The organism is Polaromonas sp. P3_B4 (assembly GCF_056402835.1).
Genome location: NZ_JBFUGQ010000001.1, coordinates 2,931,934 through 2,988,343, shown reverse-complemented (window position 1 = coordinate 2,988,343; position 56,410 = coordinate 2,931,934). Strand labels below are relative to the sequence as shown.

Sequence of the window (56,410 nt, the reverse complement as noted above, 5' to 3'; positions counted from 1 at the left end):
CATTCGTGCTGGGGAATGGCGGCCAGCACCTGCTGCGGCGGCAACGGAATGTGCAGGAAAAAACCGATGCGGTTGTTGCAGCCCATGGCGCGCAATTCGGCCGCCATGGGGATCAGGTGGTAGTCGTGGATCCAGATGATGTCGTCGGGCTGCAGCAGACCCATGAGCTTGTGCGCAAACAGCCGGTTCACGCGGCGGTAGGCCTCGATAAAGCCCGTGTCAAAACGCGCCAGGTCCAGCCGGTAATGAAATACCGGCCAGAGCACGCCATTGCTGTAGCCCAGGTAGTAGCCGGCATGGTCTTCGGCCGACAGGTCCACCGTGGCCAGCTTGATGTTGCCCGCCTGCTGCACATGCAGCTCGCCTTCACCGGCGGCACCGCCCTCAACGACCGTGCCGCTCCATCCGAACCATAGCCCACCGGTAGCGTTCAGCGCGTCCCCGAGTGCCACAGCAAGCCCACCGGCCGCCGCCTTGCGCGGATCCGCCACGCGATTCGAAACAACAACCAGGCGACTCATAGGCTGCGACCTTCCAGCCCAGCAGGGGCCGCGGAACCGGCTTCGCCGGGCCGCAGGCGCCGTCCCCTGGAAGGGGGGAAGGGGCTACACGCAGTGAGCCACCGACGGGGGTGAGCCACATTCATAGTCATACTTGAGATTCCCAAGACGCAGACAAGCGCACTGCCGCATTGATGATCCCCACCATCGAATACGTCTGCGGAAAATTCCCCCACATCTCGCCGGTCACGGGATGCGTGTCTTCCGAGAGCAGGCCCACATGGTTGCGCGCGGCCAGCATGGTGTTGAAAATTTCGCGGGCCTGCTCCTTGCGGCCTATGCGTGCCAGCGCGTCAATGCGCCAGAAGGTGCAGATGTTGAAGGCCGTTTCGGGCTTGCCGAAATCGTCCGGTGCCTCATAGCGGCGCATGTAGGGGCCGTCGCACAAATGGGTTTCCAGCGCGTCTACCGTGGCGACAAAGCGCGGGTCTTTGGGGTCGATAAAACCCACTTCAATCATCAAGAGCACACTGGCGTCGAGGTCGCGCCCGCCAAAGCTTTCGGCAAAGGCCTGGCGTTCTTCGCTCCAGGATTCGCGCAGGATACGTTCCTGCATCACTGCCGCATGGCGGCGCCAGTAGTCGGCCCTATCCTGCAGCTTGAGCACCAGCGCGATCTTGGCCAGCCGGTCGCAGGCGGCCCAGCACATCAGGGCCGATGAGGTGTGGATACGCGCGCGCGTGCGCAGCTCCCACATGCCGGCGTCTGGCTTGTCATAGCTGTGCACGGCCTGCTCGCCAACTTCCTCGAGCCGCTTGAATTCGGCAATGCCGGCGCGGTGCAGCAGGCGATGGTCGTGAAAGGCCTGGGCCGCGCCCAGCACCACATTGCCGTAGACGTCGTGCTGGAAATGCTCCTGCGCCTGGTTTCCCACGCGCACCGGTCCCATGCCGCGGTATCCGCCCAGGTGCAACATGGTGGATTCGGGCAGCTCGCGCTCCAGGCCTATGCCGTAGAGCGGCTGGATGTGCCCGCCCTTGGACTGCACCACCACGTTGCTGAGCCAGCGCAGGTAGTCTTCCATGGTGCCGACTTCCGAGAGGCTGTTGAGTGCGCGCACCACAAAAAAGGCGTCGCGCAGCCAGCAATAACGGTAGTCCCAGTTGCGCTGGCTGCCGGGGGCCTCGGGAATGCTGGTGGTCATGGCGGCGACGATGGCGCCGGTGTCTTCAAAGAGCGAAAGCTTGAGCGTGATGGCTGCGCGTATCACGGCCTCCTGCCATTCCAGCGGAATGTGCAGGCGCTGGCTCCATTTTTTCCAGTAGGAAATGGTTTCCTGCTCAAACAGGCGCGCCGTGTCGGCAATGCCGTCGGGCAGCGACTCGTCGGCGCCGAGCAGAAAATTGTGCTCACGTGTCAGCACAAAAGGCTGCTTTGACAGCAGGTGTGAAATCGACACGTCGGTGTTCAGCCGCAGCGTCAGCTCGTCGCCCACATAGCGCAGGTGGTTGCTGCCCTGGGTGATCAGCGGCTTGCGCCGGCCCCAGTCGAAGCGGATGTCCAGCGATACGCGGATGCGCGGCGCGCCGTGGATGGGTTTGACGCGGCGCACGATCGTCATGGGCCTGAAAAAGCGCGAGCGGCTGAAAAAACGCGGCGCGAAATCAGTGATCTCGATGCCCTGGCCATGCTTGTCGAACAGCTGGGTGCGCAGCACGGCGGTATTGGGTTCATACCATTGCTTTGCTTCGGCGAAGTCCTCGATCTCGATGGCGAAGGCGCTGGACTGGGAGTCAGGCGTGCCGGGGAACGTCGCGTCGTCTTGTGCAGGCTGAGGCTCCAGCAAGGCATTGAACACCGGGTCACCGTCATACCGCGGCAGGCAGCACCAGACGATGCGGCCGCGTGCGTCGATCAGCGCACTGAAGGCGCAGTTGCCGATCACGCCCATGGCCAGAGATGGCTGGGCGGGCGGCGCAAAGTGAAGGGAGTCGGCGGCGACGCTCATGAGTGGGCTCCCTGGGTGGCTGCGTTTGCGAGTGATGCGTGCGCGTCGGATGTAAGGGCATCACCGAGCCACAGCCGCAGTGCGGCCGGCGAGGCGCAACGCCAGCGCGCCAGTGTGGCGCCTTCGCCCACCTTGATGCCCTCGCCGCCCATGAACTGGACCGCCGAGAAGCCGGCCTCGTCGGTGGTGTCGTCGCCGACAAAAAGAGGGATGCGCCCGGCAAACGGCGGCTCGGCCATGAAGGCCTCAATGGCCGTGCCTTTGCTGACGCCAGCAGGCTTCACCTCGAATACGAATTTGCCGCGCAGCAGTTCCACGCCTGGCGTGCTGGAAGCGGCCTCCTGCATGGCCTGCAGGCAAAGCGCCTCGAGCTCGGGTGCATGGCGGTAGTGCAAGGCGACCGCGGCGGATTTCACCTCTACGCGCAGACCTGGATGGTGCACCATCAGTTCCGCGGCGCGGCGCGCCACCTCTTGCAGGTCAGGCGCGGCCAGGCTGATGGCAACGCCGCCCGCAACGCGGCGCTGCGCACCATGTTCAGCCGCCGATGGAAGCCGTAGCGGCGCCAGAAAGCCGTCCAGGTCGGCCAGTGTGCGACCCGACACGATCGCCAGCGCACCGTCCAGCAGTGTTGAAAGCCGCGCCAGCGCCGGCACCAGGCCGGCCACCAGTTGCACGGCTTCGGGTTGGGGCGCCAGGTCGACCAGGGTGCCGTCAAAGTCCAGGAAGAGGGCGGTTTGCGCTCCGATGGCCGGCAAATCCAGAAGCGGCGAGGAGGCCGGTGTGTTTGCTGAAGCGGCTGCGGGCGAGGGCGGTGCCAAGGGTTGTGATGAGGATGAATGCATCACTTCTCACCTTAGCAGGGCCTCCGTCAAATGGCTGTAGGCCGGTTTCGCTTTTTCACGGCCCAGCCGGCGGCGGCTGCCCTGTATCGGTGCTCCAGGCCTGCACCGCGTTGACGCGCGCCCTGTGAATGGCCTCGCCGATCTGCTGGCCGCCCCGTCCCGCAGCCTGGGCTTGAAGCGCCAGCTGATGGGTGTCTACCGCTTGTGCCGTGGATAAAGCCTCCAGCAGGCGTGCCCGCTGGGGATAAGGCGAATTCTGCAGGCCCAACCGTCCGCGAGCATCGCATTCGCAGGCCAGCAGAACATCGGAAAAACGCTGCGGCTTGCGAAAGGCGTCGCAGCGCTCCATCAACCGCACCAGGGACGCGGCGTTCAGGCTTTCACTGCGGTGGATGTTGCCGTGCTCACGCGCCACCACGTCGGCCATTTCGCGGCATTCCACCGGCACACGCAGGCGTTCGCACACGTCTCTTAGCAGCTGGGCACTGCGATCTTCGTGGCCGATATGCCGCGGCAGCACATCGGCCGGTGTCGTGCCCTTGCCCAGGTCGTGGCACAGGCAGGCAAAGCGCACGGCCAGCGAGCCCTCAAGCTGCGCCGACATGTCCAGCACCATCATCAGGTGAACGCCGGTGTCGACCTCGGGGTGGTGAGCGGCGGGCTGGGGCACGCCCCACAGGCGCGCTACTTCGGGCAGCAGTTTTTGCAGCGCGCCGCTTTCGCGCAGCACTTCGAACATGCGGGACGGTGTTTTTTCCATCAGCCCGCGTGCGATCTCCTGCCACACGCGTTCGGGCACCAGCGCGTCGGCTTCGCCTTCGGTCACCATCGCCTGCATCAGCGCCATGGTTTCGGGCGCCACGGAAAAATCCGGAAAGCGCGCGGCGAAGCGGGCCAGGCGCAGGATGCGGACAGGGTCTTCGCGAAAGGCATCCGTCACGTGGCGCAACACCTTGTCCCGGATGTCCCGCTGCCCGTCAAACGGGTCGATTAATGCCGAAAAGTCGGGGTCAAAACTGGTGGAGGCTGTTTCTGGACGAGCGGGAGCCGCTATCGAATTGATAGTAAGGTCGCGCCGTGCTAGGTCCTGCTCCAGCGTGACGTCGGGCTCGGCGTGCACCAAAAAACCGCGATAGCCGCGTGCCGTCTTGCGCTCGGTGCGGGCCAGTGCGTACTCTTCCCGGGTATCGGGATGCAGGAAGACGGGGAAGTCCTTGCCCACGGGCAGGTAGCCCCGGGCGACCAGCGCCTCGGGTGTGGCGCCCACGACCACCCAGTCGTGATCCTGCACGGGCAAGCCCAGCAAGGCATCGCGCACCGCGCCACCTACCATGTAAATCTGCATCCAGCCAGTTTAGCGGCTTGGGCTTTGCCTGGGGATAGGCCCCAGGCCTGGACTCAGGAGAACACCGGCCGGAAGAAGCTTCGTTCGTAGCTGATGATGCAGCCTGTGGTCTCCGCGTATTTGAAAGCCGCCAGGCATTCCTGGTCCGCAAAAGAGCTCTGGCGGTAAATCTCGTAGGCCGCCAGGCTCTCAAAGGTGAACAAGGCCAATGCAATGTTGTTGGCGCCTTCGCTGGGCATGAAGTAGCCGTGGTGCGTGCCGCCGAATTTCTCGACCAGCGGAATCCACAGCTTGCCGTAGTGCTCGAACTCCTTGAGTTTGGCGGTGTTGAGCACGTAGCGCAGATAGATGGTGACCATGATGTCTCCCGCTCAGCGCTTGACACGGTAGGGCTCTTCGAATTCGCGGAAATCGTTCTCGGCCAGCGCGTCGTCGATCCAGGCTTTCACGCCCGGCAAGGCGCTCACGCGCTGGATGTAAGCGCCGATCCCGGCAGGCACCGGCAAGCCGTAGCGGCTCAGGCGCATGCAGACGGGTGCAAAAAAAGCGTCTGCAATGCTGAATTCGCCGAACAGCATGGGGCCTTTGTGCTGCTCCAGCAGCTCGCTCCACATCTCGACGATGCGCTGCACGTCGGCACGCACGGCCGATTTGTCGCGCCAAATCAGCTGGCCCATGTCCGACAGGTCTGCTTCGATGTTCATGGGGCAGGCCGAACGCAGCGCGCCAAAGCCGCTGTGCATTTCAGCGCATACGCTGCGCGCCCGGGCGCGCGCTTTCACATCCTGCGGCCAGAGCTTTTTCTCGGGAAAGCGTTCCGCGAGGTATTCAGCAATCGCCAGCGTGTCCCAGACGACAAAACCGTCATCGTCCAGCGCCGGCACCCGGCCGGTCGGGTTCACGCCGCCGATTTTTTCCTTGAAACTCGAGTTGGCATCGAACGAGTCAAAGCGCAGCTTGATTTCTTCAAAGGGAATGCCGGCCTGCTTGAGCAGCACCCAGGGGCGCATGGACCAGGAGGAGTAGTTTTTATTGCCGATGTAGAGCTTGAGCATGGTGTCCCTGTTCTGCTGACGATGAAGGAAAGAAGTCAAAGTGAAACGACTTGCGATGCTACCGCCGCACCAACGCGCTATTGATGCAAAAAATCCCCTGAATTAATGCCCACCCCCGTCCAGGCTCACTGCGTGTAGCCCGTTCCCCCCTCAAGGGGGCGGCGCCTGGGGCCGGCAAAGCCGGACCCGCGGCCCCCGCTGGCGAAATAGCCTAGCACTCATCACGCCCATTGAACTCTTCAAGCCAGCGTGAGCCGTGGAACCGGCTTTGCCGGGCCACAGGCACAGTCCCCTGCAAGGGGAAAAGGGCTACACACAGTGAGCCCGATAGGGGTGTGCCTGTTTTCGGCTTTGCCAGGCCGCAGGCGGGCGGCCCCCTCGGGGGGCAGGGAGCTACACGAAGTGAGCGACCGTGGGGGCCCTATTCCACCGTGGGGGCCTAAAAACGGCCGGCGGTTTTGCGTTTAGCCGTCAGCCCGCTGCGCAAGCCCTGTGCTCCCAGATAAGTAGGCCCCACAGCATCCAGCGCGGCAGGGTGGACACCCAGTGCCTGCAGGCCGGGCAGCTTGCCGGTGGCCACGTTGTCGGTGGCCATGGCGTCGAGGTTGTCGCGGCTCAGCAGCGGCTCTCCGGGCGCGAGCTCCATGAGGCGCGCCTGCAGGCGCCCCAGGGAATCCGGCAGGCTGATCACCGGACGGCCTTTGCCACCGTTGATACCGGCGTAGCGGCCGGCCAGCCCGACCAGCTGGCGCAGCGTGAACACGTCGGGCCCGCAAACTTCATAGATCTGGCCGGCGGTGTCGGGGTCTTGCAGGCAGTGCACGATGGCGTCGGCGACGTCTTCCACCCAGACGGGTTGAAAGCGCGCATCGGCGGCTGCAAGCGGAACCACCGGAAAGATCTGCTGGAGCCGGGCAAAGGTGTTGAGGAATTTGTCTTCAGCGCCAAAGATCACGCTGGGCCGCAGCACGGTCACATCCAGCCCGGTGCTGAGCAGCACGGCTTCACCGCGCGCCTTGCTGCGCTGGTACATCGATGCCGAACCGGGCGAAGCGCCCAGGGCGCTGATGTGAACGATGCGCCTGAGGCCGCTGGCTTCACAGGCCCGGGCCAGCTCCAGCGGCAGTTGCACATGCGCCTTGTCGAACGCGGCCTCTGTGCCGTGAAGGATGGCAATCAGGTTGACCACGGCGTCGTGGCCGGCCAGCAGCGGTGCCAGCGAGGAGGCATCGTGGGCGTCGGCCTCAATCACATCGACCAGCGGCAGCATTTGCAGGTGGCGGGCGCTGGCCTGCCGGCGTGTGACCACGGTGACGCGGCATTGCAGGCGTGCCAGCTTTTCGCAGACGTGCGCACCGACAAAGCCGGTGCCGCCAAGAAGAAGGATTTTTTTCATAACCCCTAATTTAGCGCTTTTACCGTGCCTTGCGTCCGGTTGGCTCATTCTTTGGCCATTCAGGCCTCCAGGCCAGGCTGGATGAGCGCAAGCAGCTATCAAATTAATAGCGATTTTTGGCCTTGCAGGATCCGCCCTTGGCCTACACGCCGGGGCCTGCACCGTCCCCATAATGATTGAATGAACATTTTTGAAGCACTGCGAACAAGCCACGTCACCCAGCGCGCCCTGGCGGACAACCTCATCAAAACGCAGGGCGACAGCAAGGAAAGAGCCACGCTGTTCAAGGAGCTCAAGCTTGAACTCGCGGCACATGCCGCGGCGGAAGAGCGTTTTTTTTATGTGCCGCTGATCGCGCACGACATGACGCAGGAACCCTCACGCCACGGCATTGCCGAACACCACCAGATGGACAAACTGGTGGAAACGCTGGAAGAAACCGATTTCAGCTCGCCCGCCTGGCTGGCCACGGCCAAAGAGCTGCACCACAAGATCTATCACCACCTTGAAGACGAGGAGCAGGGTGTGTTCCAGCTGGCAGGCAAAGTGTTGACCGAAGCCGAAAAGCTGTCGCTGGCCAAGGGCTATGAAGGCGAGTTCGTCTCGCAGCGCACGAAAAATTAAACCACCGCGGCGCCCCTGGACGAGCTTATGAACCGTCCCCGCGCTTGTCGCCGTCAGGCTTGAGCAGCGGTTCGGGCTTTTCCAGAAAACGCACCAGGCGCGGCACCAGCGCCAGGATGCCGAGCGCCAGCAGGGTGCTGAGGACCGCAGTGCTTTCACGCCCCATGCCGGCCGCCACGCCAATGGCCGCCGTCAGCCAGATGCCGGCGGCGGTGGTCAGGCCCTTGACCTGCTCTTCGTCGGGGTTGCCCTTGATGTGGCCCTTGAGTATGGTGCCCGCGCCCAGAAAGCCGATGCCGGCAATCACGCCCTGAATCACCCGGCTCAAGTCGGCGGTGATCATGCCGGACTGCTGCGACACCAGCACGAACATCGCGGAACCCATGGCCACCAGCATGTGCGTGCGCACCCCGGCGGCCTTGCCTTTTTGCTCGCGCTCTATGCCCAGCAGGCCGCCCAGCAACGCCGCCAGCGTGAGGCGAACCATGACGCGCGTGGCCTGCTCGGCATCGGGCAAATCTGAAAACTCCGAGGCAATGGTTTCACCGACTTGCTGCCACCAGGTGGACGCCATGCGGACTCCTTTAGATCGTAAACAGGTTCTTGCGTGTTCGGTTGAGGGATGGGCTCGCCCGATTGACTGTAGCGCGTCTGCCGTACGGCGTCACCGAAAAAGCCCTGTCCACCGTCAGGGATGGATTTTTTCGCCCCGCTTGAGCATGTCGGCGAACTTCACCAGCCGGCGCTCGCGTGTCTCGGCTTTCTTGGCGGTTTGCAGCCTGAACAAAATGGCGAAGCGATTGCGCGAGTCCAGCGACTCGAAGAAGGCTTTGGCCTTGGCGCTTTTCGCAAGCAGCGCCGCCAGGTCGTCAGGCACTGCCATCTTGCTCTGCGCGTCGTAGGCCGCATCCCAGCGGCCGTCGGCCTTGGCGCGTTCAACCTCGGCCAGTCCCGCCGGCTGCATGTCGCCGGATTCAATCAGTGCCAGGGCCTTGGCGCAGTTGACTTTGGACCAGGTGCTGCGGGCACGCCGCGGGGTGAATTTTTGCAAAAAATATTGCGCGTCCATGGAGTTCCTCTGGCCGTCTATCCAGCCGTGGCAGAGCGCGGCTTCCAGGGCTTGGGCGTGGGTGATGGAGGCTATGCCTGAATCCTTCTTCGCGATCTGCAGCCAGACACCGGCGCTGCTTGCGTGGTGTTTGGCCAACCACTTGGTGAAGGCCTGGGTGTCTTTGCAGCGCACGGTGGCAAGCGGGGCGGCGGGAGTCCTGGCAGGCGTTTTGGAAGCGGGTTTGGCGGAGGTGGGCATGACGCATTTTGCGTGACGCGCGGGATTCAGGGCAAGCCATGGGGGCGATAGGTGGAGGTGAGTGCTATTAATTCAGGAGCTGCTAGCGCTCGTATTTAAAGGGTTTCAGCCACTTTTCGCATAAAAAAACCACCCGGAGGTGGTTTTCGGAGTCACGGCTGGCGGTCGCGTCTGGCTTTACTGCGTGATGTAGTCAGACACCACTTTCCAGCGCGCGTCCTGCAACATCGACAGGCGCGACTGGTTGTTGCCCAGGCGCTTTTGCGGGCCAAACTTGCCTTCAGAGCTGCCGAAGATGTCGGCCGGGATCACCATGGTGTCCATGGCCTTGATGAAGCTCTCGGTCGAGAGGTTGGCACCGGCCTTTTGCGAAGCGCGTATAAAGCTGTCGACCACTGTATAGCCGTAGACCGAGAACACCGTGGGGTCTTCATTGAAGGCTGTCTTGTACTTGTTGGCCCAGAAGCGGATGGGCTGCGAGGCTTCGTCCAGGTAGGGGTTTTGCACCGTCATGGTGGCGTAGAGGCCGTCCATGGCCTTGCCGCCCAGCTTGTGGATCAGGTCGGTGTAGGCGGCGCTGGAGCCCAGGAAGACGGGGTTGTAGCCCAGCTTGCGCGCGGTGCCGATGCCGCCAATGGTTTCTCGGATGATGGTGCCCAACACAACCAGGTCGCATTCAGAGGCCTTGAGCTTGGCGATCTGCGACGAGAAATCAGTGGCGCCGCGCTTGAAGGAAGTTTTCTCGACCATGGTCATGCCGAGGGTCTTCAGGCCATCATCGGCGCCGCGCTGCACTTCGAGGCCGAACTCATCGTCCTGGTACATCGAGCAGACCTTTTTGGCGTTCTTTTCCTTCACCAGCTTGGGCACGGCCGACTTCATCTGGTCGTAGTAAGTGGCAGCGAAGGAGTACTTGAGCTTGTGGAAGGGCTCGTACATTTCGCGTGCGGCCGTCACCGGGAAGAAGTTGATGACGTTTTTTTCGAACTGCACCGGCATGGCGGCCAGGTTTTGCGCCGTGCCCAGGTGGCCGACCATGGCGAAAATCTTGTCCTGGTTCACCAGCTTTTGCGCCGCCAGCACCGCCTTCTTCGGGTCGTAGCCCGAATCCTCGACGATCAGCTTGACCTTGCGGCCGTTGATGCCGCCTTGTTCGTTAAGTTCGTCCACCCGCAGCGTCATGCCGTTGCGGATCTGTTTGCCGAAGCCCGCGAGCGGTCCCGACAGGTCCTGGATGGAGCCGAGCGTGATCTCGGTTTTGCTGACGCCCTGGCTTTGCGCCTGTGCTGTGGCTGCCGACAAGGCGGCTGCACAGGCCAGCGCGGAAAGAACGGCGGTTGACTTCAGTTTCATGGTTTTGTCTCCTTAATGGTTCTTGTTTCTGGTTCACTCGATACACGGTGCTGGCGAAGGGCTCAGTACATGGCCTCAATTTGCGGGGCGTATTTTTTTTCTACGAGTTTGCGCTTGAGCTTCATGGTCGGCGTGAGCTCTTCGTCTTCCGCCGTGAGCTGCGTGTCGAGCAGGAAGAATTTCTTGATCTGCTCGACCCGCGCAAACTTCTTGTTGACCCGGTCGATCTCCGACTGGATCAATTCTTGCACTTCAGTGGCCCGCGTCAAGCTGGCGTAATTACTGAATGGTATGTCCGCATCCTGGGCGAATTTCTCGACGTTTTCCTGGTCGATCATGATGATGACGGTGAGGTAGGCGCGCTTGTCACCGATGACCACCGCGTCGGTGATGTAGGGCGAGAACTTGAGTTCGTTTTCCAGCTCGCTGGGCGTCACGTTCTTGCCGCCGGCGGTGATGATGATGTCCTTCATCCGGTCGGTGATCCGGAAAAACCCTTGCGCGTCCATCACGCCAACGTCGCCGGTGTGCAGCCAGCCCTCGGCATCCAGCGTCTCGGCGGTTTTTTCAGGCTGGTTCAGGTAACCCAAAAAAACATTGGTGCCGCGCACCAGGATCTCGCCAGTGGCCGGGTCCAGCCGCATCTCGTTGTAGCCGGCGGCCGGGCCTATGGAGCCGGGCTTCATGCAACTGGCCGGCACGCCGCTGGCGGCGCCGCAGGTTTCCGTCATGCCCCAGACCTCCAGCATGGGAACCCCCAACGCCATGTACCACTTCACCAGGTCGGGCGAAATGGGCGCCGCACCCGTGACGCAAAACCGCGCCTTGTGAATGCCGATCAGCTTTCGCGTGTTGTTGAGTGCCAGCCAGCGCGCCAGCGTGAAGCGGGCCTTGAGCGATGTGCTGACCGGTTGGCCGGCCAGCACGGTGTCGGCGATGCGCATGCCCACGCCAATGCTCCAGGTATAGGCGGCCTGCTGCAGCCAGCTGGCTTCCTTCAGTGCGATCATCACGCCGGAATAAAACTTCTCCCACACACGCGGCACGGCGGTGAACACCGTGGGTGCGATCTCACGCACGTTTTCAGGAATGGTCTCGGGATTCTCGACAAAGTTGAGTTTGGCGCCCGCGTACATCGCAAAGTATTCACCGCCCATGCGCTCGGCGATATGGCACAGCGGCAAAAAGCACATGCGCTCGTCGTCTTCGTTTTGCGCGACGAGTGTGTTGTAGCCACGTGCGGTAAACACCAGTCCGCGCTGGCTGTGCATCGCGCCCTTGGGTTTGCCGGTGGTGCCAGAGGTGTAGACCAGGATGGCCAGGTCTTCAGGTTTGCAGGCAGCGGCGCTGTCTTTCACCGTGTTGGGATGGTCGGCCAGGTAGCTGCGGCCCAGCGCGCGCAGCTCGTCCAGTCCCATCACGCCGGGGTCATTCAGGTCGCGCAGGCCCTCGGTGTCGAACACGATGATCTTGCGGAGCAGGGGCAATTGCGGCCGCACTTCCAGCGCCTTGTCGAGCTGCTCGTCGTCTTCGACAAATAGCGTGGTGGTGCGCGAATCTTCACAGAGGTAGTGCACCTGCGAGGCGGCGTCGGTGGGGTAGATGCCGCTGCAAACCCCGCCGCAGCTGAGCACCGCCAGATCGGCCAGCACCCATTCGATGACGGTGTTGGAAAGGATGGAGGCGCATTCGCCGCGCGGAAAGCCCAGGGCGAGCAGCCCGGCGGCGATTTCGCGCACCGCATCGCCGGTTTGCGTCCAGGTCCAGCTGCGCCAGATGCCGAGCTTTTTCTGCCGCATCCAGGTTTTGTGGCTGCGCTGCTCCACCGCGTTCCAGAACACCGCAGGGATGGTTTCGCCTGGCATGACGATGGCATGCTCGGGCTGGATGTGTGAAAGATCCCAAAGATTGCTCATTCAGTCACCGCCACGTCTTCTTTTTCTTCCAACGCCGCTCGCCGCGCACGCCGTCTTCTTTCATGCCGAGGTAGAACTCCTTGATGTCCTCTTTCTCGCGCAGGCGGGCGCAGGTGTCTTCCATCACGATGCGGCCGTTTTCCAGCACATAGCCGTAGTCCGACGCGTTGAGCGCCATGTTGGCGTTCTGCTCGACCAGCAGGATAGTGGTGCCGCGCTCGCGGTTGATGCGCACCACGATCTCGAAAATTTCCTTGGTGAGCTTGGGTGACAAGCCCAGGCTGGGTTCGTCGAGAAGGATCAGGTCGGGCGAAGCCATGAGCGCGCGCGAGATTGCCAGCATCTGCTGCTGCCCGCCCGACAGCAGCCCGGCGTCTTGCAGGGCGCGCTCTTTCAGGATCGGGAAGTAGCCGTACACCGCTTCCATGTCGAGCGCCACGCCGTCGCGGTCCTTGCGGGTGTAGGCACCCATCAGCAGATTGTCGCGTACGCTGAGCAAAGGGAATACCTCGCGTCCCTCAGGCACATGCGACAAGCCCTGCTGCACGATATGAGCCGGGTCCTGCGCCGTGATGTCCTCGCCCTTGAAGTCGATGGAGCCCTTGCGCGGATCGAGGATGCCCGAGATGGTCTTGAGGATGGTGGATTTGCCCGCGCCGTTGGAGCCCAGCACCGTGGCAATTTCGCTGCGGCGCACCTGCAGGCTGATGCCGCGTATGGCCTTTATGGGGCCGTAGGAGCTCTCGACGTTGAGGAGTTTCAGGACGGGTTGGTCGCTGACGGGTGGAGGGACCGCACTCATGCTGTCCTCCGTAGTGATGTGACCTCATCCACCGAGCCCAGATAGGCTTCGATGACGCCAGGATCGTTCTGTACCTCGCGCGGCGTGCCCATGGCCAGCACCTCGCCCTGGTTCATGGCCAGCACGCGGTCTGACACGCGGGAGACCAGTGACATATCGTGCTCGACCATCAGCACCGTGATGCCCAGCTCATGCTGGATGTCCTGGATCCAGAAGGCCATGTCGCCGGTTTCTTCCACATTGAGGCCGGAAGAGGGCTCGTCGAGCAGCAGCAACTGCGGCTCGGTGCACAGCGCCCGCGCCAGCTCGACCACCTTGCGCACGCCGTAGGGAAGACCTGCGACCATCGAATCGCGGTGATGTTGCAGGTCGAGGAAGTCAATGACCTGCTCGGCTTTTTCGCGTGCCAGCAGTTCGGCATCTCGCGCCCTGGCGGTAAAAAACAGGTCGTGCAGCAAACCTGTCTGCCGGTGCGTGTGCCGGCCAATCAGCAGGTTGTGCAGCACGGTGGCGTGCTCAAACAGCTCGATGTTCTGGAAGGTGCGCGCAATACCCAGCGAAGCAATCTTGTGGGGCGGCTGGTAGGTGAGCTTTTCGCCGCGGTATTCAATCTCGCCGGTGGTGGGTGTGTAGATGCGGCTGATCAGGTTGAACACCGTGGTCTTGCCCGCGCCGTTGGGGCCGATGAGCGTGAAGACTTCGCCCTGCTTGACGTCAAAGCTCACGTTGTTGACCGCCAGCACGCCGCCGAAGCGAACGCTGAGGTTTTTGGCGGAAAGGAGGGTCGTGCTCATTTCAGGCGATCTGACTTCTGGAATGATTTCTGCCGTTTAAAGAGTCCTTTTCTGTAGAAAGGAAAGAGCTGCAAATAGGTGCGAATCTTCAGCCAGCGGCCATACAGCCCCATCGGCTCAAACAGCACAAAGGCGATCAGCACAATGCCGTAGACCGCCGCCTGCAGGCCGGGGGCCTGGCCTATGGTGGCGGGCAAATAGTCTTTGGTGAGGCCAATCACCTGCGGCATGGAGATCAGGAAGATGGCGCCCAGAAAAGCACCGTGTACCGAGCCCACGCCGCCGATCACGATCATCAAGAGCAGGTCGATGGACTGCAGGATGTTGAACTGGTCGGGCGAGATGAACTGCAGCTTGTGCGCATAGAGTGCGCCGGCCACGCCGGCCAGCGCCGCAGACAGCGCAAAAGACAGCGTCTTGTAGCGCGCCAGGTGGATACCCATGCTCTGCGCCGAAATCTCGGAATCGCGGATCGCGACAAAGGCCCGGCCCGTGGGCGAGCGCAGCAGGTTGAGGATGGCCAGCGTGGCCGCCACGGTGATGAGGAGGCAGAGGAAATAGAAGGACTCGCCGCTGGCCAGCTTCCAGCCGAACATGTCGGGTGCCTTGATGTGGATGCCCGCATTGCCGCCGGTAACACTTTCCCAGCGTGCAAACACTTCTTCAACAATGAAGCCAAAAGACAGCGTCGCCATGCCGAGGTAAATGCCCTTCACGCGCAGGGCGGGCAGGCCCACGACCAGGCCCACGGCGGCTGATAGCCCGGCGGCGCACAACAAGGCGATGGGAAAGGGCAGGCCGGCGTTGGTCATCACCGCCTGCGTGTAAGCGCCGACGCCCAGAAAGGCCGCGTGCCCCAAAGAGAAGAGGCCGGTGAAACCCGCCAGCAACATCAGGCCCAGCCCGGCGATGGCGTAGATCATCACGAAGGTGAGTTGTGCGAGCCAGTATTCGGGGAACAACCACGGTGCCGCTAGCAACAGCAACATCAGTGCGCCGTACCAGAACACATGGCCTGCGTGCTTGGCCAGTTTGATGTCCTGGCCGTAATCGGTTTTAAAGATGAACCTCATGAGAAGGCTCCCCCCCGAAGCGCCTTCGGCGCCTCCCCCTCGGGGGGCGCCACTAGCGGCCCGGCAAAGCCGGTTCCACGGTGGCCTGGCTTTAAGGGATGGCACGCGTTGACCTGCTTGTTCGTCATACTTTTTTTCGGAGCTTCTCGCCGAACAGGCCGCTGGGCTTGACCATCAGCATGATGAGCACTACCACATAGGCGGCGATGTCCTTGAAGCCGTCGGGCAAATAAAAGCCCGAGAACGATTCAACCAGGCCGATCACCAGCCCGCCCACAATCGCGCCGGGCAGACTGCCGAAACCGCCTACCACCGCGGCCGGGAAAGCCTTGAGCCCGATAAAACCCATGTTGGCATGCACAAAGGTGATGGGCGCGAGCAGGAGCCCGGCAATCGCCGCGACGGCCGAGGCCAGTGCCCACACCAGGCCGTTAAGCCGCTTGACGGGAATGCCCATGTAGTACGCAGCCAGCTGGTTTTGCGACGACGCCTGCATGGCGATGCCCAGCTTGCTGTACTTGAACATCGCAAACAGGATGAGGCACAGCGCTGCGGTGGTGACGATGATGGCAACCTGCTCGACATTGATGACCAGCGCGCCCAGGCTCCAGATCTGGTCTTTGTAGGGCACGGGCAGCACATAGGTTTCGGTGCCTATGCCGGGGATCATGGTGATAAGGCCGCGCGCCGTGTAGCCGACGCCGATGGTGAGCATGACGATGGAAAACGCGGGCTGGCCGAGGATGGGGCGTATTACGAGGCGCTCCAGCACCATGCCGAACAACGCCATACCTGCAATCGCGCTGATCACCGCCAGCCAGAAGGGAAACCCCAGCAAGGTCATGCAGGCCAGGCCGCCGAACGCGCCCAGCATCATCAGTTCGCCCTGCGCGAAGCTGACCGTCTCGGTGGCCTTGTAGATGAGCACAAAGCCCAGCGCGATCAGCCCGTAGATGCAGCCTTGGGCAATACCGCTGATGAGCAGTTGCAAGAATTGCACGTCGCGGTCTCCCCTGTAATGAGCTTTGGTTATAGCTGTCGCCTAAAGGTCTGTCGCTAGGGGTTGTTCCGAATACGTGTCGCCTTGGTGATCAAGCGTAATCCCTAGATGGAACGAAATGTTCGAATCGGCGCCGGCCTGGGTTTCTACGGCGACGCATGGGAGCCTGTGGCCGCGAGCATTGAGCGTGGTGGTGTTCACTACATCGCAAGCGACCATCTGGCCGAGCTGACGCTGGCCATCCTGCAAAAGGACCGGCAGCGCGACCCTGCACTGGGCTATGCACGCGATGTGGTCCCCATGCTGATGAAGCTGTGGCCGTTGATGCAGGCGCGCGGCGTCAAGTTCATCTGCAACGCGGGCGGGCTCAATCCTGCGGGCGCCGGCGCTGCCTTGCGCGCGGCGTTTGCGGCCAAGGGATGGAAGGCGCGCATCGCGGTGGTCACCGGTGACGAAGTGTTGCCGCAGCTCGCAGAGCTCGCGCCGCCGCATATGTTCAACGGCCAGGCGTTTGAGTCCGTGCGCGAGCGCATGGTGTTTGCCAATGCCTATGTGGGCGCGCGGCCTATTGTGTCGGCGCTGCAGCAGGGCGCCGATATTGTGGTGACAGGGCGCGTCGCCGATGCGGCGCTGTTCCTGGCGCCGCTGGTGCATGAATTCAACTGGAAGCTGGAGGACGCAAAAACGCCGGCCGAGCTGGATCGGCTGGCGCAAGGGCTGGCGGTGGGGCACTTGCTCGAATGTTCGGGCCAGGGCAGCGGCGGCAACTTTGGCAGCCAGCAGGCGTGGAAGGCCATTCCCGATCTCGCCCACATCGGCTATCCCATCGCCGAGGTCAGCGTAGACGGCACGGCGCTGATCACCAAGGCACCGGGCACGGGTGGCCGCATCAATTTCGATACGGTGCGCCAGCAACTGCTGTATGAAGTGCACGACCCGGGGCACTATGCCTCGCCCGATGTGGTGATGGATTTATCGGCGGTGCGGCTCGAAGACCTGGGCGACGATGCCGTGCGCATGACGGGCGTGCGCGGCCACGCGCGGCCCGCGCAACTCAAGGTGGTGGGCGGGTTTCGCGACGGCTACAAGGCCGAGGTCACCTGGGGCTTTAGCTGGCCTGATGCGCATGACAAGGCACTGGCAGCTGTGGAGATGGTGAAAGCCCGGCTGAGGGAAAAGCGCCAGGCGCACGACGAACTCTTTGTCGAATTCCCGGGGCTCAACTCGGCACATGGCCCACTGGCGCCACTGCCTGCACCTGCAGTGCTGGCGGAGCTCAACGAAGTCTGGGTCCGTATGGCGATCAGGACGCAGGACAAAGCGGTGGCCGAAGGTTTTGGCCGGCTCTTTCCGTGGATGGCCTTGAGCGGGCCGGCCTATACCTGCGGCTTTCACGGCCTGAACAACAGCAGTGAGTTGCTGGGCATCTGGCCTGCGCTGATTGACCGGCAAGCGGTTGAGGCGGCGGTGCGTGTGGAGGTGTTGCAGTCATGAGGGTGCAATTGGTGAAGCTCGCGCATGCGCGCAGCGGCGACAAGGCCGACTGGGTGGACTTTGGCCTCTTTGCCTGGAACGAGGCGGGCTACCGGATCATGGAGCGCGAGGTGACGGCCGAACGCGTGCAGGCGCACTTTGCGCCCTGGCTGCCGGGCGCGGTGCAATGCTGGCGCTTGCCCAATATCCTGGCCCTCAAGCTGGTATTGCAGGGCGCGCTGCAAGGCGGTGGTGCGCGCAACCTGCGCATGGACAACCTGGGCAAGGCCATGGCAGCAGCGCTGCTGCGCATGGAGATCGAAGTCAGCGAGGCAGAGCTGGAAGAAGCTCAGGCTGCCCCTCGTGCGGGCTGGTGGGGTGCCTGACGGGGATTGCGTAAAAATTTAAGCAAAAAAAGCCTGTACGCCTTTTGTATTGGGCGCAAGCAGCTATCAAATAAATAGCATCCAGGTGGCCGGCGAAGGTACCTGGCACCCGGGCGTCAGGCCTTGGGAATCTTGCGGGGCTTGCCGAAATCGTCAATGGCCACGTAAGTCAGGCTGGCTTCCGTGACCTTGATGTAGCGGCCCTGGGCGCGAAAGCGCTCGGCGTAGACCTCAACCTGGACCGTGATGGACGTGGTGCCGATACGCGTGACGCAGGAGAAAAACGACAGGATGTCGCCGACCCGCACCGGCTGCTTGAAGATGAACTGGTTGACGGCCACGGTTGCCATGCGCCCGTCCACGTGGCGGGCCGGTACCACCGAGCCGGCCAGGTCGACCTGCGCCATGACCCAGCCGCCGAAGATGTCGCCGTTGGCATTGCAGTCGGCCGGCATGGGAATGACCTTGAGCACCAGTTCCTTGTCGGTGGGCAACTGGACGTTCAGGGCGTCCTCGGCGTGAATGTCCGTATGGGTGCTTGATTCGGTAGACATAGGCACAATCTGAAAAAGTTATTACAACAACCTACACGATTGTCCCTCATGCGCTCCCGAGCTTCCGCTGTTGATTCTTCCCTGGCCGTGCCTGCCGCCGCGTCAGCGCCGGGCGCCGGCAAGGCGCTCGCGCTCCAGCGCTCGGACCTTGGCACCCTCAAACGCCTTTTCCCCTACCTGTGGGATTACAAATGGCGCGTGCTGGCGGCCCTGAGCTTCATGGTGGGCGCCAAGATGGCCAACGTTGGTGTGCCGCTCTTGCTGAAGAACCTGGTCGACGCCATGAACTTCAAACCGGGCGACGCACAGGCGGTGCTGGTGGTGCCGGTGGCGCTGCTGCTGGCCTACGGCCTGCTGCGCCTGTCGACCACGCTTTTTACCGAACTGCGCGAACTGGTGTTTGCCAAAGCCACCGAAGGCGCGGCGCGGCGGATTTCGCTGGAAGTGTTCAGGCACCTGCATGCGCTCAGCCTGCGCTTTCACCTGGAGCGGCAAACCGGCGGCATGACGCGCGACATCGAGCGCGGCACGCGCGGCGTGCATTCGCTGATCTCGTACTCGCTCTACAGCATCATCCCCACGCTGATTGAAGTGACGTTGGTGCTGACGCTGCTGGCCGTCAAGTTCGACGTCTGGTTTGCCGGCATCACGGGCATCGCGCTCGTGTTCTACATTTTCTTCACCGTCACGGTGACCGAATGGCGCACACAGTTCCGCAAGGCCATGAATGAGCTCGATTCGTCGGCCCACAGCCGCGCCATCGACTCGCTGCTGAACTACGAAACCGTCAAGTATTTCAACAACGAAGAGTTTGAAGCCGCACGCTACGACGAAAACCTGCAGCGTTACCGGCGCGCCGCCATCAAGAGCCAGAACACGCTAAGCCTGCTCAATACCGGGCAGCAGCTCATCATCGCCATCGGGCTGGTGGCCATGCTCTGGCGCGCAACCCAGGGCGTGGTGGACGGGCGCATGACGCTGGGCGACCTGGTGATGGTCAATGCCTTCATGATCCAGCTCTACATTCCGCTCGGTTTCCTGGGTGTGATCTACCGCGAGATCAAGCAAAGCCTGACCGACCTGGACAAGATGTTTGTGTTGATGGAGCGGGAGCGTGAAATCGCCGACGTGCCGGGTGCCCAGCCTATCGTCATCGAAGGTACGCCGGCGGTACGTTTTGAGAATGTGAACTTCGCTTACGACCCGGCACGGCCCATCCTGCACAACGTGAGCTTTGAAATTCCGCCGGGCAAGACCGTCGCGGTGGTGGGCTCTTCGGGCGCCGGCAAGTCCACGCTGGCGCGCCTGCTCTACCGCTTTTACGATGTTCAGCAGGGCTGCATCACCATTGCCGGCCAGGACATCAAGCAGGTCACACAGTCCAGCGTGCGCCAGTCCATCGGCATCGTGCCGCAGGACACGGTGCTGTTCAACGACACGGTGGAATACAACATCGCCTACGGCAAGCCGGGCGCCAGCCATGCCGAGGTCGAAGAAGCCGCGCGCGCGGCCCGCATCCACGGTTTTATTGCCTCGACGCCTCTGGGCTACCAGACCATGGTGGGCGAGCGCGGCCTGAAGCTGTCGGGCGGTGAAAAGCAGCGCGTGGCTATTGCCCGCACCTTGCTGAAAAACCCGCCGGTGGTGATTTTTGATGAAGCCACCTCGGCGCTGGATTCGGCCAACGAGCGCGCCATCCAGGCCGAGCTGCGCACCGCCGCGCAAAACAAGACCACGCTGGTGATTGCGCACCGGTTGTCTACCGTGGTGGATGCGCATGAGATCCTGGTGATGGATGCCGGGCGCATTGTGGAGCGTGGCACGCACGCGCAGCTGTTGGCGCTGGAAGGCGCGTATGCGCGGATGTGGGCGCTGCAGCAGAGTTCGGCAGAGGCTTGAGATTTAAGTGAAATCCAGGTTTTAACCATAACTGACGGGCGCAAGCAGCTATAAAATTAATAGCAAGCTGATGCCGGCACGGTTGGCCGGAATTTGCGGTTTCCAGGTAGCCATGGGATTCCCCGTAGGTAGAAAGACTGCCTGAGCTCGCATAATTGGTTCATGGAAACCAAATGGCTGGAAGATTTTGTGAGCCTGGCTGAAACCCGCAGTTTCAGCCGCTCCGCCCAATTGCGTCATGTCACCCAGCCCGCGTTTTCACGGCGTATCCAGGCGCTGGAAGCCTGGGCCGGTACCGACCTGGTGGACCGCAGCTCATATCCCACGCGGCTCACCCCTGCCGGAGAAACCCTGTACAGCCAGTCGCTGGAGATGCTGCAGGGCCTGCAGTCGACCCGCGCCATGCTGCGCGGCCACACCTCGGCCGGGCAGGACGTCATCGAGTTCGCGGTGCCGCACACCCTGGCATTTACCTTCTTTCCGGCCTGGGTCAGCAGCTTGCGCGAGAAGTTCGGCCCCATCAAGAGCCGCTTGATCGCGCTGAACGTGCACGATGCCGTATTGCGACTGGTTGAAGGCAGCTGCGACCTGTTGATCGCCTACCACCACGATTCCCAGCCTTTCCAGCTGGACCCGGACCGCTATGAAATGGTGTCGTTGGGCCAGGAAGTGCTGGCACCTTTTGTCAGGGCCAATTCCGCGGGTGAGCCCGAGTTCAGCCTGCCGGGCCGCGCCGGCCAGCCCTTGCCTTATCTGGGCTATGCGCCGGGCGCCTACCTGGGCCGCATGGTCGACATGATCCTCAAGCAGTCGAGCACGGCCATCCACCTGGACCGGGTGTACGAAACCGATATGGCCGAAGGCCTGAAGGCGATGGCGCTGGAAGGCCACGGCATCGCATTTTTGCCGCTCAGTGCCGTCAAGAAGGAATTGAGGGCCAAAAAACTGGTCAGCGCCGGCGGTAATCTGGAAATGACCATGGACGTGCGCGTGTACCGTGAGCGGCCCACCTCCAAGGAGTCTGCCAAAACCCATGCCCAGGCCTTGTGGACTTACCTGCAGGCACAAACCGGCGGCAAGGAAAAGGCTGGCGGCCGCGGCGCGGGGGCACCGGCATCGCGCTAGCCGACCGCTAGTTGCCTAAGCGGGCTGGCCTTGCGGTCAAATGCTGGCATCAGACTGACGACTAGTAGTAACCCTAAGTGGTTATAAGAAAAATGCATGGAAGATCGTCGAAACAGCATTGGTGTTTTGACATCTCCAAATTTACAGTTCGTGACGTTCAAATTTTGGTGCTTGCCCGTGCTTGTTGATTCATTTGCTGTCTGCGTTGCCTTCCTTACGGCCCTTTGTGCGGCATCGGTCTGCGCAAGGCACGGCGCCATTCGGGTGATCGCCCAGCCTGTGCGGCCACGAGTGCAGGCGGCCTGACGGTCCGCTGGCACAAAGACTGCTTACATCTGCCGTATAGTTCCGGACTTTTAATGCGTGCACCATTTTGGAAAACCCCAGAAATTGCTGTCAATGCTGCGGGTTTGCAAAACCATCAACCCTTTCACGCCGTCCGCTTTCCCCCATTTTTAGAGGCCGGGTAAACCTAGGCGTAGCCCGGGAACCAACTCTCTAGAATAGTTCGCTAATCGTTTCATTCATTACAGGAGATTCCATGAAACTCAAGCTAGTCGCTCTGTCTGTTGCATTGCTCGCCACCGGCGGTGCGTTTGCCGACACCCTTTCCAAAGTCAAGGCTTCAGGCGTTGTGACCATGGGCGTGCGTGACTCCTCCGGTGCACTGTCCTATACCCTCGGTGACGGCAAATACACCGGCTACCACGTCGAAATCTGCCAGCGCATCCTGGCCGGCCTCGAAAAAGCCGCCGAGCGCAAGCTGGAAGTCAAATACCAGCCCGTGACCTCGCAAAACCGCATTCCCCTCGTGCAAAACGGCACAGTCGACATCGAGTGCGGCTCCACCACCAACAACGCGACCCGTCAAAAAGACGTGGCCTTCGTCGTGACCACCTTCGTCGAAGAAGTCCGCATCGCGGTGAAAGCCACCTCCGGCATCACCTCCGTTGCCCAGCTCAGCGGCAAGACCGTGGCCACCACCACGGGTACCACTTCCGTGCAGACGCTGCGCAAGAACAAGCGCGCCACCGGCGTCGAGTTCAAGGAAATCTTCGGCAAGGACCACTCCGACAGCTTCCTGCTGCTCGAATCGGGCCGCGCCGATGCGTTCGTCATGGACGGTTCCATCCTGGCCGGCAACATCGCCACCGCCAAGAAGCCTTCGGACTTCAAGATCGTTGGTGAAGTGTTGAGCGTCGAGCCCATCGCCATCATGATCCGCAAGGATGACCCGCTGCTCAAGCGCCTGGCCGACGACACGGTCAAGGGCATGATCAAGTCGGGCGAGATGAACAAGCTGTGGACCAAATGGTTCCTGTCGCCGATTCCTCCGAAGAACACCAAGGTGGGCCTGGCACTGAGCGCCAGCACCAAGGCTGCCTGGGACAATCCGAACGACAAGCCCATGGAAGAGTACGCCCAGAAGTAATTCGGGTCAGGTAAATTGAGAACCCCGCCGGACATCATGCTCTGGCGGGGTTTCTCGTTTACCGTGGCATGGAAAAACAACACAACAACCCTTTGCTGGAGCCGTGATGACTTGGGATTGGCAGGTATTTCTAAATGACGACGGTAGTGGCCGAACCTACTTGCAATGGATGTTTGACGCATGGGGCTGGACGCTGTCCGTCGCCGGTGCATCCTGGGTGATCGCCATGCTGTTTGGCGCGCTGGTCGGCACACTGCGCACCTTGCCCAACAGCCCGTGGCTTGTCCGCTTTGCCAATGCCTGGGTCGAGCTGTTTCGCAACGTTCCCTTGCTGGTCCAGATTTTCATCTGGTACTTTGTGGTTCCCAAAATTTTCCCCGCCATGAAGGAGCTGCCCAGCTTCATCCTGGTGGTGTTCGCTCTCGGATTTTTCACCTCGGCGCGTATTGCCGAGCAGGTCAGGGCCGGCGTGCAGGCCTTGCCGCGCGGCCAGCGCTATGCCGGCATGGCCATGGGCTTTACCACCGTGCAGACGTACCGCTACGTGATCCTGCCCATGGCCTTTCGCATCATCATTCCGCCGCTCACCAGCGAGTCGATGAACCTCTTGAAAAATTCCTCCGTGGCTTTCGCGGTGTCGATCGCCGAGCTCACCATGTTCGCCATGCAGGCGCAGGAAGAAACTTCGCGCGGCATTGAGATCTACCTGGCGGTGACGGCCCTTTATGCAATCTCTGCCTTCGCGGTCAACCGGGTCATGGCCTTTGTTGAAAAGAAGGTCCAGATCCCCGGCTTCGTTGTAGCCGGCTCAACGGGCGGAGGGCACTGACATGCTTGGACTCGACATGAGCTTCCTGAACTGGGAGATGATTTCCCAGTTCGTCGTCAAGGGTTTTATTTTCAGCATCGAGCTGACCGTCATCGCCACCATAGGCGGCATTATTTTCGGCACCGTGCTTGCGCTGATGCGTCTGTCGGGCAAAAAATTCCTGACGGTTCCCGCGACCATCTACGTCAACGGCATGCGTTCCGTTCCGCTGGTCATGGTGATCCTGTGGTTCTTCCTGCTGGTACCTGCGTCGTTCTACACGACCTTCGGCGCCTGGGGGGCCAACTACCGCGCCGAGATTTCGGCCATCATCACCTTCGTGGCCTTTGAGGCTGCGTACTTCAGCGAAATCATGCGTGCGGGCATCCAGTCCATCTCGCGTGGGCAGGTCAATGCGGGCCGTGCCCTGGGCATGACCTATTCGCAGAACATGAAGCTGATCATCCTGCCGCAGGCTTTCCGCAACATGGTGCCCATCCTGCTGACCCAGACCATCATCCTGTTCCAGGATACTTCGCTGGTTTACGCCATCGGCGCCTACGACCTGCTCAAGGGCTTCAGCACCGCCGGCAAGATCTTCGGCCGTCCTGAAGAGGCCTACCTGCTGGCCGCCGTGGTTTATTTCGTGATCTGCTTCGGGCTGTCCTTCATGGTCAAACGCCTGAACAGCAGAATCGCCATCATTCGCTGAGATCGCTGTTTCTTAAAACACCCCCTATCTCTCAAAGAGCACACTGGAGAAGAAGATGATTGAGTTGAAAGAAGTTTCCAAATGGTACGGTGAAGTGCAGGTTCTCAATAACTGCACCACCAGCATCAAGAAGGGTGAAGTTGTTGTGGTCTGCGGCCCATCGGGCTCGGGCAAATCCACCCTCATCAAGACCATCAACGCGCTGGAGCCTTTCCAGAAGGGCCAGATCTTTGTCGACGGCAAGGCTGTGCATGACCCCAAGACCGACCTGCCCAAGCTGCGCAGCCGCGTCGGCATGGTGTTCCAGAATTTCGAGCTGTTCCCGCACCTGAGCGTGACCGAGAACCTGACGCTGGCGCAGGTCAAGGTACTGGGCCGCAAGCCCGACGAGGCCAAAAAGCACGGCCTCAAATACCTGGATCGCGTGGGCCTGATGGCGCACAAGGATAAATTCCCCGGCCAGCTCTCCGGCGGCCAGCAGCAGCGTGTGGCGATTGCCCGCGCGCTCAGCATGGACCCGATCGCCATGCTGTTTGACGAACCCACCTCCGCGCTGGACCCGGAAATGGTGGGCGAGGTGCTGGACTGCATGATGGGCCTGGCTGTCGAAGGCATGACCATGATGGTGGTGACCCACGAAATGGGCTTTGCCAAAAAAGTGGGCAGTCGCGTGATTTTCATGGATGTCGGCGGCAAGATTCTGGAAGACTGCTCGAAGGACGAGTTTTTCAGTCACCCGGAAAACCGCCAGGCGCGCACCAAGGATTTCCTCAACAAGATCCTGGCGCACTGAAAGCCATGCGCCCCGGAAAAAAAGCCCCGAACCCCGGGGCTTTTTTCATGGCGGCTCATGATGGTCGGGTGGTGTGACCAGTGCGACAATTCAGGCCATGACTTCAGCCACCCGCACACCCGCCTCCACCCTGACCATCACCCGGCCCGACGATTGGCACCTGCATGTGCGCGACGGCGAGGCCCTGCACACCGTGGTGCCGCACACGGCCGCACAGTTTGGCCGCGCCATCATCATGCCCAACCTGCGCCCGCCGGTGACCACGGCCGCCCAGGCGGCGGCGTATCGGGAGCGCATCCAGGCCGCTGTGCCGGCCGGCGTGCAGTTCGAGCCATTGATGACGCTCTACCTCACCGACAACCTGCCACCCGATGAGATCAAGCGCGCGAAAGACGCCGGTGTTGTGGCGCTCAAGCTATACCCGGCCGGCGCCACCACCAACAGCGATGCCGGTGTGACCGACCTGCGCAAGACTTACAAGGCACTCGAGGCCATGCAAAAGGAAGGGTTGCTGCTGCTGGTGCATGGCGAGGTGACGTCCTCCGACATCGACCTGTTCGACCGGGAAGCGGTATTCATTGACACCCAGTTGATTCCGCTGCGCCGCGATTTCCCTGAGCTCAAGATCGTGTTTGAGCACATCACCACCCGCGAAGCCGCCCATTACGTGCGCGATGCCGGCCAGTTCACGGGTGCGACCGTCACCGCGCACCACCTGCTCTACAACCGCAATGCCATTTTCACGGGCGGCATTCGCCCGCATTACTACTGCTTGCCGGTGCTCAAGCGCGAAACGCATCGTCTGGCATTGGTAGAAGCCGCCACCAGCGGCAACAACCGGTTTTTCCTGGGTACTGACAGCGCACCGCATCCCGCGCACCTCAAGGAGCACGCAACGGGCTGCGCAGGTTGTTACACCGCCCACGCCGCCATGGAGCTCTACGCCGAAGCTTTTGATACCGCCGGCGCACTGGACAAGCTGGAGGCCTTTGCCAGCTTTAACGGTGCGGATTTTTACGGCCTGCCGCGCAATACCGGCCGCATCACGCTCAAGAAGGAAAGCTGGCACCCGCCCGAGAGCTTTGCCTTCGGCGAAGCCGAGCTCAAGCCTTTGCGCTCGGGTGAAAACCTGCCCTGGAAACTGCACACTTCAGAAAGCACCTGATGGACCACAAGCCGCGTGTTGCCCTGCTCATTGATGCCGACAACTCGCCGGCGTCCAAGATCGACCTGATCCTCAACGAGCTGTCGACCTTCGGCGAAACGAACATCCGCCGCGCCTACGGCAACTGGAAGAAGAATGAACTCAAGGGCTGGGAAGAGGTGTTGCACGAGCATGCCATCCGACCCATGCAGCAGTTCGACTACACCAAAGGCAAGAACGCCAGCGACATGGCCATGGTGATCGACGCGCTGGAGCTGCTCTATACCGACCGGCCCGACGCCTTTGGCATCGTCTCGTCGGACGCCGACTTCACGCCGCTGGTCATGCACCTGCGCGCCAAGGGCGCAGCGGTCTACGGCTTTGGCGCGCAGAAAACGCCGGAGCCTTTTGTCAATGCGTGTTCGAGATTCCTGTTCCTCGACAAGCTGCGCCCCATCGCCGTCAGTGATGCGGCGGGCGGTGCCCACGGAGACAGCCGTGACGATGGCGAGGCGGTTGCCGCCGCGCCCCTCAGGGCAACACCCGCCCAGCTCAAGCAGGACGCCAAGCTGGTCATGCTGCTGCGCAATGCCGTCCAGGCCGCAGCCGACGACGAGGGTTGGGCGCGCGTGGGTGCTGTGGGGACACAAATCGCCAACCAGGCCTCGTTTGACCATCGCAACTACGGCTATGCCACGCTGACCAAGCTGCTGGTGGCCACCCAGCTGTTTGACATCGCCGACGAAGGCAAGTCGACCGTCGCAGTGCGCGACAGGCGACTGAACAAGTCGGCCCGGGCCTAGGGGGCCTGCAGGTGCGAGTCGCTGCAGCCCTGCAGCCAGCGCCGGCCATGCCGATGCCGGCATGGAACCAGCCCTGGCTGCAACCCTGGCAGGAGCCTGGCGAACGCGTCGCCCAGGCCATTGCGGCGGGCACTGCGCTGCACCAGGCCCTGAATGCCGAGCAGCGTGCCCCGGTGCGCTTTGTTCCCCAAAGTGCATTGCCCGCCGGTGAGGCTTACGAGAGCTTTATTTTCAGGACAGGTGAATGCCCCACGCGCGAAGGTGCCCATGATTTTTTCAATGGCCTGTGCTGGATGCAGTTCCCCGAAACCAAAAAGAAGCTCAACCAATTGCAGGCTGCAGAGATTGCGCAGGCCGGTGTGCAAAAGGTGCGCGGCCCGGTCCGTGACGCGCTGACGCTTTTTGACGAGAACGCTGCTTTCCTGTCGGCGCCGCAACCCTTGTGGGACGCGTTGGCGGCCCGGGACTGGCAGCAACTCTTTGTAGGTTTGCGCCCACTCTGGCCGCAGGCCCGGCTGGTGCTGTTTGGCCATGCGCTGCTGGAAAAACTGATTTATCCACGAAAACCGATCACAGCCCATGTCTACCGGGCGCAAGCAGCTATCAATTCAATAGCAGATCTGGACCACTGGATTGCTGCCGACCTGAGCGCGGACAAGCTGGCCGGCAAGCCGTTTCTTCCTTTGCCGGTGCTGGGCGTGCCCGGCTGGTGGCCCGGGAACGAGAACTTTTCCTTTTATGATGACTCCCTTGTATTCCGACCGCCACGGCTGAACAACAACAGATAGAAATCAGCCACGGGCTTGCGGCGCAGCTTGAACTGGGCTGGCAAGCCCTCATATCCTGCGCAAGGCGGGCTTTTTTCACCGACCCCACGGAGAACCCATGAAACGTATTTTTCTGTTTGTCCTGACCAACCTTGCTGTCGTGGTGGTGCTGGGCATTGTCGCCAGCCTGCTTGGCGTCAACCGCTTTCTCACGGCCAACGGGCTGAATCTGACTGCGCTGCTCGGCTTTGCACTGATCATGGGCTTCGGCGGCGCCTTTATCTCGCTGCTGATCAGCAAGCCCGTCGCCAAATGGAGCGCCGGGGTGCGGGTGATTGAGTCGCCCCAAAATGCCGACGAGGCCTGGATCGTCGAAACTGTGCGCAAGCTGGCCGACAAGGCCCAGATCGGCATGCCCGAAGTCGGCATCTTTGAAGGCGCGCCCAATGCCTTTGCCACCGGCGCGTTCAAGAATTCGTCGCTGGTGGCCGTGTCCACCGGCCTGCTGCAAGGCATGACCAAGGAAGAAATCGAAGCCGTGCTGGGCCATGAGATCGCCCACGTGGCCAACGGCGACATGGTCACCATGACGCTGATCCAGGGCGTGATGAACACCTTTGTGGTTTTCCTCTCGCGTGTGATCGGCTACGCCGTCGACAGCTTCTTGCGCCGCGGCAGCGACAACAATTCCGGCCCCGGTATCGGCTACTACGTCAGCACCATCGTGCTGGACATCGTGCTCGGTTTTGCCGCCGCCATCGTCGTGGCCTGGTTCTCGCGCCAGCGTGAGTTCCGCGCCGACGCCGGCGCCGCGCAGCTGATGGGCCGTCGCCAGCCCATGATGAACGCGCTGGCCCGCCTGGGCGGCATGCAGCCGGGCGAATTGCCCAAAGCGGTGGAAGCCATGGGTATCACCGGCAGCATCGGCAAGCTGTTTGCCACGCACCCGCCGATTGAAGAGCGCATCGCAGCATTGCAGAACAGCCAGGCTTGAACCATCAAAGGGCGCCCCGCACAGGGCGCCCTTTTTTTCTTCCCGTTTTCTTCACAGGAGTGCAGGCATGAAAAGCTGGATCAGGCAGAACCGCAGTTTTCTGGTGTTGCTGTTGTTGTTCGGGCTGTTCCGTACCGCAATCGCGGACTGGAACCCCATTCCCTCAGGCTCCATGCGGCCCAACCTGCTCGAAGGTGACGTGGTCTTCGTCAACCGGCTGGCCTACAACGTCAAGATTCCGCTGACCGATACCGTGCTGGCGCGCACCACCGATCCGCAGCGCGGCGACGTCGTCACTTTTTCCTCGCCGGTGGACGGCGTCCGCCTGATCAAGCGGCTGGTGGCTGTGCCGGGCGACGTCGTGGAAATGCGCGACAAGGTGCTCATCATCAACGGGCAGTCAGCCCGCTATGAGGCGCTGGACACGGTGCTGGAGCCGGCCGGGCCGGTTGGCGTGCTGGTGGCCACGCACGTGAAAGAAGCCACAGCCCAGGAGCAACATGAAATCCAGTGGCTGGCCGGTGTGAAGGCCAAGGACAGCTGGGGGCCGATCACGATTCCCGCTGACCAGTACCTGATGCTGGGTGACAACCGCGACAACAGCGCAGATTCGCGCTACATAGGCCTGGTGCCGCGCAACCTGCTGATTGGGCGTGCGGAACGGATCCTGGTGTCGGCGGACATCCTGGAGAAGTGGCAACCCCGCCTTGAGCGTTTTGGCCGCTCGCTCTATTGATCAGCCGATCTGCTGATTGACTGAGGCTACAGTGGAAGCCTCAGGCCTGGCGGCTTCTCTGTACCAGCTCTATGGCGTGTGTCACTTGCGCGGGGTCCAGTCCATACATCTCGGCAAATTCCGTAGCCGTTTTCCCGCTGGCCTCAAAGGCACGCATCAGTGCTTCGCGTTTGGCAGTTTGCACTGCCATCTCCGCAAAAGCCTCGTCCAGCAAGGTGTTCGACACCTCATCCTGCGTGCGGGTGCGTTCTGCGTACTCTTCGCGGCTCAAGCCGGACGCTTCAATGGCCTCGATGAGGCGCATACGCACTTTGGGGCGCAGGTCTTCCTTTGAACGTGCCTGGCGCCGGCGGAACACTTCCATGATCGCGTGATGCACATGCTCGGGCGCTACCGGCTCGACGGGCTCGCCCTGCAGGTTGTGGCGCGGGTGGCCAGCCGCCACGCATTCGAGGTAACGCGTGGAACGGGCATGCAGGCCCAGCGCCACTTTCAGTTCGTCGCGCTTGAATGCTTCGGGGTTTTCCGCCAGCAGGTCCTGGAAAGCGCCCAGCTTGAGCGGCAGGAACTGTGCGCCGAACATTTTCGGATAGAGCTCAAACAGCTTTTCCAGCACGGGGTGGACTTCGCGAGTGCGCTGCTGCTGCGGATTGGCCGGCCGGGGGCGCTGCGGGGGGCGGGGGCGTTTGGCACGCGGGGAAGGTGTGGTGGTTTCGGTCATATGTGTGGGTGAAAAAGATGGTGTGGCGGGGTGTTCAGAAAGCTCAGCGGGGCCTGAACATGCGAAAGAGGTTGTCGGGGGTGACGGCGAAATAATCAGCCGGGCCGCCGCCGCGAAGAATGGGCTCGGCAGCCGCCGTGTCGTAAATGCCGTCTTTGAGCAGATGCCTTGCAATGTACACGCCGACGACCTCGCCCAGGACCAGCCAGGTGGGCACCGGCACGCCGTCGGCGCCCTGCAGCTGCAGGATTTGCGTCAGCCGGCATTCAAACGATACCGGGCTTTCCTGCACGCGCGGCACGGCAATGCGTTGCGAGGCCACGGGCGTGAGGCCCGCGAGTTCGAACTCGTTGACCTCGGGCGGCACCATCGCGCAGGAACGGTTCATGGCCTCGGCCAGCGGCCGCGTCGCCAGGTTCCAGCCGAACTCGCCGGTTTCGCGGATGTTGTGCAGGCTGTCCTTGGCGCCAATGCTGGCGAAGCCGATGATGGGAGGCGTGTAGTTGAAGGCGTTGAAAAAGCTGTAGGGTGCCAGGTTGAGCTGCCCCCTGGCGTCCTGCGACGAAATCCAGCCAATGGGGCGTGGCCCCACCATGGCGTTGAAGGGATCGTGCGGCAGGCCGTGGCCTTTCGAGGGCTCGTAGTAGTGAAAGTCCTGGCCCATCACGCGGCCATCCGCTGTTGTTCGGCGTCCTGCAGCACGCTGCGCGCCAGGGCTTCCGCAACCTTGATGCCATCCACGCCGGCCGACAAGATGCCGCCGGCGTAGCTGGCGCCTTCGCCGGCCGGGTAGAGGCCGCGCACGTTGACGCTTTGCAGGTCTTCTCCGCGGCTGATGCGGATCGGCGAGGAAGTGCGCGTTTCCACCCCGGTCAGCACCGCGTCATGGGTGTCAAAGCCCTTGATCTTTTTGCCGAACACGGGAAAGGCCTCGCGCATGGCCTCGATCGCGTACGCAGGCAGGGCAGACGACAGGTCGCCGATGGTCACGCCCGGCTTGTAGGACGGAGTGATGCTGCCCAGCGCGGTCGAGGGGCGGCCCGCCACGAAGTCACCCACCAGCTGCGCCGGCGCCTGGTAATTGCTGCCGCCCAATACAAACGCGTGCGATTCGAGCTGGCGCTGCAGCGCGATGCCGGCCAGCGCGTCGCCCGCCTCGAAGCCGGGGTAGTCGCGCGGGTCTATGCCCACCACGATGCCGGCATTGGCATTGCGCTCATTGCGCGAATACTGGCTCATGCCGTTGGTCACCACGCGGCCGGGCTCGGAGGTGGCGGCCACCACCGTGCCGCCCGGGCACATGCAAAAACTGTAGACCGAGCGGCCGTTGCTGGCGTGGTGCACCAGCTTGTATTCGGCCGCGCCCAGCGACGGATGGCCGGCATGGCGGCCCCAGCGCGCGCGGTCGATGATGCCCTGCGGATGCTCGACCCGAAAGCCGATGGAAAAGGGTTTTGCCTCGATGTACACACCGCGCGCATACAGCATGGCGAAGGTGTCGCGCGAGCTGTGGCCCAGCGCCATCACCACCTGGTCGGCACGCATCTCGTGGCTTTGGCCCGTGGCCTGGTCCAGTACCGTGAGGCCGCGCAGCTGTTTGCCTTGCGGGCCGTCCTCGATCAGCACGTCGGTCACGCGCTGCTCGAAGCGGATCTCGCCGCCCAGGGCGACGATCTGCGCGCGCATGTTTTCGACCACCTTCACCAGCTTGAAGGTGCCGATGTGCGGGTGCGCCTCGAACAGGATGTCGGCGGGCGCGCCGGCCTTCACGAACTCGTTCATCACCTTGCGGCCCAGGTGACGCGGGTCCTTGATCTGGCTGTAGAGCTTGCCGTCGGAAAAGGTGCCGGCGCCGCCTTCGCCGAACTGCACGTTCGATTCCGGGTTGAGCACGTTCTTGCGCCACAGGCCCCAGGTGTCCCGGGTGCGCTGGCGCACCGTCTTGCCGCGTTCCAGCACGATGGGCTTGAAGCCCATCTGCGCCAGCAGCAGGGCTGCGAACATACCGCAGGGGCCGAAGCCGACGACGACCGGTCGCAACGGCAAGCCGGCGGGCGCCTGGCCCACCGTGCGGTAGGCCATGTCCGGTGTGGGAAAGATGTGCGGGTTGCCGGAAAATTTCGCCAGCAGTGCGCCTTCCTGGGCCGCATCGGCGAGCGTGACGTCGACGATGTAGACCTTGAGCAGGTCTGCCTTGCGGGCATCAAAGCTGCGTTTGTGGATGTGGACGTTCTGCAGGGCGGCTGCGGCGACGCCCAGTGTCTGGGCCACCAGGGAGGGCAGGGCATCCTCCGCGTGGTCCAGCGGAAGTTTGAGTTCGGTCAGGCGAATCATGAGAGGGGCTCGTGTTGATCAAGCAACCTGCATTTTAAAGGACTGGCGGATAATGGGCCCCGTGAAGCACGCCAGACCGCCGCTGGTGCAATCTGGGAAACCAGGCACTGGAGGAACGTCCGGACTGCACAGGACAGCGTAGGAGGTAATACCTCTCCACCGTGAGGTGAGGATCAGAGCAACAGAGACGAGTCGGCCTTGGGGCAACCCCGGGCCGGGTGAAACGGGCAATCTCTACGCGCAGCAATACCAAGTAGGCCAACGTTGATGTGGTTCCGCAGAGTTGGCGGGTAGGTAGCATTGAGCCGTGGGGGCGACCCCCGGCCCAGATTAATGGCGGTCACGCCGGACTTTCTCCAAGGGGGTCCGGTGCACAGAATCCGGCTTATCGGCGGGCTTCACACTAATAAAAAAGCCCCGTTCAGCAATGAACGGGGCTTTGTTTTTGGGCCTTGCCGGCCCTGCCTGCAGCGTCTTATTTGGCGGGAGAGGCGGCGGCAGCCGGTGCCGGTGCGGCGCCTGCAGCTGCGGTGGCGGCTGGCGCTTTACCGAAGTACTGGGCGAAAATCTTGTCGTAGGTGCCGTCGGCCTTGATGTCGGCCAGGCCCTTGTTCAGTTTTGCGAGCAGCTCGGCGTTGCCCTTTTTCACGGCCAGGCCGTATTGCTCGGGTGCAAAGCTGGCGTCGGCGATGGTCTTGAACTTCGAGCCGGTGTTGTTGTTGACGTAGTGCTCCACCACGCCGTTGTCGGCGACCACGGCGTCCACGCCGCCGGCTTCCAGCTCTTTCAGTGCCAGTGGCGTCGCTTCAAAGCGCTTGATGTTGGCGCTGTCCTTGCCCTGCAGCTTGGTGATGACTTCGTCACCCGTGGTGCCGTTCTGCACGCCGACCTTGAGTTTCTTGAGGTCGTTGAACTTGGCGATCTTCGAATCCTTCTTCACGGCGATCAGTTGCTGCGCGTCAAAGTAAGGCGACGAAAAATCCATGGTCTGCTTGCGCTCGGCCGTGATCGTGATGGCCGAGACCAGCAGGTCGCGGTCGCCCTGGTTCAGGGAGTTAAAGATGCCTTCCCATGGCGTATTCAGGAACTTGACTTCGATGCCGGCCTTCTGTGCCACGGCCTTGACGACTTCGATGTCGAAACCGACGATCTCGCCTTTGTCGTTCTGGGACTCAAAAGGTACATACGCGGCATCCGTGCCGACGACGTACACCTTGGCCGCAGGTGCGGGTGCCGAGGCGGCGGGAGCGGGTGTGCTGGCTGCGGGTGCCGGCGGCTCGGTCTTGCTGCAAGCGGCCAGAACGATACCGGCGACCAGGGTGCCGGCGGTTTGCAGGAAACGTCGCGTTGAGATGGAGTAGGAAGACATGAAGTCCCTCAAAAAAGGTTGAAATGATGGTGATGCCCGTCAAGCCATGCGGTCAGGCACGGCTTCCGGCATACGAACAAAAAGTATAAACCGCAGCCCCTGGGTCAAACAGCCCCTTTCAGTAGCCTTGGTGACTGTTCAAGGCCTTAACGCCGGTATATACCCTTACGTACGGTCCAAGGTTTAGCAACTTTCACGCCACAGTAGTGTGGGTACTCGGTGGCGGCTTGCAAATCAATAGCGATGCCTGGCGCGTGTGCAGAAATCGTTAATGGACAAGGCCCAGCTCACGCACGCGGTCCACGTGCGCCAGCAGCGAGCGTTTGGCCACCGGCCAGATACGCGGGTCCACGTCGTCGTAGGCGCCCGCGACCCAGTCGTCGATCGTGCCTTCCGGGTGGGCCTGCATCACGCGCATGATCTTGGCTTCGCGCTGCAGGCGATGCGCCTTGAGCCGGGCGATCGCATTCTTTGCGTCCGCCAGCACGTAGCCATGCGCCGGGGCGATGAAGCCGATCTGGTGTTCGTCGCAGGCCGCGCTCAGCGCGTCCAGGGAATCCAGGTAGGCACTCATGTCGCCATCGGGCGGGTCAATGACCGTGGTGCTGCCGTTGAGGATGTGGTCGCCGCTGAACAGCAGGCCGTCTTCCACCAGCACCAGGCACACATGGTTGGCGGCATGGCCGGGTGTGTGCAGCACCTTCAGGGTATGGGTAATTTCGCCTTCCGGCCCTTTGCTGGTGAGCGCAAGCAGCTCCTGATTTGATAGCGATCGATCCGGCGAGAAGGCGCTGGCGGCGCGCGCCGTGGGTGCCGAAGGCAGGCCCAGAATCGGCGGCGCAACGCTGCACATGGCCTGCAGCGGTTTGGCTCCGGGTGAATGGTCGGGATGCGAGTGGGTGCACACAATCATGCGGATGTCGCCGCCGGCCGCCCGCCAGAGGCGCTGCAGGTGGTCGTGATCGGCCGGGCCGGGGTCGATGGCGATGTAGCCGCTGCCCGGGTCGCCGACCAGGTAGCTGTTGGTGCCCGGCCCGGTCATCACGCCGGGGTTGGGCGCCGTCAGGCGCATCACGTTGTTGAGCAGCGCCACGGGCTGTGATGTCTGCCAGTCGAGCGCGTGCACGATCTGCCCGTCCGGGCAGGTCAGCGCCAGCTCGCCGTAGGGCGCTTCGTGTTCCATATAGCGCGCTTCCTTGCCGGCCAGCAGCCCGGCGCGCGGGCAGGAGGTCCAGAGCGGGACTTCGGACGCGCAGGCCGCCAGCACCGAGGCCACGTCGGGGTAGTGCTGCAGTCTTTCCAGTGTGCGTATCGTGGGGAAGATGATGAAGAAACCCCCTGCCGCGTGCCGCGCCAGCGCCTCGGCCGGCCGCACCCAGACCGGCTCAAACTGCTCGGCCTCGTCGGCCACCGGGTTTTGCCCTTCGGGCATGCGGGCAACAAGAAAAGGCACGTCAAAGCGGCGCGGCAGGTCGCGGTCGGTGATCCAGTGCGCCAGCACAAATACCTGGTCACCGGCCAGCGTCAAGCCGCGCTCCCGGCATTGCACGGCGAAGGACGCCTTGCGGTCCAGTGCTGCGATGTCGGCAGTCGTGGCATAACTGCCGTCGACGTGGCGCGCCAGCAGCACGCCGAGTTCCTCAAAACTTTCGCGGATAGCCGCGATGGCCTGTGTCAGGTGCAGGTCGCTTTGCGTGGCCCGCCGGGTGGACTGTGCGTGCGCCGCGGCATCCGCCGCGTCGATGCCGCCGCCGGGAAAGACATAAGCCCCCGGGGCGAAGCTGGCGGTCATGGATCGCCGCGTCATCAGGACTTCGACGCCGTGCGGGGTGTCGCGCAGCAACAGCACGGTGGCCGCCGGACGTACAGGCGCGGGTTCGCGCGAAGGATGGAGCAGTTGGGAAGGACGTGGCATCCGCAAATTATGGCTTCGGGGCTGCGCGGGCGTTGCCGGCGGGTTTGGGCGTATTTTTCTGCCCTGCAAAACCGTGGCAAACCATGCGTATCGCCCTGAATTCCTTCAAAACCACGGCCGGTGGGTGCGAAATGGCCGATTCACCTCTTTAAGTGCCGCCTTCGCACCGCAGATAATTCCCCCATGCGAATCCGATTCACCAAAATGCAGGGCGCGGGCAATGACTTTGTCATGCTCGACGAAACCCGCGCCCCGCTGGGCCTCTCCACCGCGCAATACCGCTTCCTGGCCGATCGCCACTTCGGCGTGGGCGCCGACCAGATTCTCTCGGTGCGGCCGCCGCCTGCGGATGCGGGGGAGGGCATCGACTTCGAGTACGTGATCCACAACGCCGACGGCGGCGAGGTTGAGCAGTGCGGCAACGGCGCGCGCTGCTTTGTGCGCTTTGTACGCGAGCAGGGGCTGACGACAAAGGACGTTGTGAGGGTCAAGACCCTCGGCGGGATCATCGAGCCGCGCATGCAGGCTGACGGGCGTGTCACGGTCGACATGGGCGCCCCGGTGTTTGACCCGGTACGGATTCCTTTTGATGCTTCGGGCCTTACGCCTGTGACCCAAGGCTCATGGCAAAAATGGCCGCTAGCCCTTGATGGGTCAGCGCAAGCAGCTCCTCTTTTGATAGCGGCCTTGTCGATGGGCAACCCGCACGCGGTGCAACTGGTGGATGACGTCGACGCTGCGCCGGTGCTGCAAACCGGCCCGCTGATTGAAAACCACGTGCGTTTTCCGCGCCGTGTGAACGCCGGCTTCATGCAGGTGGTTTCGCGCAGCCAGATTCGCCTGCGGGTCTACGAACGCGGCGCGGGCGAGACGCTGGCCTGCGGCACAGGCGCCTGCGCGGCGGTGGTGGCGGGCATACGCTGGGGCCTGCTGGATGCGCGGGTGGACGTGATGACGCGGGGCGGCCAGCTCACCATTGAGTGGCCCGGCGGACTCGACGCGCCTGTCATGATGACCGGGCCGGCTACTACGGTGTTTGAGTCCGAGATCAATATCCCCGATGGGATCTGAAAACTGCCTTTCGACGAAAGCGGATGTAACGCGGGCAAAGGATGCCTTTGCGCCTGCTGCAAAACTGAGGACAATGCCCGGATGAATCCAACTGAACACCCCATCACCGAAGACGACATCGCCAACTTCCTGGCCAACACGCCCGACTTCTTCGAGCGCCACGCCGAACTGCTGGCTTCGGTGCAACTGTCCAGCGGACACGGCAACCGTGCCGTCAGCCTGCAGGAGCGCCAGGCCTTGATGCTGCGCGAAAAGATCAAGGGCCTGGAAACGCGGATGGTCGACATGATCCGTCACGGGCAGGACAACGTGGCCATTGCCGACAAGATGCAGCGCTGGACACGCAAGCTGCTGCAGGCGACGCAGGCGCGCGACTTGCCGGGCGCCATCGTCGAGGGCATCACCGGCGAATTCCTGATCCCGCAGGCCGCCATCAAGGTCTGGGACGTGAACGGGATTTTTTCGGATGAAAGCTTTGCGACCGATGTGAGCGAGGACGCCAAAACCTTTGCATCGTCATTGAGCGCACCCTACTGCGGCGTCAATTCGGGCTTCGAAGCGGTCAACTGGCTGCCCGAGCCCGCGGTGGCATTGTCGATCGCGTTGATACCGCTGCGCGCTGCGGCGGGGGCGGAAGTCTCTGGCCTGCTCGTGCTGGCCTCGCCCGACCCGGAACGCTTTCACAGCGGCATGGGCACGGATTTCCTGGAGCGCCTGGGTGAGCTGGCCGGCGCGGCGCTGACCCGGCTGCGGCCCCAGCCGGTTGCTGCCGAATAGGCACCGGGGCCATGCACCACGGCCATGATGCAAACGCCGCCTTCAGCCTCTGAATCCGGCGGCGGGCAGCTGGCGTTGCCGCCTTCCGATCCGCTGGTCGAGCGTTACCTGGAGCATGTGCGTGTGGAAAAGCGCCTGGCCCAGCGCACCGTGGAGCTCTACGCGCTCGACCTGCAAAAGCTTGAAGCCAATGCGCACCAGGCCAGGGTGGCGCTGGTGGCGGTACAAAACGTTCACATGCGGCGCTGGGTGGCGCAAATGCATGGCGCGGGGCGCAGCGGCCGCGGCATTGCACTGATCCTCTCAGGCTGGCGCGGCTTTTACACCTGGCTGGGCCGCGAAGGCCTGATCAGCGGCAACCCCGTGCAGGACGTGCGGGCGCCCAAAGCCCCCAAGCCCTTGCCCAAAGCCCTCAGTGTGGACGAAGCCGTGCAGCTGGCGGGCTACCAGGCCGATGCCGCCGATGGCGACCCGCAGCTGGAGCTGCGCGACCAATGCATCACCGAACTGCTGTACGGCTGCGGGCTGCGTATCGGCGAACTGGTGGGCCTGGATGTGAAGGCCAGTGCGCAGGCGCGCGGCTGGATCGACACGGATGCGGCCGAAGCTTATGTGCTGGGCAAGGGTTCCAAAAGGCGCAGCGTGCCGGTCGGCCGGGCTGCGCTGCAATCATTGCAGCAGTGGCTTGCCGCGCGGGCCAACTGGGCGCGTGAAGACCCTGCGCTTTTTATCAACCAGCGCGGCACCCGCCTGACGCCGCAGCACATCCGGGTGCGGCTGAAGCAGCGCTCGCTGAAGGCGGGGCTGGCCACGCCGGTGCACCCGCACATGCTGCGCCACTCCTTTGCCAGCCATGTGCTGCAGTCGAGCGGTGATTTGCGTGCGGTTCAGGAGCTGCTGGGCCATGCCAACATCACGACCACGCAGGTCTATACCCGGCTGGATTTCCAGCACCTGGCCAAGGTGTATGACGCGGCGCACCCGCGGGCCCTGTCGAAAGCCGGAAAGGCCGGCGCGGGCGCGCCGGCATCACCAGGAAGCCTGGCGAAGCCCGACAAAGACGCTAAAGACAAAGCCTGAGCCTGGCACCAGCACTGGTGCCAGGCTCAGGCTGGACTGGGGCGGTCGCGCCTTGCCGGCCGTGCCGGTGGCATTTCCCCGAGCATGAACACCGCCCGCTTGCTGTCAGCCGGGGCGGCGGCCAGGCGCTCTTCAAGTTGGGCCAGCAGGCCCTGGGCGTTGGAGCCCTGGTAAGGCACCAGGGCGTACGCGACATGAACCTGTGCGACGCAGTCCACGTGCAGGCCTTTGTAGGGCATGAGGCAGCGCGCCACGATGCGCGGCCCGAGCGTGCCGGCGTCCTCGGCATTGAAGGGGCCTTCGACCAGCATGCCGAAGCGCCGCTCCGACAGCCGCGCAGCGCTGTCGATCTCGCGTGCGGTGGACAAAAGGCGTTCGGCCACATGCAGCGGCAATTCTTCGGCGGCCTTGCGCCCGAAATCGCGCTGGATCTGCTCGGAATTGACCAGGTCGATGATCATCACCGCGCTTTGGTGGCGTAGCCGTTCGGAACGCGCAATCATGCGGATCAGGCGCTCGGCAAACACGTGGCCGTTGATGAGACCCGTGGCCGGGTCCACCCGGTCCAGGCCCTGGATGCGGCGGATGTTTTCGCGCCGGTGCTGGCTGCGCAGCATCAATACCAGCATGGCGATGGGCAAATGCAGCGCCACACCCAGCTGCATGCCGTGCTGCGTCAGGAAACCGATGGGCACCAGCTCGGCATTGCGGGCCATGGTCCATCCAGCGGCGGCCAGCACCGGCACATACGCCAGCATCAGCCAGGGCGCAAACCGGTCGCCGCGGCGCCAGGCCCAGCCCATGACCAGCACGCTGCTGAATTCCAGCAGCAGCACGATGGGGATGAACAGGCCCATGCGCGATGCAGATGGAACCAGCGCCAGCACCACGGCCGCCAGCACGCCCAGCGCGGCCTGGCCCGCCATCAGCCAATGCAGGCGCAATGAGCGTTCGGGCAGGGCCACCACCGCGGAAATGAACAACAGGGTGGCCGACACCGCCAGCATGGGCAGCACGGATGTCGAAATGTCGTTCCACCCCGGCCACGCCGGCCACAGGTGCAGCCCCGCGATGCCGGTGACGGTCGCCTGCGTCAGGCCCATCAGGGTCACGCAGAGGGCGTAGTAACCGTACGCGGTGTCGCGCAGTGAAATGGCGCCCAGCGCCGAGATCAGCGCCGCCAGCCCCGTCAGCCCGAAAAAGATGCCCAGGATCAGGGAAACACGCTGTTCTGAGTGGCTCAGGCGCCCCTCGCTGATGAACTGCAGTGGCGCGCTGAATGCGTGGCCGTTCTCCAGGCGCAAAAGGTAATGGGTGGGTACCTCGGCCGACAGCGCGATGGGCAGCAGGGGATGGCGGTGCGGCACTGGCCACTTGTCTACCGCCACCAGGTCGCCGGCGCGCTGCTCGTTCCACCGGCCGACACCGTCCAGGGTATACAGCGAAGCCCGGTCGATGGACGGGTAGGGAACCTCAAGGTACCAGCGCTCTGTGTCTGGCGCCGGCGGCACGTTAAAGCGCACCCACATGGCCTGGCCGCTGGTCACCGGGTAGATCGCATTGCCGTGTGTCGGCTTCCAGGGGATGTCGGGGGCGGCGGCAACCTGCTCGGGAGTGAACTGGCCGGTTGTGTCTATCCAGTAATCGCCCCAGTCCTGCAGTGCGACAGGTTCTGTCTGGGTGTCCAGGTCCAGTATGGTGCGCGACCGTGCATCCAGGCTGGTCAGCGCCAGCAGCGAGCCCATGAACAGGCTGATAACCAGCCCCAGCAACAGGGTGCGGACGGGGGCGGGCGTGCGCATGGCCGGGCTTGCCAGCGGCCCGTGTTTCTTCCATCGCCGCGAAAATGAGGTCAAAAACATTAACCTGCGATTGTCGCAAAACTTTCACGAAAATTACACCGAGCTGTCAAATCGCTGTCAGTCGGGTCATTTGTCAGGGTGAATACCCCCGTGCTCGGGAGGGGGCGATGCCATCAGCCGCGACAATAGCGCATGAAAATAATTCGACTGCGGGACGGCAAGGAGCGCTCATTGCTGCGGCGCCATCCCTGGATTTTTGACGGCGCCATCGCCAAAGGGGGCGGTGATGCGGGCGAGACTGTGCGGGTGGAAAGCCACGCCGGCGAATTTTTGGGCTGGGCAGCGTTCAGCCCGGCCTCCAGGATCCGGGCCCGGGTCTGGAGCTTTGACGAAGCCCAACGCATCGACGCTGCCTTCTTTTCAGCGCGCATCGCCCAGGCCCTGAAGGCACGGGAGCTGTTTGACATCCAGAGCGACGGGCGGCGGCTCATTCACGGCGAATCCGACGGCCTGCCAGGCCTGGTGGTGGATCGCTATGCGGACACGCTGGTGGCGCAGTTTTCCAGCTGCGGCGCAGAAAAATGGAAAAGTGTGATTGTCGAAGCCCTGCTTGCCCAAACCGGCCTGACGCGCCTTTATGAACGCTCCGATGCGAGCTCCCGTGCCCTGGAAGGCCTGCCCGAAGTGACCGGCTGGCTGGCCGGCTCGGGCGAAACCGGCATCACCATTACCGAACACGACTGGAAGCTCAGCCTGGACGTGGCCGAAGGCCATAAAACCGGCTTTTACCTGGACCAGCGCGACAGCCGGCAGAAGTTTGCCGCCTACACGCGCCGCCTGCGGTTCGGCCAGGTGCTCAACTGTTATTGCTATACCGGCGGCTTCACCGTGGCTGCGCTGGCCGGCGGCGCCGGGCACGTCACGTCGATCGATTCGTCCGGCCCGGCGATCGAACGGGCCCGGGCCAATGTGGCACTGAACGGCTTTGACGCCAGCCGCACCACCCTGCTGGATGCCGATGTCAACGCCTCGCTGCGCCAGTACCAGAAGGAAGGCCGGATGTTCGACGCCATCGTGCTGGACCCGCCCAAATTCGCGCCCACGGTGACGCATGCCGAGCGTGCCGCCCGTGCCTACAAGGACATCAACCGGTTGGCGTTGTCGATTCTGGCGCCCGGCGGCGTGCTGTTTACCTACTCGTGTTCGGGCGGGGTCAGCGCCGACCTGTTCCACAAGATCGTGGCTTCGGCCGGCATCGATGCGGGGGTGGACGCTTTCATCTCCGAGCGCATGGGTGGCGCACCCGACCATCCCATGACGGTCGCCTTCCCGGAAGGCGAGTACCTGAAGGGGCTCGTACTGGTGAAACGGGTGGGCGGCTGATTTTTATATAAATAGTGGCTGCAGGCTAATAAAGACGGGCGCAAGCAGCTATTAAAAATATAGCGGATGCAGGACGGAAATTACCGGCCTGCGCTGTTTTTGGGGCCCCTGCGCTTGACACGACCTGTAAAGTAACTGCTGGCCAAGGTGGTATTCAGTCCGGCGGCGCGGCTGGCTTGAACCGGCCGCTAAACTCCCCCACCTGTGTGGCTGCGACCTCGACCTGCTTCGCCCTTCGCGCTACCCCTGCAATTCCTGTTTTTAGGTAACACCATGAGCTTGATCCCCGTCACCATCCTCACCGGCTTCCTGGGCTCCGGCAAAACCACGCTGCTCAAGCGCGTGCTGACCGAGGCGCACGGCCAGAAAATCGCTGTTATCGAGAACGAGTTCGGTGAAGAAAACATCGACAACGAAATCCTGGTCAATGACACCGAAGAAAACATCATCCAGATGAACAACGGCTGCATCTGCTGCTCGATCCGCGAAGACCTGCGCGAAACACTGCAGTTGCTTGCCGCCAAAAAGCGCAAGGGCCTGCTCGACTTTGAGCGCGTGGTCATTGAAACCACCGGGCTGGCCGACCCGGGGCCGGTGGCGCAGACGTTTTTCATGGACGAAGAAATTGCCGAGCAGTACCTGCTTGACTCGATCCTGACCCTGGTCGACGCCAAACACGCCGCGACCCAGCTCAACGACCGCCAGGAGGCGCGCCGCCAGGTCGGGTTTGCCGACCAGATATTCATCAGCAAAACGGACCTGGTGGCCAAGGACGAAGTTGACGCGCTGATGCACCGCCTGAAGCACATGAACCCGCGCGCGCCCCAGAAAGCGGTGCATTTCGGGGAAGTCGCCATCAAGGACGTGTTTGACCTGCGCGGCTTCAACCTCAATGCCAAGCTGGACATCGACCCCGACTTCCTCAAGGAAGACGACCATGCCGGGCATGACCACGATCATGACCATGAGCACGGGGAGCACTGTGATCACCCTTCACATGCGCACGACGCCAAGGACGGGCATGAGGGCCATGGCCACCATCACCACCACGACGATGACGTCAAGAGCTTTGTGTTCCGGTCGGACAAGGCTTTCAGCCCAGCCAAGCTGGAGGACTTCCTGGGTGCGGTCGTCAACATTTACGGCCCGCGCATGTTGCGCTACAAGGGCGTGCTGAATATGGAAGGCACCGACCGCAAGGTGATTTTCCAGGGGGTGCACCAGCTCATGGGCAGCGACCTGGGGCCCGCCTGGGCCGAGGGCGAGAAGAAAAACAGCAAGATGGTCTTCATCGGCATCGATTTGCCCAAAGATATTTTTCTGCAGGGCCTGGAGCAATGCCTGGTTTGAGGTAGGCTGTCCGCCTGTGGCCTGTAAAAGGCGGAGGGCTTCATGTTTGTCTCGATTCTCCAACGATTTGTTCCAAGGGTGCTACGGCAGGCTGCGCAGCCGCTACAATCGCGCGCCGACCAAAATACCCGGAAAATCAATTCGGGAGGCAAGCCAGGCACAAAATCGGCTACAAAGCGGATTGAAAGCCACCCAGGTGTGGTTTTCGAGGCTGGCAGGCGGCAGACAAACCAGGAAATCTGGCAACAGGTAGGGTTGAACTGCGCTGCAGCGGTTTGGCCAGGAAGCTGCCGCGGAGGGCCATGGGCCATTCCGGGGCTGCTTCCCAGAGGAGACACATTGTGAAAGCCCAAGCAAAAAAGACCAAGACACCTGCCAAACCGGCCGCCAAGCCTGCATCGAAAGCCAAGCCGGCGCCAAAGCCCGCCGCCAAAGCTGTGAAGAAAGCGGCCAAACCTGTTGCCAAAGCCAAGCCGGCACCCAAACCCGTTGCCAAAAAAGCCGCCAAGCCGGCTGTCAAGGCTGCTTCCACGAAAAAGCCTGCCACCGCAGCTGTCAAGAAAACCGCTGCCAAGCCCTTGCCCAAAGCAAAGGCCGTCGCCAAACCCGTCAAGCCCGTGCTCAAATCTCCCCCAAAACCTGCGGCAAAGCCTGTTGCAAAATCAGCTGCCAAGCCCGTTGCAAAACCGGCCGTAAAACCTGCAAGCAGCGCCAAGCCGGCCCCCGCCGCCGTGGTGGTACCCGCCCCGGCACCGGTCAGGGCCGGGCTGATGGCCCCGCCTCCACTGAAACCCGGCAGGCGCAGCTCCGCCCGCGTAGCCACCCAGTCACCCCCTCCCGCACCCATGGTGCCAACCCATGCGCCTGACGCAGCCAAAGCCAGTTACTCCACAATGACCGAACGCGTGATCGCGCCGCCACCCCAGGCGGCGGCCAAAAAAGACCCCAAGCTCGCCAACAACTGGAAGACCAAATCCGCCGAGCAGCTGACCGACGACGAAGTCAAGGCGATGCCGGACTCCGAGTACATGAACGAAAAGCAGCTGGCTTTCTTTCGCCACAAGCTGTCGGTGCTCAAGCAGGACATCCACAACAGCGCCGGTGAAACCACCGAGCATCTGCGGGAAGACACCGTTGTGGTGCCCGACCCGGCGGACCGCGCTACGATTGAAGAAGAACATGCCCTTGAATTGCGCACCCGTGACCGGGAACGCAAGCTGCTCAAGAAGATCGAACAGTCGATTGCCCGCATCGACTCCGGCGACTACGGTTATTGCGATGAAACCGGCGAACCCATCGGCGTAGGCCGGCTGATCGCCCGTCCCACGGCCAATTTGTCCCTGGAAGCACAGCAACGCCGGGAACTTAAACAGAAGATGTTTGGCGATTGATCCCAGATTACCGGTTGAAGTTTATTTAATCGTCCTGCCATGTCCAAAGAAGATACCGCTTCAGGCTTGCTCTCCAAGATGGTGAAGTTCGTCCGGAATCCGGCCACGAACTGGTCGGATCTGGACGGCGCGCAAACAGACCGCGACGAAGCCATGAGCAAGCAATTGCTCAAGGAAATGATTGAGCGCAAGCGGCAAAACGACTTCGTGCGCAAGCGCGAATTCGACATGCTGCGCAAGATGCGCAAGCGTGAAGCCATGGTAGGTGTGGGCCAGGACCCAGGCGGCCGGCCTTCGTTCTTCCAGAGCAGCATGCCCTCCAAGCCCGACGACAGGGCCACCACGCTCAAGAAGATCGACGAGATCGAAGCGCAGATGTCCATGCAGTGGTGGAAAACCAAGAATGGCGGCATGCCGGACAACTCGGTGCACGCGCCCTTGCATAGCCCATCGACGCAGGCGCCCCCCATGCTGGACAATGCATTGCCCACCGCATACAGGGCCACGGCGCCGGCAGGTTTGCAGCAGCTGAACGCAGCCAGGTTGGCCGCCGAGCAGCAGGCGGCCCGGGAAGCCGCTCACGAGCCCTCCCAGACCCAGCCCGATTCCCTGTCTGTTGCGCTGGCCGCAGCCCGATCTACGCCTCCCGCCCAACCTCCTGCCAAACCTCCTGCAATCGGCGGCCTGGCGGGTATCGGCGGCAGTTACGACAGCGGCGGCGGTTCCAGCTTTTCTCCTTCCAAGCTCACTGCGGTGGATGTGGAGGAAGTGGTTGCCCATGATGCAGAGCTGGAGGAGGCCGCTATCCGGTTTGCCAATGGCGACGATGCGGGTGCCGAAGCCGGCCTGCTGGAAATTCTTGCCCCCGGTGCCGTACGCGCGGGCCACCCGGATACCTGGCTGACCTTGTTTGACCTGTACCGGGCCACGGCCCAGCAGGATAAGTTTGAAACGGCAGCCATCCAGTTTGTCGAGCGGTTTGACCGTTCGGCACCGCAGTGGTTCTCCATGCCTGACATGGTGAAAATGCTCAGCGTTCCGGCGGCGGGCAAGGCTGCCGCCAATCCGAATGGTCCTGCTGTTGATTGGGTCTGTCCCTCTGTGCTGGGTATACAGACCGTGGCAGCCCTCAAGGCGGCCACCGCCAAGGCGCCCATGCCGTGGCGCCTGAACTGGAACAACCTCAAATCCATCGAACCTGATGCTGTCGAGCCTTTGTACAAGGTCTTCAGCGGGTGGGCGACCCAGCCTGTTCAGCTGCGTTTCATGGGTGATGCGCAGTTGCAGAAGGTACTGCAGAACGCCACCCCTTCAGGCAGCCGCGATACCGCCCAGCAATGGTGGCTTTTGCGCATGGAGGCGCTGCGTGTAACGCATCGCCCCGACGACTTTGAATTGGCCGCACTCGACTTCTGCGTTACCTACGAGGTCTCCCCGCCAGCCTGGGACAGTGCACGTTGCGAATACAAACCGATCGATGCGCAGGGCGGCGTCACGGATGGGTCGGCCATCATTGGCGACGTGTACCGTGATTCCGTGTCCTCCAGTCTGAGCGCCATTGATGGAGACACCCAGATGGATGCACCGAGTTCACAGATGAGCAATGTGCTGTCGGTCGAACTGTCAGGCCAGATCCAGGGTGATGCGATAGCGGTGCTGGACAAACTGGAAGTCAAGCTGATGGGTGCAGACATGATGCTGATCTCCTGTGCCAAGCTCATTCGCGTGGATTTTTCGGCTGCGGGAACGCTGCTGAACTGGGTGTCAGCCCGCGAAGAGGAAAACCGGTCAGTGCAATTCACGGAAGTCAATCGCCTCGTTGCAGCGTTCTTCAATGTGATCGGCATCACTGAGCACGCAAGGGTCACAGTCCGCATCGACTGACCTTGCGGCCTTTCTGCTGGCCGAATTGGGTAGTGTTGTCATGCCATTCGGCGTCTAGTCGGATTGGTCCGACAGGGTCTTCCGGCGCCCTGTGCTTTCTGCACCGTATCCCTTCAAAAAACACGCTATCCCTGCGGTCACGCCCATTCTTGTTATGTGGCGGCCGTTACCTGCTATATTTTTCATAGCTATGCCATGCTTGCACTGTGTAAAAACAGGTTGCTGAGCGTTTGAATGGATGGAAATAGTTCCTCTTTTTTCCATTTTGGCGGGTGCTCAGTTGCTGGCGCTTAAAGCAATACTTTCAGTGCACCGTCTAAGTGCTTAATTTAGAACACTTTTTAATATAGGCCCTGGATCCGAAGATACTCCTAAGTCCTTGATTTCATTGAAAAAATTTGTTTCAAATCCCTTGTTTGCAAATGGTTTCCTGCTAAAGTGGGGAAAAGTGCAATTTAGTGGTGAAAAGTGTTTTTCAAGGGTTTGTAGCAGTGTTTCAAGGCGCTTCATCGTTAGTTCTCGATACCAAGGGTAGGCTCTCCGTGCCTACCAGGCATCGTGACGTGCTGAGCGCCACAGCTTCCGGCCAACTCACCATCACCAAGCACCCGCACGGTTGCCTCATGATTTTTCCCCGCAACGAGTGGGAGAAATTCCGCGACCGCATCGCTTCGTTGCCGATGCAGGCGCAGTGGTGGAAGCGCATCTTCCTCGGCAACGCAATGGACGTCGACATGGACGCCACCGGCCGTGTGTTGGTGTCGCCCGAATTGCGGGCGGCTGCCGGCATCAGCAAAGACACGGTGCTACTGGGCATGGGTGGTTATTTTGAGCTTTGGGACGCCGCCACCTACGCAGCCCAGGAGGCCGAGCAGATGAAGGGCGAGATGCCCGATGTCTTCAGAGACTTCTCGTTCTGAAAGAAGACGGTGAACGGCACATGGACACACCGCACCGTCTTGTTGAACGAAGCCATAGCGGCGCTTCTTGTCAACCCGGACGGCCACTACGTCGACGCGACCTTCGGGCGCGGCGGCCATTCGCGGTTGTTGCTGTCGCAGCTCTCACCCCAAGGGCGGCTTACCGCCTTCGACAAGGATCTCGACGCCATTGCCGAGGCGCACACCATCACCGACCCGCGGTTTTCCATCCGTCACGAGGGTTTCATGCATTTGGGTCTGTTGCCCGTCGCCAGTGCGGCCGGTGTCCTGATGGATCTGGGTGTGAGCTCACCGCAGATCGACAACCCGGTGCGCGGTTTTTCTTTTCGGCAAGAGGGGCCTTTGGACATGCGCATGGACACCACGCGTGGCCAGAGCGTGGCCGAGTGGCTGGTGGATGCATCCATAGAAACCATGGCGGAGGTGATTCGTGAATATGGCGAAGAACGGTTTGCTCAACAGATTGCAAAGGCGATTGATCGTCGCCGACAGGAACGGGGCCCTCTTCGAACCACCGCTGAGCTGGCCGAAGTCGTGGCTGGCGCGGTCAAAACCCGCGAGCCGGGCAAGGACCCTGCAACGCGCACATTTCAGGCTCTTCGGATTTTCATCAACGCCGAGCTTGAAGAGCTGCAACAGGCGCTAGCTGCGTCGCTGAAAGTTCTCCAACCGGGAGGCCGTCTGGTGGTGATCAGTTTTCATTCGCTCGAAGACCGCATCGTCAAGCAGTTCATCGCCGCACATTCGCGCGAGGTGTTCGACCGTCGCGCGCCTTTCGCCGAACCCAAGGCCATGCAGCTCAAGGCGCTTGGCCGCACCAAGCCCAGCGCAGAAGAGGTCGAAGGCAATCCGCGCTCGCGCAGCGCCGTGATGCGCGTCGCCGAACGCACGGGGGTGGCGGCATGAACCCCGTAGTACGCGAAGCGACAAACGTGGGGGACCTACAAAGGGCGACAGGCATTTCATGCCAGCCGGGGCCGCGGAACCGGCTTTGCCGGGCCGCAGGCGCGGCGGCCCCCTCGGGGGGCAGCGCAGTACGCGAAGCGACAAGCGTGGGGGTCATATCATGGCCAGGCTGAACCTCGTGTTGCTTCTCGCCGTGTTGGCCAGCGCGCTTTACCTCGTGCGCACTCAGTACGAGTCGCGACGCCTCTATGTCGAGCTGGAAAAAGCGACGGCCGAAGCCCGCAAAATCGAAATGGACAACGAGCGTTTGCAGGTGGAAAAGCGCGCCCAGGCTACGCCGCTGAAGGTCGAGAAGCTTGCGAAGGACAAGCTGCAGATGCGCACGGTGACACCTGCCATCACGCAATATGTGAGCTACAAGGACGCTCCGGTAACGGCGGCTTCGGCGCCGGAAGGGCCCAGGCCATGAGCCGCAGCGTGCTTTATTCGTCCAGCCCCCTGCTGGCCAGCAAGACTCCCGTCTGGCGCAGCAAATTCATCGTGGCCGGTATCGCGTTGGCTTTTGCCGGGCTAGCGGGTCGTGCGGCCTATATCCAGATTTTTGGCAATGAATTTTTCCAGCGCCAGGGTGAGGTGCGCTTTGCCCGCACACTGGAGCTGCCCGCCAACCGCGGCCGCATCCTGGACCGCAATGGGCTGATCCTCGCATCCAGCGTACCGGCATCCAGCATCTGGGCCATTCCCGAAGACGTCGAAGCCAGCAAGTCGCAACTGGCCGAGCTGGCCGTGCTGCTGGAAATGCCGCTGGTCGAGCTCAACAGAAAACTGGGCGAAGAGGACAAGACCTTTGTCTGGCTCAAGCGTCAGGTCGACGAGCCGGTGGCAAAAAAAATCCATGCCATGGGCATCAAGGGCATCTACCAGCGCAAGGAGTACAAGCGTCAATATCCCGAGGGCGAAACCGTGGCCCACGTGGTGGGCTTCACCAACGTTGAGGATCGCGGCCAGGAGGGCATTGAGCTGGCCTTCAACAAGGACCTGGCCGGTAAGGCCGGTTCGCGCCGCGTGATCAAGGACCGCCTGGGTCGTGTCGTCGAGGATGTCGGCGAACAGATGCCGCCTGTCGAAGGCAAGGACATTCAGCTGAGCATAGACAGCAAGGTGCAGTTCTTCGCCTACCAGAAGCTGCGCGACGCGGTCATTGCGCGCAAAGCCCGGGCCGGCAGCGTCGTGGTGCTGGACTCCACCACCGGCGAGGTATTGGCATTGGCGAACTATCCCAGCTACGTGCCCGACAGGCGGAAAAATCTGACCGGCGAGCAGTTGCGCAATCGGGCCCTCACCGATACCTTCGAGCCGGGTTCCACGATGAAGCCGATCACGGTGGCCATGGCGCTGGAGGCCGGTCGCATCAAGCCGCAAACCGTCATCGAAACCGGACCCGGCCGTTACAGCATCGGCGGCTTCACCATCAGTGACACCCACAACTACGGCACGCTGACAGTGGAAGGCGTCATCCAGAAATCCAGCAACGTCGGCGCGCTGAAGATCGCACAAAAGATGAGTCCGCAGGAAATGTGGGAGACCTACATGGCACTGGGTTATGGGCAAAAGCCGCAGATCCAGTTCCCAGGCGCGGTCACCGGACGTGTGCGACCCTGGAAGACCTGGCGCCCTGTCGAGCAGGCGACTATGGCCTATGGTTATGGGTTGTCGGCCTCGCTGTTCCAGATGGCGCACTCCTACACTGCTTTCGCGCATGACGGTCAGATCATTCCCGCCACCATGCTCAAAAGCAGCGAGCCCGCCGTGGGTGTACAGGTCTTTTCTGCAGAGAACGCGCATGCCGTTCGCCGGATGCTGCAAATGGCCGCCGCACCCGGTGGTACTGGCCCGTTGGCGCAAACGGTGGGTTATTCGGTAGGCGGAAAATCGGGAACGGCGCACAAGCAGGTCGGCAAAGGTTATGCCACCAACAAATACCGCGCATGGTTCACAGGCATGGCGCCTATCGAGGCCCCGCGCATCATCGTTGGCGTGATGATCGATGAGCCCAGTGACGGCAATTACTTTGGTGGCGTGGCCGCTGCACCTGTCTTCAGCGAGGTGGTGCAGCAAACGCTTCGCATGATGGGCGTGCAGCCTGACATGAGCGTCAAGCCCCAAATCACCACCCAGGCCGTGGAGGAGTCGTTTTGAGCATGCAACTCCACACCCCTGAACAAGCCGCCGGCTGGTTGCGCGAACGCGTGAGCGGCAGCCTGTGCACGGACAGCCGCAGGCTGACCCCGGGCGACGGCTTTGTCGCCTGGCCCGGCACCGTGACCGACGGGCGCAAGTTCGTGGGCAGTGCGTTGACTGCGGGTGCCACTGCCTGTCTGGTCGAACAGGAAGGCGCGGCCGCCTTCGGTTTCCAGGACGAAAAGATCGCCGAATACGCCGGTCTCAAGGCCGCCACCGGGCCTATCGCCGCCGTCTACTTCAACCAGCCGAGCCGGCAATTGCGGATTTCCGCTGTGACCGGCACCAACGGCAAGACCTCCACCGCCTGGTGGCTGGCGCAGGCTCTGGGCCGGCTGGGTCACAAATGCGGCGTCATTGGCACGCTGGGCATAGGTGAGCCTGGTGCCATGGTTTCCAACGGCCTGACGACGCCGGACCCGGTGCTGCTGCAACAGGAACTTCGGCGCTTCGCCGACCAGGGCTTTGTCGCCTGTACGCTGGAGGCCTCCTCCATCGGCGTGGTCGAACACCGCCTGGACGCGACCGCCATTGAGGTCGCGATATTTACCAACTTCACGCAGGACCACCTCGACTACCACGCTTCCATGCAAGCCTACTGGGAGGCCAAGGCCGCGCTGTTCGCTTGGCCGGGTCTGAAGGCGGCGGTCATCAATATCGACGATGCCAAGGGTGCAGAACTGAAGGAGTCGCTCGCGGGGAGCGGCCTGGACCTCTGGACGGTATCCTGCGCGGAACCGGCACGCCTGCAGGCGCGCAAGATCGAGCACGGCACCGAAGCATTGAGTTTTGAGGTGACCGAGGGTGCCGAAAGCCATACGCTGGCTGCCCGGCTGGTGGGCCAGTACAACGTGTCCAACCTGCTCGGTGTGCTCGCAGCCCTGCGCGCCATGGGTGTGTCGCTGGCCGATGCGGTCAAGGCCTGTGCCGGCCTGCTGCCCGTGCCTGGGCGCACCGAGACGCTGGCCGTCCCGGGCCGGCCGCTGGTGGTGATTGATTACGCCCACACGCCCGACGCTCTTGAAAAGGTGTTGCTCGCGCTGCGGCCGGCTGCGGCACACCGCAATGGCCAGCTCTGGTGCGTGTTCGGCTGTGGTGGTGACCGCGACACCACCAAGCGTCCGTTGATGGCGGCTGTAGCTGAAAAAAATGCCGACCAGGTGGTAGTGACCAGCGACAACCCGCGTAGCGAAAACCCGCTGGCCATCATTTGCCAGGTCTTGCTTGGCCTGAGCCGCCGCGATGCTGTGCACGTTCAGGCCGACCGGTCAGCCGCCATCACGCACGCCTTGAGCCTGGCTTGCCCCGAAGACATCGTGTTGCTGGCCGGCAAGGGCCACGAAAGTTATCAGGAAGTGGGCGGTGTGAAGCTTCCCTTCTCCGACCGCGAGCATGCGCAGGCGGCGCTCGATGCCCTGGCTTCGCCCAAACAAGGAGGCCGGCCATGATGCGCCTGCAGCAAGCCCTGGGCTGGTTGTCCGCTGCTCGCCTTGTGGGTGACGGCGGCGTGCAGGCCTTGCGGGTCAACACCGACACGCGCAGCCTGCAGGCGGGCGACCTTTTTGTGGCGCTCAAGGGCGAGCGCTTCGATGCTCATGATTTCCTCGCGCAAGCCAAGGCACAGGGCGCAGTCGCGGCGATTGCCCATCATGGTCTGGTGCAAGCTGGCCTGCCGGGGCTGGAAGTGCCCGACACGCGCCTGGCGCTGGGTCAACTGGCCGCCGGTTGGCGCTCGCAGTTCCGTCTGCCGCTGGTGGCTGTGACGGGCAGCAACGGGAAAACCACCGTCACGCAAATGATCGCGGCCATCTTGCGCGCCTGGAAGGCCAACAAGGCCTTCGCCACTGAAGGCAACCTCAACAACGACATCGGTGTGCCGCTCACGCTGCTGCGCCTGTCGGCCGAGCACGAAGTAGGGGTGGTCGAGCTGGGCATGAACCACCCGGGCGAGATCGCCTATCTGGCTGAAATTACCAGGCCCACCGTCGCGCTGGTCAACAATGCGCAGCGCGAACATCTGGAATTCATGGCCACGGTGGAAGCGGTGGCGCGCGAAAACGGCTCGGTATTTGCGTCGCTGGATGCGGGCGGCACGGCGGTCTTTCCGGCCGACGACGACTACACCCCCCTGTGGCGTGAACTGGTCGGCACGCGCAAGGTACTGACCTTCGCGCTCGCGGGCGCCGCCGACATCACAGCTACCGCGCAATGGGATGACGGCTGCTGGAAGGTGGTGGCTACGACCCCGGCGGGCAACACTGATTTCTCTTTGCACATCGCCGGCCGGCACAACGTCAAGAACGCCTTGGCCGCCGCGGCCTGCGCGCTGGCTGCGGGCGTTCCCCTGGCATCCATCTCCGTGGGCCTCTCGGCTTTTGTGCCGGTCAAGGGCCGTTCCCGTGCCATCGCCGTGGCCCTGCCGGGCCGGGTGTTGACGTTGGTCGACGACAGCTACAACGCCAATCCCGACTCCATGCGCGCCGCCCTGGAGGTCCTCGCCGAACTGCCCGGCCCGCGTCTGATGGTGATGGGTGACATGGGCGAGGTCGGCAACCAGGGGCCGCAGTTCCACGATGAAGCCGGCCGCCATGCACGCGCGCTGGGTATTGAAAAATTGTTCACATTGGGCGAGCAGTCAAAGCAGGCAGCGGCCGGATTTGGCGGTGCGCAGATTTTTGGCGGCATGGACGAACTCGCCGCCGCCGTGCTGGCCGAGCTGCCCCACACCGGCAGCGTGCTGGTCAAGGGTTCTCGCTTCATGAGGATGGAGCGTGTGGTCCAGGCCATCACGGCCAATGCGCAAGATCAAACACAACATCAACAACATCAGAAGGAAGAGCCCCATGCTGCTTAGTCTGGCCCAGTGGCTCCAGTCAATCTCCCCCGAATTCGGGTCCTTCAGGGTGTTCCAGTACCTGACGTTCCGTGCAGTCATGGCCGCGCTCACAGCCCTGCTGATCGGTCTGCTGGCGGGCCCCTTTGTGATCCGGCGGCTGATCTCGCTGAAGATCGGGCAGCCAATTCGGGAATACGCAATGCAGACCCATTTGAGCAAGAGCGGCACACCCACCATGGGCGGTGTGCTGATTCTGCTGTCCATCGGAATTTCCACATTGCTATGGTTCGATTTGTCCAACCGTTTCGTCTGGATCGTCCTCATCGTCACGTTGGGCTTTGGCGCCATAGGCTGGGCAGACGACTGGCGCAAGGTCGTGCTCAAAGACCCGGAAGGCATGCGGTCACGTGAGAAATATCTGTGGCAATCCATCATCGGCCTCATCGCGGCGCTGTACCTGGTGTTTAGCATCTCCGAGAGCTCCAACATGCGCGTGCTCGAACTGTTCTTCAGCTGGGTGCAGTCGGGCTTTGACGTGAACCTGCCGCCCAAAGCTGGCCTGCTGGTGCCTTTCGTCAAGGAAATCAGCTACCCGCTGGGCGTGTTCGGCTTCGTGATCCTGACTTACCTCGTGATCGTGGGCTCCAGCAATGCCGTCAACCTGACTGACGGCCTGGACGGCCTGGCCATCATGCCGGTCGTCATGGTGGGCTCGGCGCTCGGTGTGTTTGCCTACGTCACCGGCAGCTCGGTCTACTCCAAATACCTGTTCTTCCCGCACATCCCCGGCTCGGGTGAGCTGCTGATTTTTTGCTCGGCCATGGCAGGCGCCGGCCTGGCCTTTCTGTGGTTCAACACGCACCCGGCCCAGGTCTTCATGGGCGACGTGGGCGCGCTGGCGCTGGGCGCCGCGCTGGGCACCATCGCGGTCATCGTGCGCCAGGAAATCGTGCTGGCCATCATGGGCGGCATCTTCGTCGTCGAGGCGCTCTCCGTGATGATGCAGGTGACCTGGTTCAAGTACACCAAGAAGCGCTACGGCGAAGGCCGCCGCATCCTCAAGATGGCGCCGCTGCACCATCACTTCGAGAAAAGCGGCTGGAAAGAAACGCAGGTGGTCGTGCGTTTCTGGATCATCACCATGCTGCTGTGCCTCATCGGCCTTTCCACCTTGAAGCTCAGGTAACAGGCATGCGGCATTTACAAGACCAAACCGTGTTGATTCTGGGCCTGGGCGCGTCCGGCCTGGCCATGGCGCGCTGGTGTTCGCGCCATGGGGCGCACGTGACGGTCGCCGACACGCGCGAAGCGCCACCCTTGCTCGCCACCTTGCGCGAAGAGCTTCCGGGTGTGAAATTTGTGGGCGGTGTCTTCACGCCCGAACTGGTGCAGGGCACGTCCGTACGCGCCGTCTATCGCTCGCCCGGTCTGACGCCCGAGACCATCGCGTCCGTGGCTGATGCCGCGCGCGCCATGGGATTGCCTGTGGGTGGAGAACTGGATTTGTTCGCGCGGGCTTTGGCGGATCTGCGCGAGCCACCGACCATTGAGGTAGTCGAAGAATCCGACCAAGCTGTTGTAGCTCCCGAGCCAATGGCTGACGTGCCCTTGCCCGATGCGCCCGAAGCTGTTGACGAAGCCGCTGTAGCCGATGCCGCTGATTCACCCGAAGACCAGGCCGCTGTGGCGGCCGACACTTCAGGCGATCTGCAAGAGACGGTCATTGCCGCACCGGATGCCGCGGACGACGCGCCGGTTCCAGATGAAGCCGGTGAAGATGCCACACTGCCCGCGGCCCTGCTGGCCCTGGTGCAAGTCGAACCTGTGCCGGGCTACCGCCCCGCAGTGCTGGCCATCACTGGCACCAATGGAAAAACCACGGTGACCTCGCTGCTGGGCCAACTGGTGCAGCGCGCCGGAAAAACCGTGGCCGTGGCCGGCAACATAGGCCCGACGCTGCTCGACACGCTGTCGGCCCATATGGACGCCGAAACCCTGCCCCAAGTCTGGGTGCTGGAGCTGTCCAGCTTCCAGCTGGCCGATGTGCAAGGTTTTGAGCCGACGGCTGCCGTGGTGCTCAACATCACGCAGGACCATCTGGACTGGCACGGCGACATGGACGCCTACGTCGCGGCCAAGGCCAAGGTCTTCGGTGTCAGCACCTTTATGTTGCTCAACCGTGACGATGCCCGCGTGATGGCCATGCTGCCACCGCCTGTCAAGGTGCGCCTGAAGCCACCTCAAGTGCGCGCCCATGCGACCTTCGGTGCCGGCGAGCCGCAGCGTCCCGGCGACTACGGCATTGAAACCGTCAACGGCATGACCTGGTTGGTGCGCGCGGCCGAGGCCGACGAAACCATCAAGCGCCGCAAAGACGAAGAGGTAGAGCTGCACGTGCAGCGCCTGATGCCTATCGAAGCCCTGCGCATACGCGGGCGGCACAACGCCACCAACGCCCTGGCGGCGCTGGGCCTGGCTGTGGCTGCGGGCTGCAACCTCGCCCCCATGCTGCACGGCCTGCGCGAATACCGCGGTGAGCCCCATCGCGTGGAGTCGGTGGCTGTCGTCAATGACGTTGAATACTTCGACGACAGCAAGGGCACCAACGTGGGCGCCACCGTGGCGGCTCTGACAGGGTTGGGACTGGAGCGCAAGCTGGTGCTCATTCTGGGCGGCGAAGGCAAGGGGCAGGACTTCTCACCGCTGGCCGACCCGGTGCAACGCCACGTCCGGGCCGTGGTGCTGATAGGGCGCGATGCGCCT

51 protein-coding genes and 1 other RNA gene (2 of these 52 running past the window's edge) are annotated in these 56,410 nt (G+C 62.5%); 30 read left to right on the top strand and 22 right to left on the bottom strand.

Going from position 1 to position 56,410, the window contains the following annotated elements:
- The 7 genes from otsA to AC1DVV_RS14190 form a co-directional block, all read right to left on the bottom strand.
- A protein-coding gene (gene otsA / locus AC1DVV_RS14220; RefSeq protein WP_457281149.1) for an alpha,alpha-trehalose-phosphate synthase (UDP-forming) crosses the window boundary here: on the bottom strand, positions 1–521 show its 5' end (the start). It extends 862 nt beyond the left edge of the window; 521 of the gene's 1,383 nt are visible here — the first part of the coding sequence; the start codon lies at positions 519–521; its stop codon lies off the left edge, out of view.
- Positions 522–648: 127 nt separating this feature from the next.
- Positions 649–2,508, bottom strand: coding sequence for a glycoside hydrolase family 15 protein (locus tag AC1DVV_RS14215; protein WP_457281148.1), 1,860 nt, complete (start codon positions 2,506–2,508; stop codon positions 649–651).
- Entirely contained in the window at positions 2,505–3,353 is an 849-nt protein-coding gene (otsB, locus tag AC1DVV_RS14210; RefSeq protein WP_477690295.1) for a trehalose-phosphatase, read from the bottom strand. Before otsB ends, AC1DVV_RS14215 begins: the two co-directional genes overlap by 4 nt.
- Before the next feature lie 55 nt (positions 3,354–3,408).
- Positions 3,409–4,698 carry a multifunctional CCA addition/repair protein gene (locus tag AC1DVV_RS14205; RefSeq protein WP_457281146.1) on the bottom strand — a complete coding sequence of 430 codons (1,290 nt, stop codon included), beginning with the start codon at positions 4,696–4,698 and terminating at the stop codon, positions 3,409–3,411.
- A 53-nt stretch (positions 4,699–4,751) separates the two neighbouring features.
- Positions 4,752–5,057, bottom strand: coding sequence for an NIPSNAP family protein (locus AC1DVV_RS14200; protein WP_457281145.1), 306 nt, complete (start codon positions 5,055–5,057; stop codon positions 4,752–4,754).
- 12 nt (positions 5,058–5,069) lie between these two features.
- On the bottom strand, positions 5,070–5,753 hold the full coding sequence (locus tag AC1DVV_RS14195; RefSeq protein ID WP_457281144.1) for a glutathione S-transferase family protein: 684 nt from the start codon (positions 5,751–5,753) through the stop codon (positions 5,070–5,072).
- A 439-nt stretch (positions 5,754–6,192) separates the two neighbouring features.
- On the bottom strand, positions 6,193–7,149 hold the full coding sequence (locus AC1DVV_RS14190) for a complex I NDUFA9 subunit family protein (protein WP_457281143.1): 957 nt from the start codon (positions 7,147–7,149) through the stop codon (positions 6,193–6,195).
- A gap of 180 nt (positions 7,150–7,329) precedes the next feature.
- On the opposite strand from AC1DVV_RS14190, the gene AC1DVV_RS14185 reads away from it, so the two are divergent.
- Complete coding sequence (locus AC1DVV_RS14185; protein WP_457281142.1) at positions 7,330–7,773, top strand: hemerythrin domain-containing protein; 444 nt, start codon at positions 7,330–7,332, stop codon at positions 7,771–7,773.
- 25 nt (positions 7,774–7,798) lie between these two features.
- Here AC1DVV_RS14185 and AC1DVV_RS14180 read toward each other — a convergent pair whose 3' ends face one another.
- From AC1DVV_RS14180 to AC1DVV_RS14145, 8 genes are all read right to left on the bottom strand, one after another.
- Positions 7,799–8,347, bottom strand: coding sequence for an MgtC/SapB family protein (locus AC1DVV_RS14180; RefSeq protein ID WP_477648640.1), 549 nt, complete (start codon positions 8,345–8,347; stop codon positions 7,799–7,801).
- A gap of 114 nt (positions 8,348–8,461) precedes the next feature.
- Positions 8,462–9,082: a YdeI/OmpD-associated family protein gene (locus tag AC1DVV_RS14175; protein ID WP_477702027.1), complete on the bottom strand. Its 621-nt coding sequence runs from the start codon at positions 9,080–9,082 to the stop codon at positions 8,462–8,464.
- Positions 9,083–9,259: 177 nt separating this feature from the next.
- Positions 9,260–10,435, bottom strand: coding sequence for an ABC transporter substrate-binding protein (locus AC1DVV_RS14170; protein ID WP_457281139.1), 1,176 nt, complete (start codon positions 10,433–10,435; stop codon positions 9,260–9,262).
- Between the two features lie 62 nt (positions 10,436–10,497).
- On the bottom strand, positions 10,498–12,351 hold the full coding sequence (locus AC1DVV_RS14165) for an AMP-dependent synthetase/ligase (RefSeq protein WP_457281138.1): 1,854 nt from the start codon (positions 12,349–12,351) through the stop codon (positions 10,498–10,500).
- Between the two features lie 4 nt (positions 12,352–12,355).
- A complete protein-coding gene (locus AC1DVV_RS14160; RefSeq protein WP_457281137.1) occupies positions 12,356–13,153 on the bottom strand; it encodes an ABC transporter ATP-binding protein in 798 nt (265 codons plus the stop codon).
- The gene (locus AC1DVV_RS14155; RefSeq protein WP_477666611.1) at positions 13,150–13,947 is read right to left on the bottom strand and encodes an ABC transporter ATP-binding protein; all 798 of its coding nucleotides are present in this window, start codon (positions 13,945–13,947) and stop codon (positions 13,150–13,152) included. The genes AC1DVV_RS14160 and AC1DVV_RS14155 overlap by 4 nt, the downstream gene beginning before the upstream one ends.
- Positions 13,944–15,020 carry a branched-chain amino acid ABC transporter permease gene (locus AC1DVV_RS14150; protein WP_457281135.1) on the bottom strand — a complete coding sequence of 359 codons (1,077 nt, stop codon included), beginning with the start codon at positions 15,018–15,020 and terminating at the stop codon, positions 13,944–13,946. The genes AC1DVV_RS14155 and AC1DVV_RS14150 overlap by 4 nt, the downstream gene beginning before the upstream one ends.
- A gap of 124 nt (positions 15,021–15,144) precedes the next feature.
- Positions 15,145–16,020, bottom strand: coding sequence for a branched-chain amino acid ABC transporter permease (locus AC1DVV_RS14145; protein ID WP_477666612.1), 876 nt, complete (start codon positions 16,018–16,020; stop codon positions 15,145–15,147).
- Positions 16,021–16,128: 108 nt separating this feature from the next.
- On the opposite strand from AC1DVV_RS14145, the gene AC1DVV_RS14140 reads away from it, so the two are divergent.
- Together AC1DVV_RS14140 and AC1DVV_RS14135 are read left to right on the top strand one after the other, a co-directional pair.
- Positions 16,129–17,514, top strand: a complete 1,386-nt coding sequence (locus AC1DVV_RS14140; RefSeq protein WP_477666613.1) for an acyclic terpene utilization AtuA family protein — start codon at positions 16,129–16,131, stop codon at positions 17,512–17,514.
- Positions 17,511–17,879, top strand: coding sequence for an AtuA-related protein (locus tag AC1DVV_RS14135; protein ID WP_477666614.1), 369 nt, complete (start codon positions 17,511–17,513; stop codon positions 17,877–17,879). The genes AC1DVV_RS14140 and AC1DVV_RS14135 overlap by 4 nt, the downstream gene beginning before the upstream one ends.
- A 116-nt stretch (positions 17,880–17,995) precedes the next feature.
- Here the strand turns inward: AC1DVV_RS14135 and AC1DVV_RS14130 are convergent, their stop codons facing one another.
- Positions 17,996–18,433 carry an acyl-CoA thioesterase gene (locus AC1DVV_RS14130; RefSeq protein ID WP_457281131.1) on the bottom strand — a complete coding sequence of 146 codons (438 nt, stop codon included), beginning with the start codon at positions 18,431–18,433 and terminating at the stop codon, positions 17,996–17,998.
- A 48-nt stretch (positions 18,434–18,481) separates the two neighbouring features.
- On the opposite strand from AC1DVV_RS14130, the gene AC1DVV_RS14125 reads away from it, so the two are divergent.
- The 11 genes from AC1DVV_RS14125 to lepB all read left to right on the top strand — a co-directional run bounded on the left by AC1DVV_RS14125 (position 18,482) and on the right by lepB (position 29,646).
- Positions 18,482–20,332, top strand: a complete 1,851-nt coding sequence (locus AC1DVV_RS14125; RefSeq protein ID WP_477702026.1) for an ABCB family ABC transporter ATP-binding protein/permease — start codon at positions 18,482–18,484, stop codon at positions 20,330–20,332.
- A 162-nt stretch (positions 20,333–20,494) separates the two neighbouring features.
- A complete protein-coding gene (locus tag AC1DVV_RS14120) occupies positions 20,495–21,457 on the top strand; it encodes a LysR substrate-binding domain-containing protein (RefSeq protein ID WP_457281129.1) in 963 nt (320 codons plus the stop codon).
- Positions 21,458–21,998: 541 nt separating this feature from the next.
- On the top strand, positions 21,999–22,889 hold the full coding sequence (locus AC1DVV_RS14115) for a transporter substrate-binding domain-containing protein (protein ID WP_457281128.1): 891 nt from the start codon (positions 21,999–22,001) through the stop codon (positions 22,887–22,889).
- Between the two features lie 106 nt (positions 22,890–22,995).
- A complete protein-coding gene (locus tag AC1DVV_RS14110; RefSeq protein WP_457281127.1) occupies positions 22,996–23,718 on the top strand; it encodes an amino acid ABC transporter permease in 723 nt (240 codons plus the stop codon).
- Position 23,719: 1 nt separating this feature from the next.
- Positions 23,720–24,409, top strand: coding sequence for an amino acid ABC transporter permease (locus AC1DVV_RS14105; RefSeq protein ID WP_457281126.1), 690 nt, complete (start codon positions 23,720–23,722; stop codon positions 24,407–24,409).
- Positions 24,410–24,464: 55 nt separating this feature from the next.
- On the top strand, positions 24,465–25,202 hold the full coding sequence (locus AC1DVV_RS14100; protein WP_457281125.1) for an amino acid ABC transporter ATP-binding protein: 738 nt from the start codon (positions 24,465–24,467) through the stop codon (positions 25,200–25,202).
- A 97-nt stretch (positions 25,203–25,299) separates the two neighbouring features.
- Entirely contained in the window at positions 25,300–26,367 is a 1,068-nt protein-coding gene (pyrC, locus tag AC1DVV_RS14095; RefSeq protein ID WP_457281124.1) for a dihydroorotase, read from the top strand.
- Positions 26,367–27,149, top strand: a complete 783-nt coding sequence (locus AC1DVV_RS14090; RefSeq protein WP_477687235.1) for an NYN domain-containing protein — start codon at positions 26,367–26,369, stop codon at positions 27,147–27,149. Before pyrC ends, AC1DVV_RS14090 begins: the two co-directional genes overlap by 1 nt.
- A gap of 47 nt (positions 27,150–27,196) precedes the next feature.
- Entirely contained in the window at positions 27,197–27,937 is a 741-nt protein-coding gene (locus AC1DVV_RS14085) for a DUF3025 domain-containing protein (RefSeq protein ID WP_477690286.1), read from the top strand.
- A 97-nt stretch (positions 27,938–28,034) separates the two neighbouring features.
- Complete coding sequence (gene htpX / locus AC1DVV_RS14080) at positions 28,035–28,910, top strand: protease HtpX (RefSeq protein WP_477656648.1); 876 nt, start codon at positions 28,035–28,037, stop codon at positions 28,908–28,910.
- Positions 28,911–28,977: 67 nt separating this feature from the next.
- On the top strand, positions 28,978–29,646 hold the full coding sequence (lepB, locus tag AC1DVV_RS14075) for a signal peptidase I (RefSeq protein WP_457281121.1): 669 nt from the start codon (positions 28,978–28,980) through the stop codon (positions 29,644–29,646).
- Positions 29,647–29,686: 40 nt separating this feature from the next.
- Here the strand turns inward: lepB and AC1DVV_RS14070 are convergent, their stop codons facing one another.
- From AC1DVV_RS14070 to AC1DVV_RS14060, 3 genes are read right to left on the bottom strand one after another with little or no spacing between them, the layout of a single operon-like run.
- On the bottom strand, positions 29,687–30,367 hold the full coding sequence (locus AC1DVV_RS14070) for a ProQ/FINO family protein (protein WP_457281120.1): 681 nt from the start codon (positions 30,365–30,367) through the stop codon (positions 29,687–29,689).
- A gap of 43 nt (positions 30,368–30,410) precedes the next feature.
- Complete coding sequence (locus tag AC1DVV_RS14065) at positions 30,411–31,031, bottom strand: flavin reductase family protein (RefSeq protein WP_457281119.1); 621 nt, start codon at positions 31,029–31,031, stop codon at positions 30,411–30,413.
- Complete coding sequence (locus tag AC1DVV_RS14060; RefSeq protein ID WP_457281118.1) at positions 31,031–32,701, bottom strand: NAD(P)/FAD-dependent oxidoreductase; 1,671 nt, start codon at positions 32,699–32,701, stop codon at positions 31,031–31,033. Before AC1DVV_RS14060 ends, AC1DVV_RS14065 begins: the two co-directional genes overlap by 1 nt.
- A gap of 63 nt (positions 32,702–32,764) precedes the next feature.
- Between AC1DVV_RS14060 and rnpB the strand changes: the two genes are divergently transcribed.
- Positions 32,765–33,105: RNase P RNA component class A (gene rnpB, locus AC1DVV_RS14055), an RNA gene on the top strand.
- 71 nt (positions 33,106–33,176) lie between these two features.
- On the opposite strand, the gene AC1DVV_RS14050 is transcribed toward rnpB, so the two are convergent.
- Positions 33,177–34,070, bottom strand: a complete 894-nt coding sequence (locus tag AC1DVV_RS14050) for a basic amino acid ABC transporter substrate-binding protein (protein WP_477702024.1) — start codon at positions 34,068–34,070, stop codon at positions 33,177–33,179.
- A gap of 268 nt (positions 34,071–34,338) precedes the next feature.
- Positions 34,339–35,985 (bottom strand): MBL fold metallo-hydrolase, encoded by a 1,647-nt coding sequence (locus AC1DVV_RS14045; RefSeq protein ID WP_457281116.1) that lies wholly within the window; start codon positions 35,983–35,985, stop codon positions 34,339–34,341.
- Between the two features lie 183 nt (positions 35,986–36,168).
- Between AC1DVV_RS14045 and dapF the strand changes: the two genes are divergently transcribed.
- From dapF to AC1DVV_RS14030, 3 genes are all read left to right on the top strand, one after another.
- On the top strand, positions 36,169–37,056 hold the full coding sequence (dapF, locus tag AC1DVV_RS14040) for a diaminopimelate epimerase (protein ID WP_477702023.1): 888 nt from the start codon (positions 36,169–36,171) through the stop codon (positions 37,054–37,056).
- A gap of 81 nt (positions 37,057–37,137) precedes the next feature.
- Positions 37,138–37,833 carry a DUF484 family protein gene (locus tag AC1DVV_RS14035; protein ID WP_477687243.1) on the top strand — a complete coding sequence of 232 codons (696 nt, stop codon included), beginning with the start codon at positions 37,138–37,140 and terminating at the stop codon, positions 37,831–37,833.
- 24 nt (positions 37,834–37,857) lie between these two features.
- Positions 37,858–38,913 (top strand): tyrosine recombinase XerC, encoded by a 1,056-nt coding sequence (locus AC1DVV_RS14030; protein ID WP_477702022.1) that lies wholly within the window; start codon positions 37,858–37,860, stop codon positions 38,911–38,913.
- A gap of 26 nt (positions 38,914–38,939) precedes the next feature.
- On the opposite strand, the gene AC1DVV_RS14025 is transcribed toward AC1DVV_RS14030, so the two are convergent.
- The gene (locus AC1DVV_RS14025) at positions 38,940–40,715 is read right to left on the bottom strand and encodes a sensor domain-containing diguanylate cyclase (protein ID WP_477702021.1); all 1,776 of its coding nucleotides are present in this window, start codon (positions 40,713–40,715) and stop codon (positions 38,940–38,942) included.
- A 192-nt stretch (positions 40,716–40,907) separates the two neighbouring features.
- On the opposite strand from AC1DVV_RS14025, the gene AC1DVV_RS14020 reads away from it, so the two are divergent.
- The 12 genes from AC1DVV_RS14020 to murD form a co-directional block, all read left to right on the top strand.
- On the top strand, positions 40,908–42,098 hold the full coding sequence (locus AC1DVV_RS14020) for a class I SAM-dependent rRNA methyltransferase (RefSeq protein WP_457281111.1): 1,191 nt from the start codon (positions 40,908–40,910) through the stop codon (positions 42,096–42,098).
- A 273-nt stretch (positions 42,099–42,371) separates the two neighbouring features.
- Positions 42,372–43,448, top strand: a complete 1,077-nt coding sequence (locus AC1DVV_RS14015) for a CobW family GTP-binding protein (RefSeq protein ID WP_457281110.1) — start codon at positions 42,372–42,374, stop codon at positions 43,446–43,448.
- A gap of 341 nt (positions 43,449–43,789) precedes the next feature.
- Positions 43,790–44,839 carry an RNA polymerase-binding protein DksA gene (dksA, locus tag AC1DVV_RS14010; RefSeq protein WP_457281109.1) on the top strand — a complete coding sequence of 350 codons (1,050 nt, stop codon included), beginning with the start codon at positions 43,790–43,792 and terminating at the stop codon, positions 44,837–44,839.
- A gap of 39 nt (positions 44,840–44,878) precedes the next feature.
- Positions 44,879–46,723: an STAS domain-containing protein gene (locus AC1DVV_RS14005; protein WP_457281108.1), complete on the top strand. Its 1,845-nt coding sequence runs from the start codon at positions 44,879–44,881 to the stop codon at positions 46,721–46,723.
- A gap of 491 nt (positions 46,724–47,214) precedes the next feature.
- Positions 47,215–47,643, top strand: coding sequence for a division/cell wall cluster transcriptional repressor MraZ (gene mraZ / locus AC1DVV_RS14000; RefSeq protein WP_457281642.1), 429 nt, complete (start codon positions 47,215–47,217; stop codon positions 47,641–47,643).
- 9 nt (positions 47,644–47,652) lie between these two features.
- Positions 47,653–48,570 (top strand): 16S rRNA (cytosine(1402)-N(4))-methyltransferase RsmH, encoded by a 918-nt coding sequence (gene rsmH, locus AC1DVV_RS13995; protein ID WP_457281107.1) that lies wholly within the window; start codon positions 47,653–47,655, stop codon positions 48,568–48,570.
- 160 nt (positions 48,571–48,730) lie between these two features.
- Complete coding sequence (ftsL, locus tag AC1DVV_RS13990) at positions 48,731–49,039, top strand: cell division protein FtsL (RefSeq protein ID WP_457281106.1); 309 nt, start codon at positions 48,731–48,733, stop codon at positions 49,037–49,039.
- The gene (locus AC1DVV_RS13985) at positions 49,036–50,769 is read left to right on the top strand and encodes a peptidoglycan D,D-transpeptidase FtsI family protein (RefSeq protein WP_477666622.1); all 1,734 of its coding nucleotides are present in this window, start codon (positions 49,036–49,038) and stop codon (positions 50,767–50,769) included. The genes ftsL and AC1DVV_RS13985 overlap by 4 nt, the downstream gene beginning before the upstream one ends.
- Before the next feature lie 2 nt (positions 50,770–50,771).
- Positions 50,772–52,259, top strand: a complete 1,488-nt coding sequence (locus AC1DVV_RS13980) for a UDP-N-acetylmuramoyl-L-alanyl-D-glutamate--2,6-diaminopimelate ligase (protein WP_457281104.1) — start codon at positions 50,772–50,774, stop codon at positions 52,257–52,259.
- Positions 52,256–53,665, top strand: coding sequence for a UDP-N-acetylmuramoyl-tripeptide--D-alanyl-D-alanine ligase (locus tag AC1DVV_RS13975; protein WP_457281103.1), 1,410 nt, complete (start codon positions 52,256–52,258; stop codon positions 53,663–53,665). Before AC1DVV_RS13980 ends, AC1DVV_RS13975 begins: the two co-directional genes overlap by 4 nt.
- A complete protein-coding gene (gene mraY, locus AC1DVV_RS13970) occupies positions 53,655–54,833 on the top strand; it encodes a phospho-N-acetylmuramoyl-pentapeptide-transferase (RefSeq protein WP_457281102.1) in 1,179 nt (392 codons plus the stop codon). Before AC1DVV_RS13975 ends, mraY begins: the two co-directional genes overlap by 11 nt.
- Positions 54,834–54,838: 5 nt before the next feature.
- A protein-coding gene (gene murD / locus AC1DVV_RS13965; RefSeq protein ID WP_477666623.1) for a UDP-N-acetylmuramoyl-L-alanine--D-glutamate ligase crosses the window boundary here: on the top strand, positions 54,839–56,410 show its 5' portion. 219 nt of this gene lie beyond the right edge of the window; the window shows 1,572 of its 1,791 coding nt (coding positions 1–1,572); its start codon is at positions 54,839–54,841; the stop codon falls past the right edge of the window.

What these genes read in the sequence shown, in the direction of transcription:
- AC1DVV_RS14060 (WP_457281118.1), bottom strand. Translation starts at nt 32,701, where the DNA reads ATGATTCGCCTGACCGAACTCAAACTTCCGCTGGACCACGCGGAGGAT.
- AC1DVV_RS14115 (WP_457281128.1), top strand. Translation starts at nt 21,999, where the DNA reads ATGAAACTCAAGCTAGTCGCTCTGTCTGTTGCATTGCTCGCCACCGGC.
- ftsL (WP_457281106.1), top strand. Translation starts at nt 48,731, where the DNA reads ATGGCCAGGCTGAACCTCGTGTTGCTTCTCGCCGTGTTGGCCAGCGCG.
- AC1DVV_RS14195 (WP_457281144.1), bottom strand. Translation starts at nt 5,753, where the DNA reads ATGCTCAAGCTCTACATCGGCAATAAAAACTACTCCTCCTGGTCCATG.
- AC1DVV_RS13980 (WP_457281104.1), top strand. Translation starts at nt 50,772, where the DNA reads ATGCAACTCCACACCCCTGAACAAGCCGCCGGCTGGTTGCGCGAACGC.
- AC1DVV_RS14070 (WP_457281120.1), bottom strand. Translation starts at nt 30,367, where the DNA reads ATGACCGAAACCACCACACCTTCCCCGCGTGCCAAACGCCCCCGCCCC.
- AC1DVV_RS14140 (WP_477666613.1), top strand. Translation starts at nt 16,129, where the DNA reads ATGGAACGAAATGTTCGAATCGGCGCCGGCCTGGGTTTCTACGGCGAC.
- AC1DVV_RS14185 (WP_457281142.1), top strand. Translation starts at nt 7,330, where the DNA reads ATGAACATTTTTGAAGCACTGCGAACAAGCCACGTCACCCAGCGCGCC.
- htpX (WP_477656648.1), top strand. Translation starts at nt 28,035, where the DNA reads ATGAAACGTATTTTTCTGTTTGTCCTGACCAACCTTGCTGTCGTGGTG.
- AC1DVV_RS14110 (WP_457281127.1), top strand. Translation starts at nt 22,996, where the DNA reads ATGACTTGGGATTGGCAGGTATTTCTAAATGACGACGGTAGTGGCCGA.
- AC1DVV_RS14045 (WP_457281116.1), bottom strand. Translation starts at nt 35,985, where the DNA reads ATGCCACGTCCTTCCCAACTGCTCCATCCTTCGCGCGAACCCGCGCCT.
- AC1DVV_RS14215 (WP_457281148.1), bottom strand. Translation starts at nt 2,508, where the DNA reads ATGAGCGTCGCCGCCGACTCCCTTCACTTTGCGCCGCCCGCCCAGCCA.
- AC1DVV_RS14030 (WP_477702022.1), top strand. Translation starts at nt 37,858, where the DNA reads ATGATGCAAACGCCGCCTTCAGCCTCTGAATCCGGCGGCGGGCAGCTG.
- AC1DVV_RS14050 (WP_477702024.1), bottom strand. Translation starts at nt 34,070, where the DNA reads ATGTCTTCCTACTCCATCTCAACGCGACGTTTCCTGCAAACCGCCGGC.
- AC1DVV_RS14035 (WP_477687243.1), top strand. Translation starts at nt 37,138, where the DNA reads ATGAATCCAACTGAACACCCCATCACCGAAGACGACATCGCCAACTTC.
- AC1DVV_RS14125 (WP_477702026.1), top strand. Translation starts at nt 18,482, where the DNA reads ATGCGCTCCCGAGCTTCCGCTGTTGATTCTTCCCTGGCCGTGCCTGCC.
- lepB (WP_457281121.1), top strand. Translation starts at nt 28,978, where the DNA reads ATGAAAAGCTGGATCAGGCAGAACCGCAGTTTTCTGGTGTTGCTGTTG.
- dapF (WP_477702023.1), top strand. Translation starts at nt 36,169, where the DNA reads ATGCGAATCCGATTCACCAAAATGCAGGGCGCGGGCAATGACTTTGTC.
- otsB (WP_477690295.1), bottom strand. Translation starts at nt 3,353, where the DNA reads ATGCATTCATCCTCATCACAACCCTTGGCACCGCCCTCGCCCGCAGCC.
- AC1DVV_RS13985 (WP_477666622.1), top strand. Translation starts at nt 49,036, where the DNA reads ATGAGCCGCAGCGTGCTTTATTCGTCCAGCCCCCTGCTGGCCAGCAAG.
- AC1DVV_RS14130 (WP_457281131.1), bottom strand. Translation starts at nt 18,433, where the DNA reads ATGTCTACCGAATCAAGCACCCATACGGACATTCACGCCGAGGACGCC.
- AC1DVV_RS14020 (WP_457281111.1), top strand. Translation starts at nt 40,908, where the DNA reads ATGAAAATAATTCGACTGCGGGACGGCAAGGAGCGCTCATTGCTGCGG.
- AC1DVV_RS14190 (WP_457281143.1), bottom strand. Translation starts at nt 7,149, where the DNA reads ATGAAAAAAATCCTTCTTCTTGGCGGCACCGGCTTTGTCGGTGCGCAC.
- AC1DVV_RS13975 (WP_457281103.1), top strand. Translation starts at nt 52,256, where the DNA reads ATGATGCGCCTGCAGCAAGCCCTGGGCTGGTTGTCCGCTGCTCGCCTT.
- AC1DVV_RS14155 (WP_477666611.1), bottom strand. Translation starts at nt 13,947, where the DNA reads ATGAGCACGACCCTCCTTTCCGCCAAAAACCTCAGCGTTCGCTTCGGC.
- AC1DVV_RS14015 (WP_457281110.1), top strand. Translation starts at nt 42,372, where the DNA reads ATGAGCTTGATCCCCGTCACCATCCTCACCGGCTTCCTGGGCTCCGGC.
- AC1DVV_RS14085 (WP_477690286.1), top strand. Translation starts at nt 27,197, where the DNA reads ATGCCGATGCCGGCATGGAACCAGCCCTGGCTGCAACCCTGGCAGGAG.
- mraY (WP_457281102.1), top strand. Translation starts at nt 53,655, where the DNA reads ATGCTGCTTAGTCTGGCCCAGTGGCTCCAGTCAATCTCCCCCGAATTC.
- AC1DVV_RS14005 (WP_457281108.1), top strand. Translation starts at nt 44,879, where the DNA reads ATGTCCAAAGAAGATACCGCTTCAGGCTTGCTCTCCAAGATGGTGAAG.
- AC1DVV_RS14175 (WP_477702027.1), bottom strand. Translation starts at nt 9,082, where the DNA reads ATGCCCACCTCCGCCAAACCCGCTTCCAAAACGCCTGCCAGGACTCCC.
- AC1DVV_RS14180 (WP_477648640.1), bottom strand. Translation starts at nt 8,347, where the DNA reads ATGGCGTCCACCTGGTGGCAGCAAGTCGGTGAAACCATTGCCTCGGAG.
- AC1DVV_RS14025 (WP_477702021.1), bottom strand. Translation starts at nt 40,715, where the DNA reads ATGCGCACGCCCGCCCCCGTCCGCACCCTGTTGCTGGGGCTGGTTATC.
- AC1DVV_RS14150 (WP_457281135.1), bottom strand. Translation starts at nt 15,020, where the DNA reads ATGAGGTTCATCTTTAAAACCGATTACGGCCAGGACATCAAACTGGCC.
- pyrC (WP_457281124.1), top strand. Translation starts at nt 25,300, where the DNA reads ATGACTTCAGCCACCCGCACACCCGCCTCCACCCTGACCATCACCCGG.
- AC1DVV_RS14205 (WP_457281146.1), bottom strand. Translation starts at nt 4,698, where the DNA reads ATGCAGATTTACATGGTAGGTGGCGCGGTGCGCGATGCCTTGCTGGGC.
- AC1DVV_RS14105 (WP_457281126.1), top strand. Translation starts at nt 23,720, where the DNA reads ATGCTTGGACTCGACATGAGCTTCCTGAACTGGGAGATGATTTCCCAG.
- AC1DVV_RS14165 (WP_457281138.1), bottom strand. Translation starts at nt 12,351, where the DNA reads ATGAGCAATCTTTGGGATCTTTCACACATCCAGCCCGAGCATGCCATC.
- AC1DVV_RS14160 (WP_457281137.1), bottom strand. Translation starts at nt 13,153, where the DNA reads ATGAGTGCGGTCCCTCCACCCGTCAGCGACCAACCCGTCCTGAAACTC.
- AC1DVV_RS14100 (WP_457281125.1), top strand. Translation starts at nt 24,465, where the DNA reads ATGATTGAGTTGAAAGAAGTTTCCAAATGGTACGGTGAAGTGCAGGTT.
- AC1DVV_RS14090 (WP_477687235.1), top strand. Translation starts at nt 26,367, where the DNA reads ATGGACCACAAGCCGCGTGTTGCCCTGCTCATTGATGCCGACAACTCG.
- AC1DVV_RS14120 (WP_457281129.1), top strand. Translation starts at nt 20,495, where the DNA reads ATGGAAACCAAATGGCTGGAAGATTTTGTGAGCCTGGCTGAAACCCGC.
- AC1DVV_RS14135 (WP_477666614.1), top strand. Translation starts at nt 17,511, where the DNA reads ATGAGGGTGCAATTGGTGAAGCTCGCGCATGCGCGCAGCGGCGACAAG.
- AC1DVV_RS14170 (WP_457281139.1), bottom strand. Translation starts at nt 10,435, where the DNA reads ATGAAACTGAAGTCAACCGCCGTTCTTTCCGCGCTGGCCTGTGCAGCC.
- AC1DVV_RS14200 (WP_457281145.1), bottom strand. Translation starts at nt 5,057, where the DNA reads ATGGTCACCATCTATCTGCGCTACGTGCTCAACACCGCCAAACTCAAG.
- AC1DVV_RS14065 (WP_457281119.1), bottom strand. Translation starts at nt 31,031, where the DNA reads ATGGGCCAGGACTTTCACTACTACGAGCCCTCGAAAGGCCACGGCCTG.